Below are 55,930 nucleotides of genomic sequence, written 5' to 3' on the forward strand. Positions count from 1 at the left end.
GCGACGATGACCTTGCAGACCGCGATGATGTCGTCCCAGTGGTCCGCGACCCAGTCGACCGCCTTCTCCCACCAGTGCTTGTTCCTGATCCCCGCGTCGCTCGCTTCGTGCAGCGCGTGCTGGGCGGTAGAGGCCGCGTTGTCCCGCAACTGGGCGGCGTCGGCGGCGAGCTGCTTGGCCGCGTCCAGCTTCGCCTGCGCGCTGTGGACAGCCGTCGAGGCGGTGGTGTGGGCGCTCTGAGCGTCCGTGGCATTACGGGCCGCCGCACGCACCTCCTCCGCCGACGGCGGCGGCACGTCCGGCTTCGGGTCCTCCTGGTAGGACTTCGACTTGTCCTGCGCCCGCTTCACCCACGCATCAGCGTTCGTGAGCTGCGACTTGGCGGTGTCCAGCTCCTGGCGGGCGGTGCGCCCCTGCGCCAGCGCCCGGTCCGCGTCACCCTGCGCCGTCTCCAGCTTCGGCCAGTAGTCATCCAGAGCCCCGGACGCGAGGCGGTAGGACCGCTCCAGCTTGTCCAGCTCACCGGGAAGGTCCCCGAACTGCTGCCGGTACGCGTCACCGGAAAGGCCCGCCCACTCCTGGACGACGGTGTCACCGCTCAGACCCCGCACCGACCGCAGCGCCGAGGCGACATCATCGGCGAAATCCCCCAGCTTCCGCGCGAGTTCCCTCACCTCGAACGGATCACCCGGCACCGGATCCCGGTCCAGATCCAGCACATCCCAATCCGTCGGACGAGCCATCGCCAGACACCCCCGCCCCCGTACGACAACCTCGACTCAACGCATCATGCCCACTGGGACGGTGCGCGCAAGGGGGCCGGTTCCCGGGGGCCCGGGGAGCGGGGTCAGATGAGGTCGACCTTGGCGCTGGGCGGGAAGCCGACGCGGCGGGCGAATTCGGCGATGCCGGTGAGCTGGTCGCGGCCGAGGGAGAAGTCGAGGGTGGTGAAGTAGCGGCGGAGCAGGTCCTGGTCGAAGGACTCCCAGCGGGCGGCCTGTTCCGCGACCTTCTCGACCTCTTCGAGGGAGAGGTCGCGGGAGGCGAGGAAGGCGCGGTGGACGTCGCGGACGGTGTCGGGGCGGGCGGTGAAGTAGTCGCGGCGGGCGGCCCAGATGGCGAAGACGAAGGGCAGTCCCGTCCAGTCCTTCCACATCTGGCCGAGGTCGTGGACCTCAAGGCCGAGGCGGGGCGCGTCGTGGAGGGAGGCGCGCAGGGCGGCGTCGCCGATGAGGACGGCGGCCTGGGCCTCCTGCATCATCAGCGAGAGGTCGGGCGGGCAGCGGTAGTAGTCGGGCGTGACGCCGTACCGCTCGGTGAGCAGGAGTTCGGCGAGGCGGACCGAGGTGCGGCTGGTGGAGCCGAGGGCGACGCGCTGGCCGTCGAGGCGGTCGAGCGGGAGCTGGCTGACGATCACGCAGGACATGACGGGGCCGTCGCAGCCGACCGCGATGTCCGGGAGGGCGACGAGCTGGTCGGCGTGCTTCAGGTACTCCATGAGGGTGACCGGGCCGATGTCGAGGTCGCCCTCGACGAGCTGGGCGCTCAGCTTCTCCGGGGTGTCCTTGGTCAGCTCCAGGTCGAGCAGCGCGCCCGTTCTGGCCAGGCCCCAGTAGAGGGGGACGCAGTTGAGGAACTGGATGTGGCCGACCCGGGGGCGGGTCCGGCCGCTTTCGGCGTCACGCTCAGAAGTGTCCACCTGTCGGACGCTACTCCTGGGTCGGGGCCGTACCGCGCCGGGGGGCTTCGGGGTGTCCTCGCGGTGACGGTCGCGGGACGCCCGCGCCGACCGCCCCGAGACGGTCGGCGAACCGTCCCGCGCCGACCGCCGCGAGACGGTCGGCGAACCGCCGTGGGACCGCCGTACGGCCCGCCCTCGGCCCTCCCCCGGCACCCCCTCCGCGACCCCTTCCACGGGCTCGAAAAGACCGATCTTGAGACCCTTCCCCGGCCTCGACCCTGCGTGCTACGCTCATCGCAAGTTGCAGTTTGGTTTCCCTTGCAGTACAGAGCCTGCGGAGCATGTAACCCGCAGGCTTTTGTAGTTTTCAGACTTCGCAGTTGCAGGTTCTGGAGCAGGGCAACCCTTTGGGCCCAAGGAGGGCTTTATGGCTACCGGAACCGTGAAGTGGTTCAACGCTGAAAAGGGCTTCGGCTTCATCGCCCAGGACGGCGGCGGCCCGGATGTCTTCGTTCACTACTCCGCGATCAACGCCTCCGGCTTCCGCTCCCTCGAGGAGAACCAGCCGGTGACTTTCGACGTCACGCAGGGCCCGAAGGGTCCTCAGGCGGAGAACGTCACCCCCAGCTAGTCCTTGGACTAGCTCAAGGGTAGAGATCACATCGCCCGAACCTGCAGTACCAAGGGGCCCCGCACTTCCGTGCGGGGCCCCTGCCTTTTACGGGTCAGCGAGGCCGCTTCCGGTACAGCTCCTCGATCTCCTCCGCGAAGTCCCGCGCCACCTTTGAACGCTTCAACTTCATCGACGGCGTGAGATGTCCGCCCTCTTCGGTGAATTCCACCGGAAGCACCCGGAATTTCCGGATCGACTCGGCTTGTGACACCGAGGAGTTCGCGTCGTCCACCGCCTTCTGGAGTTCCGCCAGCAGCTCCGGATCGTCGACGAGCTGGGCGGGCCGCAGCCCCTCCTTGTGGTGCATCCGCTGCCAGTGCCCGAGGCCGTCCGCCTCCAGGGTCAGCAGCGCCGCCACGAAGGACCGGTTGTCGCCGACGACCATGCACTGGCCGACCAGCGGATGCGCCCGCAGCCGGTCCTCCAGCGGCGCCGGGGCGACGTTCTTTCCGCCCGCCGTGATGAGGATCTCCTTCTTCCGGCCGGTGATCGTCAGATAACCGGCCTCGTCGAGCGCCCCGATGTCCCCGGTCGGGAACCAGCCGCCCCCGGAGTCCCGTCCGGGAGGTGCCACGGCAGCCCCCGGTACGCCGCCGGGCGCGTTCCAGTACCCGGCGAAGATCTGGCCGCCGCGCAGCAGCACCTCGCCGTCCGGCGCGATCCGTACCGCCGTGCCGGGCAGCGGCCAGCCGACCGTGCCGAGCCGGGGGCGCAACGGCGGGGTCACGGTGGCCGCCGCGGTCGTCTCCGTCAGGCCGTACCCCTCGAAGACCATCACGCCCGCGCCCGCGTAGAAGGCGGCGAGCCGCTTGCCCAGTGGTGAGCCGCCGCAGATCGCGTACCGCACCTTGCCGCCGAGCGCGGCGCGTATCCGCCGGTAGACCAGCGGGTCGTACAGCGCGTGCGCCAGCCGCAGTCCGAGCGAGGGTCCGCCGCCCGCACCGGCCTGCTGGGCGACGACTGCCTCCCCGTACCGCTGCGCGATCCCGGCGGCCCGGTCGAAGGACGCCGCCCGGCCGATCTTCTCCGCGGTGGCGCGGCCGGTGTTGTAGACCTTCTCCAGGACGTACGGGATCGCCAGCAGGAACGTCGGACGGAACCCGGCCAGGTCGGCGAGCAGGTCCTCGGTCGCGATGCTCGGCGCGTGCCCGAGGCGTACCCGGGCGCGCAGGCAGCCGATCGCGACCATCCGCCCGAAGACGTGCGAGAGCGGCAGGAACAGCAGCGTCGAGGCGGGCTCCTCGCTCACCGAGGTGAACACCGGGTGCAGCAGATCGATCGCGTTGTCGACCTCGGCGAAGAAGTTGCCGTGCGTCAGGACGCAGCCCTTCGGGCGGCCGGTGGTGCCCGAGGTGTAGATCAGCGTCGCCACCGACCCGGGCGTCAGGGTCGCCCGCCGCCCTTCCACCAGCGCGTCCGGCAGCGTCCGGCCCTCCGCCGTGAGCTGCGCCAGCCCGCCCGCGTCGAGCTGCCACAGATGCAGCAGGTCCGGCAGCCCGCGCCGCTCCCCGCTCACCAGGCGGCTCTGCTCCACGTTCTCCACGACGCACGCCGCCGCGCCCGAGTCCGCCAGGATCCACGCCGTCTGGGACGCGGACGACGTCGGGTAGATCGGCACCGTGATCAGGCCCGCCGCCCAGGCCGCGAAGTCCGTCAGCGTCCACTCGTACGTCGTCCGCGCCATGATCGCCAGCCGGTCGCCCGGCTTCAGCCCCGCCGCGATCAGGCCCTTCGCGACGGCCACCACCTGGTCCCTGAACTCCCGTGCCGTGACGTCGTGCCACTGGGCCCGGACGTCCTTCCTGCTCAGCACGGGGTCGTTCGGGGCCTCCGCCGCGTTCGTGAACGGGATGTCGGCCAGGCTTCCCTTCTGCGGCGGCGGTACGAGGGGCGGGACCCCGGCCTGGACGACTCGGTCGCCGTCCTTGAGGGTTTCGGGTTCCCCGCTGGTACGTGTCGGCATGCTGCGGCTCCAGACGTGGTGAGGGTTTCCCCCTGCCGGGGGGGGTGAGCAAGGCGCTGTGCCGGCGGAACCGTCTTTCGTCAGCGGACCGCGGGTCAGGGGCGCTCCAGGACGGCCGTCACGCCCTGGCCGCCGGCGGCGCAGACGGAGATGAGGCCGCGGCCCGTCCCCCCGCGCTCCGCGAGGAGCCCGGCGAGGGTGGCGACGATCCGGGCGCCGGTGGCGGCGAAGGGGTGCCCGGTGGCGAGGGAGGACCCGGCGACGTTGAGGCGGGCGCGGTCGACGGCGCCGAGGGGGCCGTCGAGTCCGAGCCGCTCCGCGCAGTAGTCCTTGTCCTCCCAGGCGGCGAGCGTGGCGAGGACCTGGGAGGCGAACGCCTCGTGGATCTCGTAGAAGTCGAAGTCGGCGAGGCCGAGCCCGGCGCGGGCGAGCATGCGGGGCACGGCGTAGGCGGGGGCCATCAGCAGCCCCTCCTCGCCGCCGACGTAATCGACGGCCGCGGTCTCGTACGCGGTGAGGTAGGCGAGCGGTTCGAGCCCGCGCTCGCGCGCCCACTCCTCGGTGGCGAGCAGGACGACGGCCGCGCCGTCGGTGAGGGGCGTGGAGTTGCCCGCGGTCATGGTGCCGTCCGGGCCGCCGTACACCGGGCGGAGCCTGGCCAGTTTCTCGACGGTGGAGTCGGGCCTGAGGTTCTGGTCGCGGTCCAGGCCGCGGTACGGGGTGACGTACGGGTCGAGGAACCCGCGGTCGTACGCGGCGGCGAGGTTGCGGTGGCTGGCGGCGGCCAGTTCGTCCTGCGCCTGGCGGGTGATGCCCCAGCGCTCGGCGGTGAGCGCGGCGTGCTCGCCCATGGACAGGCCGGTGCGGGGTTCGGCGTTGCGCGGGATGTCGGGCGCGAGGTGCCGGGGCCGTACGGCGGTCAGCGCGCGGGCCCTGGCGCCGGCGGACTTGGCGCGGCGGGCGGCGAGCAGGATGCGGCGCAGGTCGTCGTTGACGCCGAGCGGCGCGTCGCTGGTGGTGTCGGCGCCGCCCGCGATGCCGGAGTCGACGACGCCGAGGGCGATCTTGGCCGCGACCGCGAAGACGGCCTGGAGGCCGGTGCCGCACGCCTGCTGGATGTCGTACGCGGGGGTCGTCGGGTCGAGGACGCTGCCGAGCACGGTCTCGCGCGCGAGGTTGAAGTCGCGGCTGTGCTTGAGGACGGCGCCCGCGGCGAACTCGCCGACGCGCTGGCCGCGCAGGCCGGTGCGGTCGGCGAGGCCGTCGAGGGCGGCCGTGAGCATGTCCTGGTTGGAGGCGGTGGCGTACGGGCCGTCTGAGCGCGCGAAGGGGACGCGGTTGCCCGCGACGACGGCGACACGGCGGAGGGTCTGCATGCGATCTCCCAGGGCTCCCCGAGGGCGGCTCGGGGCTCTTTGCCGAAGCCCCGGGCTCCTTGCCGGAACCCAGGGCTCTGTGCTGGACCTCAGAACTCTGTGCTGGACCTCAGAACTCTTTGCTGGAACGGTGACTCACCAGTAGCCTTACCGCCGGTAAACTTACTCCAGAGTAAGGAGAAGGCCAATGGCCGATCGCTACCTTCGTCTGACCGGCACGGCCCCCGGCCGCTTCCTCACCCGCCGCCTCGGCCTGCCCCAGCCGACCCCGCTGCTGCGCTGGTCCGCCGAGCACCCCCGACTCGACGGTCCCGTGCTGCGGTTGACGGCGGGCGAGGCCGTACCCGCTCCGGCTCCCGCGTCCGCCGCTCCGTACGCCGCCGTCGTCCTCGACGCCACCGGGATCGCCGAACCGGCCGGGCTCGGCGCCGTGCACGCCGCCCTGCACCCGCTCGTACGGTCGCTCGCCGCCTGCGGTCGGATCGTCGTACTCGGCGCGCGTATCGACCCCGCCGACCCGCACCAGGCCGCCGCCCAGCAGGCGCTCGAGGGCTTCACCCGCTCCCTCGGCAAGGAGGTCGGCCGGGGCAGGACCGTACAGCTCGTACGACTGGCGCCCGGTGCCGACGCCGAGGCCGCGCTGGGGTTCCTGCTGTCGCCGAAGTCGGCGTACGTCAGCGGGCAGGTCATCGAGGTCGGCCCGGCGGTGTCCGGGACGCAGGCCACCGCGCGCGAGGGCGCCCGCGTCGCGCTCGTCACCGGCGCGGCCCGCGGCATCGGGGAACAGGTCGCCGCGACGCTGGCCAGGGACGGCGCGCACGTCGTCTGCCTCGACGTGCCGCAGGCCGCGGACGCGCTGGCCGCCGTCGCCGCCCGGCTCGGCGGCAGCGCGCTGCCGCTGGACATCACGGCGCCGGACGCGGGCGAACGGATCGCCGCCGCGGCCCCCGACGGCCTCGACGTACTCGTCCACAACGCGGGCATCACCCGTGACCGCAAGCTCGCCAACATGGCCGCCGACCGTTGGGACCCGGTCCTGGACGTCAACCTCGGCAGCGTGCTGCGCACCACCGACCACCTGCTGAAGTCCGGCGCCCTCACCGCCCACGGCCGGATCGTGGCCACCGCCTCCATCAGCGGCATCGCGGGCAACGCGGGCCAGACCAACTACGCCGCGTCCAAGGCGGGCGTCATCGGCTTCGTCCGCGCCCTGGCCGCCGTCCCCGAGGTGCGCGAGCGCGGCATCACCGTCAACGCCGTCGCCCCCGGCTTCATCGAGACGCGGATGACCGCCGCCGTTCCCCTCGTCATCCGCGAGGCGGGCCGCCGGATGAACTCCCTCGGCCAGGGCGGCCTTCCCGTCGACGTCGCCGAGACCGTCGCCTGGCTCTCGGCCGCGGCCTCCGGGGGGATCACCGGGCAGGTCGTCCGCGTCTGCGGGCAGTCCCTGCTGGGGGCCTGACCATGGCCCTCATGCTGACCCTCGGCCGGGGCGTGGTGACCGGCATCGGCAAACGGCCCTCCGCGACCGCCCCCGTGCCGCCGGTGCGGCTCACCGCGCCTGCCGTACGCGTCGACCCGGCGCGGCTCGCCGCCTACGCCTCGGTCTGCGGCTTCCCCGCCTCCGGCGCGGGCCCGCTCCCGCTCACGTACCCGCACGTCCTCGGCTTTCCGCTGGCCGCGCGGATCATGGCCTCCCGCGCCTTTCCGCTGCCGATGCTGGGCCTCGTCCACACCTCGATCTCGCTGGTCTCCCGCGCGCCGCTGACCGCCGCCGACCGGCCCGACATCACGGCCTACGCGGCCGGGCTGCGCGGGCACCGGCGGGGTACGGAGGTGGAGCTGGTGACGGAGGCGCGGGTGGACGGGGAGGTGGTGTGGGAGGACCGCAGCACGTATCTGGCCCGGCATGGGGGCGGGGCGGGGGGCGGCTCGGCTTCTGGGGGTGTTGGCGGGCGCGGGGGCGGCGACCGGGCGCCGTTGCCCGTGGTGGGCGAGTGGCGGTTGGCCGCCGATCTCGGGCGGCGGCATGCCAGAGTGTCGCGGGACTACAACCCGATTCACCTTTATCCGGTGACGGCGCGGATGCTGGGGTTTCCGCGGGCTATCGCGCATGGCATGTGGACGGTTGCGCGGTGTGCTGCCGAGGTTCCGGAGGCGGAGGGGCTTGAGGCCGTCTTTCACGCTCCGGTGCTCTTGCCGGGGACTGTCACGTACGGGGCTGCCGCCGGGGCCTTCGAGGTCCGCTCGCCCGGGCGTCTCCATCTCACCGGGGTCGTCTCCGGCCCGTAGGTTCGTTGTCTTTGTCTTGCCCTACGGGCCGGGCGGGGCGGGCAAGACAGAGCCCTACGGGCCGGGAACCCAACGCCGCCCAGCCATGAGGTTGGACAGCCCGGCCCACGCGAAATTCATCAGCGTGGCGGCGGACTCCTTGCCCGAGGCGCCCCCCCGATGCGCCGCCCCCCACCCCGCCAACGACTCGGCCGCGCCGACCAGCGCGTGCGCCAGACCCGCGACCTCCCGGTCGGCAAGAGCCTCGTCACAGGACGCCCCACCGTCCCGCGCCGCGGCAGCGATCAGCTCGGTGACGAAGGCGACGATCTCCGCCCGCATCACGGCCACTTCGGCCGCGAAGGGCTCACCGACCGTACGGGCCTGGCTGTAGAGCACGGTCCAGCCGTCCGGATGGGCCTCGGTGTGCTCGAAGAAGCCGAGCAGCCCGCTCCAGAGCTGCCGGTCGGCCGCGGCGCCGGGCTCCACGGCGGCGCGCACGGCCGCCTTCAGCGCCTCGGCCTCGCGGCGGATGCAGGCCGTGAAGAGGTCGTCCTTGGAGTTGAGGTAGAGGTACACGAGCGGCTTGCTGACCCCGGCCGCCTCGGCGATCTCGTCCATGGACGCGGCGCGGTACCCGCGCCGCGCGAAGGTCGCCACCGCCGCGTCCAGCATCTGCTGCTCGCGTACGGCTCGCGGCACCCTCTTGCCCCGCACAGCCACCAGCCCCACCTCTCCCCTTGCGACTCCCCCCGGGGGGACACCCCGAGGGCCACCCCGGGGCAAGCCTAAGGGGCAGGCGTCAGGCGGTGTGCGGCTCGGCGTCGCGCGCGGTCTCGCGGGCGGAGTCACGCGCGGCGTCGTCCGCCTCGTCCTCCATGGTGATGTTCGCGGCGAGGTTCAGCCGCGTGCGCTCCACCCGGTCGGACACCTGACGGGCCGCCTGCTCGCGGGCTCCGCGCAGGAGCACCCAGCTCAGGGGCGCCGACACGATCAGCGCGAGCAGGACCACCCACAGGTAGTTCGAGTCCCCCAGCCCCGCTGGCAGGACATGCAGCCGGACCAGCCCCCAGATGACGCCGAAGGAGGCGACGATGAGGCCGAAGCGCAGTGCGGTGTAACGGAACATGCCTTCAGTGAAGCACGCCGCCTCCGCGCCGGAGGAAGAGGGTGTGCGACCCGGAGCACCGGCCGCCCCTCGGAGCGTCGCGCCGACGTCACAGCGTCAGGAGCATCACGATGTCGTCGCGGTCGTCACCGGGGGCGACCCGGATGGCGGCCGGAATGCGGCCGACCTCCTTGTAGCCGCAGGCGGCGTAGAAGAGGTCGACGCCGGTGCCGCCGCGGCAGGTGAGGCGGACGGCCTCGATGCCGTGGAAGCCGCGGGCCGCTTCCTCGACGGCGGCCATGAGCGTACGGCCGTGGCCGCGGCCCTGGTGGGAGGGGTGGACCATGAGCGTGTAGAGCCAGATCCAGTGCGTCATGAGCCGGTGGCTGTTGTACGCGAGGAAGGCGGTGGCGGCGACGCGCCCGTCCTCGTCGCGGCCGACGAGCAGGCGGCGTTCGCCGGAGCGGACGGCGGCCAGTGACCGGTCCATGTCGGGACGGACGTCGTCCGGGGTGACGGGAGGCACGAAACCGACGGCACCCCCCGCGTTGGACACATCGGTCCACAGGGCGAGGATGCCGTCGGTCAGTTCGTCGTCAATGAGCGGATCAAGCTCACAGGTAAGACCCATAAGGGCAGCTTACCCATTACTAAAGCGGAGCGCTGTCACCGGCGTCACACCCGCATCGGCTGCGGCGACTCCCGGCGCGACTCGTCGGGGCCCGGGTACTCCCGGATGATCTCGTAGCGGGTGTTCCGCTCGACCGGCCGGAACCCCGCGTCGCGGATGAGGTCCAGGATGTCGTCCCGCGTGAGCTTGTTGGGCGTGCCGTAGTCGTCGGCGTCGTGCGTGATCTTGTACTCGACGACCGAGCCGTCCATGTCGTCCGCGCCGTGGTTGAGGGCGAGCTGCGCGGTGGACAGGCCGTGCATGACCCAGAAGACCTTGACGTGCGGCACGTTGTCGAAGAGCAGCCGGGAGACCGCGAAGGTCTTGAGCGCTTCCGCGCCGGAGGCCATCGTCGTACGGGCCTGGAGGGTGTTGCGGACCTTGCCGTCCTTCATGTCCACGAAGTCGTGCTGGTAGCGCAGCGGGATGAAGACCTGGAAGCCGCCGGTCTCGTCCTGGAGTTCACGCAGCCGCAGGACGTGGTCGACGCGGTGCTTCGACTCCTCGATGTGGCCGTAGAGCATGGTCGAGGGGGTCTTGAGGCCCTTGGAGTGCGCGAGGCGGTGGATCCGGGACCAGTCCTCCCAGTGGGTGCGGTGGTCCACGATGTGCTGGCGGATCTCCCAGTCGAAGATCTCGGCGCCGCCGCCGGTCAGCGACTCCAGGCCCGCCTCGATGAGCTCGTCCAGGATGTCGGAGGCCGACATGCCGGAGATCGTCTCGAAGTGGTGGATCTCCGTGGCGGTGAACGCCTTGAGCGACACCTGCGGCAGCGCTTCCTTGAGCGCCTTCAGCGAGCGCGGGTAGTAGCGCCACGGCAGCGACGGGTGCAGGCCGTTGACGATGTGCAGCTCGGTGAGGTTGTCGCCCTCCATCGCCTTGGCGAGCTTGACCGCCTCCTCGATCCGCATCGTGTACGCGTCCTTCTCCCCCGGCTTGCGCTGGAAGGAGCAGTACGCGCACGACGCGGTGCACACGTTCGTCATGTTGAGGTGCCGGTTGACGTTGAAGTGGACGACGTCACCGTTCTTCCGCGTGCGCACGTGGTGGGCGAGGCCGCCCAGCCACGCGAGGTCGTCGGACGCGTAGAGCGCGATGCCGTCCTCGCGGGTCAGCCGCTCACCGGCGTAGACCTTCTCCTCCAGCTCGCGCTTGAGCCCAGCGTCCATCTGCTCCTCCTACCAAGTCGACCTCACCGAGGCTACTCCCCCGGCCATCGGCCGGGAGGCACCCCCGTTCACGCCTCTTCGGGAAGCGCCCCGACGCGGTTCTCCCACTTGGTGGACAGCACGATCGTGGTACGCGTCCTGGCCACGCCCTTGGTGCCGGACAGCCGCCGGATGGTGCGCTCCAGGCCGTCGACGTCGCCGACCCTGACCTTGAGCATGTACGAGTCGTCGCCCGCGATGAACCAGCAGTCCTCGATCTCGTCCAGGTCGCGCAGCCGGGTGGCGACCTCTTCGTGGTCGGCGGCGTCACTCAACTGGAGGCCGACGAGCGCGGTCACGCCGAGGCCGAGCGCGGTGGGCGCGACGGTGGCGCGGTAGCCGGTGATCACCCCGGCCTGTTCGAGGCGGTTGATGCGGTCGGTGACGCTCGGACCGGAGAGACCCACGAGTCGGCCCAGCTCCGCGTACGACGCCCGGCCGTTCTCGCGCAACGCCTGGATGAGCTGCCTGTCCACCGCGTCCATCAGAATGGACCCTCCCGTTCGTGCCGCGACTGCGCTGTCCGGACAAGAATCTAAGGCATCAACGGGTGTGCGCCCTGCGCATCTGCTCTTCCGATGCCCGAATCACCCAGGTCCGGACCATCCGGCCCGCAGGAATCGCGCGCCGCGCGGCTCAGCCGCCCGATCCCTCGCCCAGGCCCCCGCCCAGCTCGCCGCGCCAGCGGCGGTACAGCTTGTGCGGCACCCCCGCCGCGTCCAGCGTCCGCCCCGCCACGAAGTCCACCAGCTCCTGGATGTGCGTGGCGCCCGCGTAGAAGGCGGGCGAGGCCGGGAGCACCACGGCGCCCGCGTCGTCCAGCGCCACCAGGTGACGGAGCGTCTGGCCGCCGAGCGGCGTCTCGCGGACGGCGACCACCAGCGGGCGGCGCTCCTTGAGCGTGACGCTCGCCGCGCGCTGGAGCAGGTCCTTGGACAGGCCGAGCGCCACCCCGGCCACGCACGCGGTGCTCGCGGGCACGATCAGCATCCCCTTGGCCGGGTACGAGCCGGAGGAGGGACCGGCCGCCAGGTCGCCCGCGGGCCAGTACCGTACGGCCGACAGGTCCGCGAGGCCGGTGTCGCGGGTGATGTCGGTGGTGCCGTCGGCGCCGCGGGCCAGCCAGCGGGCCAGGTCCTCGCGCCAGTGCGCGTCCCTGAACGGCTCGCCGGTCTCGTCCAGCAGCGTCAGCCGGGCGGCCCGGCTGACCACCAGGTCCACCGCCTCGCCCGCCGACAGCAGCGCGCGCAGCACGGCCGCGGCGTACGGCGTCCCGGAGGCCCCGGACACGCCCACCACCCACGGCCTGCGCTCGGTGTCGTCCATACGGTCGACCCTAACGACCCCGCGATCGACCCGCGCGAGCGGGAACCCGGGAGGCGTGCGCGGACGTTGTGCACACGGGAGAGCACTGGACCTGAGGGGGGCTTCGGTGACGTACGGACAGACCGCGGGACGATCAGCCGGTACGGGAGGGCGCGCCGACTCGCTGCTCGCACCGCTGCGCGCGGGCGGCCGGGTGACGGCCGCCGGCGTCCTCATGCTGGGCTGGGTCGGGCTGCTGTGGGTGATCGAGGCGGTCGACGTGATCGCCGGGCACCGTCTCGACTCGCTCGGCATCGTGCCCCGCAAGCCGGCCGAGCTGATCGACGTCGTCCCGTCCGCCTTCATCCACTTCGGCTTCGGGCACGTGGCCTCCAACAGCCTGCCGCTGCTCGTCCTGGGCTTCATCGCCGCGCTGCGCGGCATCGGCCGCTATCTGGCCGTCGCCTTCACCGTCATCGTGATCGGCGGTCTCGGCGTGTGGCTGATAGCCCCGGCCCACACCAACACCGCGGGCGCCTCCGGGCTGGTCTTCGGGCTGTTCAGCTATCTGCTGGTGCGCGGCTTCGTGGACCGCAGGGCGCTGGACATCGTGGTCGGCGTCGTCGTCGGCGCGGTCTACGGCTCGATCCTGTGGGGGGTGCTGCCGACCGCGAGCGGAGTCTCCTGGCAGGGGCACCTGTTCGGGCTGATCGGCGGCGTGGTGGCCGCGTTCCTGTTCCGCGAACGGACGGTGGCCGTCACGGCGTGACGGCCACGGCACGACGGCCGCGTCGGGACGGGACGGTGTCACGCCGTCAGTCCGCGTCACCGGGTCACCGCTACACCGGGTCACCGCGACACCCGCGACCCCGTGACACCCGCGACCCCGTGACCGTGATCACGCGCTGAAGTGCGCCGATCCCCCGCCAACAGCCCCGTGCCGGGCGGAAACTCCCGCGAGTCACAGCCTCCGCACAGTTATCCTTCTAGTCATACTTTCTTCCGTCACGTCCAAGGAGTCCGTCATCATCACCATGCGCAAGGGCCTTGCCGCCGCCGGAGTCGTGGCCATGATCGCCGCCGGTTCCGCAGCCTGCGGGACGGCCGCGGCCTCCAGCCCGGACACGAAGGTCAAGAACGCTTTCGAGAAGCTCAACGGCGAGAAGTCGCTGACGCTCGGGGTGCGCTTCGACGCCTCGGCGGACCAGATCTACACCGCGCTCCAGGGTGAGGAGGACTTCACCAAGGAGACGGCCAAGACGCTGGCCGACCTGCGGGTCGCGGTCGCCCTCAGCGCCGACAAGGCGTTCAAGGACCTCAAGGACGGCGACAAGAGCTCCTTCGCCTTCCAGCTCGGCGCCGACGGCTCCGGCAAGAAGAGCCTGGTCGACGTCCGGGCCGTGAACGACAAGGTGTACCTGCGCCTGGACCTCAAGGGCTTCGAGACGCTGATCGGCTCCTCCAGCAAGGACGCGGCGCAGCTCAACGAATTCCTCGGCATGGCCGACGAACTGCCCGCCTCGCTCGCCTCGGTGAAGTCCGCCCTCAAGGGCGACTGGATCAGCCTGGACCTGAAGTCCTTCGAGTCCTTCGCCAAGTCCATGTCCAAGGACGGCGACTCGCCGCTCGGCGCGCTCCCCGACACCAGCAAGGGCCTGGACGCCAAGACGCAGCAGCAGGTCGTGGACGCGCTGCGCAAGGCGCTGGTGAACAACGCCAAGTTCAAGGAGCTGGGCAACCACGACGGCGCCGACCACGTCGAGGTCACCGTGCCCGCGCGGCAGGTCGCCAAGGAGCTGGAAGGCAGCCTCGGTTCGCTGACCAGGCAGATCCCCGACTTCAAGCCGTCGGACCTGGAGAAGGTGCCGAACAAGACGGTGGCCGTGGACGTCGCCGTCAAGGGCGGCAAGCTCGCCGGGATCAGCCTGGACGTCGCCCAGTTCGACACCAAGGCCAAGGGCAAGCTGCCCCTGGTGGTCGACGTCAACGGCGGCGCCGACCCGGTCGGCGCCCCCTCCGGCGCCAAGGTCCTCAACCCGCAGGACCTGATGGGCCTGTTCATGTTCGCCTTCGGCCACGGCGACGACAGCTCGGCGGACGACTCCGGCCTGGAGTCGTAAGCACCCGCGCGGGGCCGTACGACCTACGGCCCCGCGCATCGCCTCGCGTGCGCGGCCCGGTCACCAGGACGGCGGTTCTACAGACCGAGGCCGCGCACGCTCAGGTCGAGCAGCGCGCACACGAAGAGCGCGATTCCGATGAAACCGTTCACCTGGAAGAACGCCCGGTTGAGGCGGCTCAGGTCGTGCGGCCGGACGATCGAGTGCTCGTAGAGGAACGCCGCGCCGACGACCGCCAGGCCGATCCACCAGAAGACGCCCGCGTGGGTGGCGAGTCCGTACCAGACCAGCAGGCCCGTGGTCACGGCGTGGCAGACGCGCGCGCCGTACAGCGCGGCCGGGATGCCGAAGCGGGCGGGGACGGACTTCACGCCCTCGGCGCGGTCGGCCGCCACGTCCTGGCAGCCGAAGATCAGGTCGAAGCCGCCGATCCAGACGCCCACCGCGAGCCCCAGGATCACCGCGTCCCACGACCAGGCGCCGGTCACCGCGAGCCAGGCGCCGATCGGGCCCATCGCCTGCGCGACGCCCAGGATGGCGTGCGGGAAGTTGGTGAACCGTTTCCCGTACGGGTAGACCACCATCGGCACCACCGCGATCGGCGCGAGCGCCAGGCACAGCGGGTTGAGCAGCGCGGCGGCGCCGAGGAAGACCGCGACGGCGATCAGCGCGCCGGTCCACGCGGACCGTACGGAGACCGCGCCGGTGACCAGTTCGCGCCCGGCGGTCCGCGGATTACGTGCGTCGATCTCGCGGTCGATGATCCTGTTGCACGCCATGGCGAAGGTCCGCAGGCCCACCATCGCGACGGTGACCAGCAGCAGCTCCAGCCAGTGCACCGAGCCGTCGTCGAGGAACATCGCGGTCAGCGCCGCGGTGTAGGCGAAGGGCAGCGCGAAGACCGAGTGCTCGATCATCACCAGCCGCAGGAACGCCCGCACCGGTTCGCCGCCGCTCGCGCGGGGAGGCCCGGCCTTCGCGCTGCCTCCGTCCAGGATCGCCTCGCCGCTCACAGCCCGTACTCCTTCCAACGCTTGGTCACCCGTTCCGCGGTCTCCGGGTCGGAGAGCACCATTTCCGGCCAGCCGCCGTCGCGGGTGTAGCCCTCCTCCGGCAGCTTACGGGTCGCGTCGATGCCCGCCTTGCCGCCCCAGAACTGCTGGTACGAGGAGTGGTCGAGGTGGTCGACCGGGCCCTCGACGACGGTGAGGTCACGGGCGTAGTCGGTGTTGCCGAGCGCCCGCCAGGCGACTTCGTGCAGGTCGTGGACGTCACAGTCGGCGTCCACGACGATCACGAGCTTGGTGAGGGACATCATGTGCGCGCCCCACACGGCGTGCATCGTCTTCTGCGCGTGCTTCGGGTACTTCTTGTCGATCGAGACGATCGCGCAGTTGTGGAAGCCGCCCGCCTCCGGCAGGTGGTAGTCCACGATGTCCGGAATGATGACCTTCAGCAGCGGCAGGAAGAACCGCTCGGTGGCGCGGCCCAGCGGTCCGTCCTCGGTCGGCGGGCGGCCGACGACGATGGACTGGAACAGCGGGCGCTTGCGCATCGTGACGCAGTCGACGGTCAGCGCGGGGAACGGTTCCTGCGGGGTGTAGAAGCCGGTGTGGTCGCCGAACGGCCCCTCCGGCAGCGTCTTCCCCGGCTCCAGCCAGCCCTCCAGCACGACCTCGGCGTGCGCGGGCACCTGGAGCGGCACCGTCTTGCAGTCGACCATCTCCACCCGCTTGTTCTGCACGAAGCCCGCGAACAGGTACTCGTCGATGTCGCCGGGGAGCGGCGCGGTGGAGGCGTACGTGACGGCGGGCGGGCAGCCGAAGGCGATGGCGACCGGGAGGCGTTCGCCGCGGCGCTGGGCGACCTGGTAGTGGTTGCGGCTGTCCTTGTGGATCTGCCAGTGCATGCCGATGGTGCGCCGGTCGTGCCGCTGGAGCCGGTAGAGGCCGAGATTGCGGACCCCGGACTCGGGGTCCTTGGTGTGCGTCAGGCCGAGGTTGAAGAAGGAGCCGCCGTCCTGCGGCCAGGTGAACAGGGCGGGCAGCGCGTCGAGGTCGACGTCGTCGCCGGTGAGGACGACTTCCTGTACGGGCCCTTCCTTGATCTTCTTCGGCGGCACGTGCGTCATCCCGGCGAGCTTGCCGAACGCCTCCCGCATCCCGACGAAGCCCTGCGGCAGTTCCGGCTTGAGCAGCCCGGCGATCTTGTCGCTGATGTCGGAGTACGCGCTCAGGCCGAGCGCCTTGAGCAGCCGCCGGTCGGTGCCGTACACGTTCATCGCCAGCGGGGCGACCGAGCCGCGGACGTTCTCGAAGAGCAGCGCGGGGCCGCCCGCCTTGTTGACCCGGTCGGTGATCTCGCCGACCTCCAGATACGGGTCGACCTCGGCCTTGATCCGCCGGAGGTCGCCGTCCTTCTCCAGGGCCCGCAGGAACGAGCGGAGATCGTCGTAAGCCATGGGCCCCAGTCTTCCATCCCGCTCCGGCGTCGGACGCGCCGCCTCGTTAGGCTGGGCGTCCTGAGCAATGTTCCGTGGGGGGCCTCTGTGCTGAAGTACCTGCCGTACCTGATGGTGATCGCGCTGTGGATCTACGCCTTCGTGGACTGCCTCGGCACTCCCGAGCGGGAGGTGCGCGGGCTGCCGAAGCTGGTGTGGGTGCTGATCATCCTGTTCTTCGGCGAGGTGCTGATCGGACCGGTGGCCTGGCTGCTGATCGGCCGGCGGCGCGGCCCGGTCCGGGTGCGCACCTCCGAGGGCGCCACGCCCTCGGAGTGGCACCGGGACCACGAAGGGACCCGCGGGCGGCACGAGGACCCGCGCGAGGTCGACGAGCCGCGGCCGCGTACCCGCCAGGTGTGGGTCGCCCCGGACGACAATCCGGAGTTCCTGCGCTCGCTCAGCGAACTGAACAAGCAGAACAGGGAAGGCAAGGACGGCGGCGCGGCCCCGTCCGAGGGCGACCAGGAGGACCCCGCGGGCGACCGGTGAGGAATCCGGCCCCGGGGAATCAGACCCCGGCGTACGAGTGCTTGCCGGTGACGAAGATGTTCACGCCGTAGTAGTTGAACAGGAAGCACGCGAAGGCGATCAGCGCCAGATACGCGGCCTTGCGGCCCTTCCACCCGGCGGTGGCGCGCGCGTGCAGGTAGCAGGCGTACGCGACCCAGGTGATGAACGCCCAGGTCTCCTTCGGGTCCCAGCCCCAGTAGCGGCCCCAGGCGGCCTGCGCCCAGATCGCGCCCGCGATGATGGTGAACGTCCACAGCGGGAAGACCAGCGCGTTCATGCGGTACGCGAACTTGTCGAGGCTCGCCGCCGCGGGCAGCCGGGACATGACGTCGGCCCAGCGGCTGTTCTGCGTGCGGTTGGCGGCCAGCGCCGTCTCGTAGCGGTCGCGGAACAGGTAGAGCAGCGTGCCGACCGCGGCGAGGTAGAAGATCGCGCCGGAGATGATCGCGCACGACACGTGGATCCACAGCCAGTACGAGTGCAGCGCGGGCACGAGCTGGTCGCTGGAGGTGTAGAGCACCGACAGGGCCAGGCCCAGGTCGAGCAGGACCGTCGTGGTGAGGAACAGACCGATCCAGCGGACGTTCTTCTTCAGCACGAGCAGCAGCAGGTACGCGCCGACGGCGACCATGCCGAAGGTGGTGGAGAACTCGTACATGTTGCCCCACGGGGGGCGCTGTACGGAGATGGCGCGGAAGAGGACGCCGCCGAAGTGCAGCAGCCAGGCGAGGGCGGTGAAGGCCACCGCGATCCGGCCGTAGAGGTCGCCCTTCTCGTCGTCGCCCGCGGCGCCGGGGCCGTCGGCGATGCCGCGGTCGCTGGCGGAGGCGCGGGTGATGACCTTGGGGACGATGCTCGGGCGCGGGCGCTCCAGGGTGGTGGTGGCGCCGCCGCGCTGGGCGACCTTGACGGTGACCGCGGGGGCCGCCGCCTTGGCCGCCTCGGCCTCGCGCGTCTCCGCGGCGAGGGCCGCGGACTGCACGGCGACCTTGCTGCGGCTGCCGAAGACCCACTCCGCGAGGTGCGCGAGGAAGGCCAGCGCGTACACGAACATCGCCGAGCGGATCAGGCAGTTGCTGTAGTTCGCGAAGTTCTCGTTGACCGCGGACGCGATATTCACGCGCGGGCTCCTTCGTCGTCTGTCCGGGGGGTTGACTCTACGGGGACCGGATTGTCCGGTTGGCCGGTGCCCTCGCCGGGGCTCTCGACCGTGTTCTCAGCGTTCGCTGCGTTCTCGGCGTTCGCGGCCGTCTCGGCGTTCCCGGCGGAATTCCCGACCGGGTCCTCGTCCTCGTCCGGGAGGGCCGGGGCCTCCGGCTGGAGCTGGAGCGCGATGTCGCCGATCTCCTCGGCGATCCGCACCGACTCGCTGCGGCCGAGGCCGCCCATCTCGACCACGGTGGTGCCGTCGGGGCCGGGCACGGCGCGCACCCAGATCCTGCGGCGCTGGATGAAGAGCGAGCCCATCAGGCCGAGGATCGCGGCGACACCGCTGATCAGCGCGGTCTCGTTGCCCGACTGGTGGGAGACCTGGAAACTGGCCCAGGTCTTGACCCCGGTGAAGGTGAGGCTGCCCGCGCCGTCCGGCAGGGTGATGGCCTCGCCGGGCTTGAGCGCGACGGCGTTGATGCCGGGCGTCGAGGTCTCCAGCTTGAACTGCTTCATCTTCGTCGTGTCGAGCTGGTAGACGTTCTTGGAGACGCCCCCGTCGATGCCGAGGTCGCCGTGGTAGGCGTTGAGGAACAGCAGCGGGCTCTCCAGGCCGGGGAAGAACGAGCGCGGGCCCTGGCCCGCGTCACCGGTCGGCGTGAAGTAGCCGGTGAAGGCGAGCTGCTGCGGCTTGCCGTCCTTGCCGACCGCGTCGGGCACCTTGATCGTGCCGGTGGACGTGATGTTGCTGTCCTGCGGCAGGAACGGCACCGGGCCCCGGAAGGCCACATTGCCCTTGGCGTCCTTGACGGTGACGATCGGCGCGTAGCCGTGGCCGATCAGATAGACCTTCTCGCCGCCGATGCTCAGCGGGTGGTTGGTGTCGATCGTGCCCTTGACGGGCTTGCCGTCGGCGCCGTCCCAGTAGTGGATGTTGGCCTTGAAGACCCGCGGGCTGCCGATGTCGGGCCCGCTGGTCTCGTACGCGGAGTCGAAGCTGTCGAGCTTGAAGCCGAACGGCTTGAGGTCGTCCGCGGTGTAGAGGGTGGACGGCGAGAAGTCGTCGTACTGCGTGAGGTTGTTGGTGAAGCCGTCGCCCTCGACGATCAGCTTGCCGCCCTCGGCCTTGTTCAGCGAGGTGACGGCGAAGGAGATCAGCAGGCCGAAGAGCGCGATGTGGAAGAGCAGATTGCCGGTCTCGCGCAGGTAGCCCTTCTCCGCGGCGACCGAACCGCCGCCGCCCTTGCCGTCCTTGCCGGTGCCGTCGCTCAGCGCGGTACGGAACCGGCGTCCGCGCAGCGCCTGGTGCGCGGCGTGCAGCACCTGCTCGGGCCCGGCGTCGGTGCGCCAGGTCGAGTACGCGGGCAGCCGCGTGAGGTGGCGCGGCGCGGCCGGCGGCCTGGCCCGGAGCTGGCCGACGAACTGCCAGGTGCGCGGGACGATGCAGCCCGCGAGGGAGACGAACAGCAGGATGTAGATCGCCGCGAACCACGGCGAGCTGTAGACGTGGAACATCCCGAGCCGGTCGTACAGCGGGCTGATGCCGGGGTGGGTCTTCTTGAACGCCTCGACCTTGAGCGCGTCGGAGTGCTGCGGGATCAGCGAGCCGGGGATGGCGGCCAGCGACAGCAGGAAGAGCAGGACCAGGGCGATCCGCATCGAGGTGAGCTGCCGCCACATCCAGCGCAGCAGGGCGAGGGTGCCGATCGCGGGCGCGCTGCGCAGGGTGTCGACGGGCTGGGTGCTGAGCTGCGCGCCCGCGGCGCCCAGCCCGTCGCGCTCCTGGGGCGCTTCGCCGCCCGTGCCCTTGTCGTTGCCCTCGCGCGGCTCGCGCTCGGTTTTCTCCGTGACGCTCATGGGTCAGACCCCTGGGGTGAAGCTGCTCGACCAGATCTGCATCTGGTAGGTGATGTGGTCCCAGACGCCGGTGACGAGGAGGACGCCGACCGCGACGAGCATCGCGCCGCCGGCGCGCATCACCCACACGTAGTGGCGTTTGACCCACGCGAACGCGCCGAGCGTACGACGGAAAGCTATGGCGGCCACGATGAACGGCACACCGAGGCCCGCGCAGTAGAACGCCATCAGCAGCGCCCCGCGGCCCGCGCTGGCGTCGTTGAAGGCCAGCGCGTTGACGGCGCCGAGGGTGGGGCCGACGCAGGGCGCCCAGCCGAGGCCGAAGAGCAGACCGAGCACCGGCGCCCCGGCCAGGCCCAGCGCGGGCCGGTAGTGGAAGCGGAATTCGCGCTGGGTCAGGCCGCCGACGATGCCCATGAAGGCCAGGCCGAGGACGATGGTGAGGCCGCCGAAGATCTTGGAGAGGATCTGCCGGTGCACGAGCAGTTCCGCGCCGAAGTTGCCGAACAGGGCGCCGCCGGAGACGAACAGGGCGCTGAAGCCGAGCACGAACAGCGACGAGCCCAGCAGCATCCGGCCCCGCTTGGCCTCGGCGAGGTCGGTGCCGGTGACGCCGGTCACGTACGACAGATAGCCGGGGACCAGCGGCAGGACGCAGGGCGAGAAGAAGGAGATCAGCCCGGCGAACATGGCGATCGGGATGGCGGCCAGCAGCGCCCCGGTGAGCACCGTCTGGTTGGGGTCGGTCGCGGCGCTCAGGGTGACGACCGCGGCGGCGGCGCTTGCCTGCACGTCACTTCTCCGCGATGAGCGGGTCGATGATCCGGTGCAGGTCCTCGACGCTGAGCGGCTTCAGCGCGCGGACGGCGAGCTTGCCCTGCCGGTCGATGACGAGGGTGGCGGGCAGGCTCTGCGGGTTGAGGCTGCCCTTGGGGAAGCGCAGGATCAGCGAGCCGTAGGGGTCGTACAGGCTGGGGTACGGGATCTCGAAGCGCTTGTCGAAGCGTTCGGCGTTGGAGACGTCCAGGTCCCGGGTGTTGATGCCGAGGAACTGCACGCCCTTGTCCTTGTCGGCGTTGGCGACCTCGGCGAGGTTCGGCGCCTCCGCGCGGCAGGGCGCGCACCACGAGCCCCAGATGTTGACGACGACGACCTTGCCCTTGTACGCGGCCAGGCTGTCCGTGCCGCCGGTGACCGTCTTGCCCGAGATGTCGGGGGCGGGTTTGCGGTCGGCGGCCTTGAGGACGTTGATCTCGCCGGTGCCGCCCATGAAGTTGGTGTTGTCGGTCCCCGAGGTCGAGGTCGACGAGCAGGCGGCCGTCGTCATCGCGAGCGCGGCGGCCCCGACGAGTGCCGCGGCACTGCGGGGAAAGCGGCGTCGGAGGGCGCGCGTAGGACTCATGTGAAAAGTTTCGCATGGGCCTTCGCGCGATCTTCCACGCCCCCGACGCCAACCCCAAAAACGGCAATTGCCCCAAGTAAGGATCAGGTAGTCGCGGTTCCGGCGCCGACCGGCGCCTTGCCCGAGCTGCTGGTCCCGCCGCTGCTCACGGCGGGGGCGGCGAGGAATTCCCGCCAGCCGCCGGCGGGCGACTGCCCGACCTCCAGCGTCCTGAGCTTGTCCAGGACGGCCGGGTCCTGCGCGTCCAGCCAGTCCACGTACTGCCGGAAGGACACCATGCGGATGTCGCCGTTGTTCGCCTTGTCGCGGGCCGCGGCGACGTGCTTGAACGCTTCTTCAACGGCGTCCATGTAGATCCCGCCGTTCCACTGCTCGAAGTGGTTGCCGATGTAGAACGGCGCGCGGTTGGTCGAGTACGCCCGCTCGAAGCCCGCGATGTACGAGGCGGTGGCCTGCCGGCGCCAGCCCGGGTAGTTGGCCGGGTCGGACTTGGTGGCCGCGTGCGACTGGTTGGCGAGCATGTTGTAGTCCATGGACAGCACCTCGAAGGAGTGTCCGGGGAACGGGATGAGCTGGAGCGGCAGGTCCCACAGGCCGCCGCGCTTGGAGGGCCACACCTGGTTGCCGCCCGGCGAGCTGGCGTCGTACCGCCAGCCGAGCGCCTTCGCGGTCGGCAGCAGATTGTCCTGGCCGAGCAGGCACGGGGTCCGGCCGCCGACCAGCTCCTTCTCGTAGTCGAAGGGCAGCGGGTCCTGGTCGTGCCAGCCCGTGCTGGTCTTCCAGCTCTTCACGAACGACTTGGCCTGGTCGATCTCGCTCTTCCAGTCGGTCGACGTCCAGCGGCCGACGGTGCCGCTGCCGCCGCAGAAGTGACCGTTGAAGTGCGTGCCGATCTCGTGGCCGTCCAGCCACGCCTGCCGGATGTTGTCCAGCGTCATCCGGACGTGCTGGTCGGTGAGGTAGCCGATGTCCGAGGCGCCCTGCCGGTTGTTCGGCGGCGCGTACTGGAGCTTCTTGCCCTCCGGCAGCAGGTAGAGCCCGGACAGGAAGAAGGTCATGGACGCGCCGTGGTTCTCGGCGAGCTTGCGGAAGCGGGGGAAGAGGCCGTTGCCGACCTCGCCCGCGCCGTCCCAGGAGAAGATCACGAACTGCGGCGGCGCCTGGCCGGGCTCCAGCCGCTCGGGCCTGGGCTGGTTGGGCTGCGTCCCGGTGTACGCCGTCGATCCGTCGCCGATGAGGGTCACGGTCTTCTTCGGGGCCTGGCGGCCGCTCGCCCCCGACTTCTCGCCGGTCTTGCTCGCCACCGGCGTCGCTCCGCCGCCGCTCACCCCCTTCCCCGTGCCGCAGCCGGCGACGCCGAGCCCGGCCGCCGCCGCCCCAGCGCTAGTGGTCAACAGGGTCCTGCGGCTCATGGCGCACATCGTGGAACGGTCCCGTCTCTCGGCTTCTCCGGCCTGACGGCCGAGTGGGCAGAAAAGTGGTCACCCACCATGACGTTCACAAGTTCCTCGCGGTTACGCGGCATGCGGCAAAACTTGCCGAGGTTCCCTCGGGTGGCTCCGGTTCTTCACTCGCCCAGTGGACGGGTCCGCCCCGGCCGGGGCGGGGGGGCGGACCCGTCCTAGAGAAGCCGGGCGGGGACCAGGTCCCGCGCGGGCTCGCTGTAGCCGACGGAGACGATGCGGTCGCCGTCGTAGGTGAAGGAGGTCAGGGACGCCAGCGTGCACTGACGGCGGCGCGGGTCGTGCCACAGGCGGCGCCGCTCGGCGTAGCTGCGGGCGATCCAGATGGGGAGCTGGTGGGAGACGCAGACGGCCTCGTGCCCACGGGCGGCGTCGCGGGCGGCGGCCAGCGCGGCCGTCATCCGGACGACCTGGTCGACGTACGGCTCGCCCCAGCTCGGCCGGAAGGGATTGGCGAGGTACTTCCAGTTCGCGGGCTTGCGCAGCGCCCCGTCGCCGACGCCGAAGGTCTTCCCCGCGAAGACGTTCGCCGCCTCGATCAGCCGCTCGTCGGTGCCGACCTCCAGCTCGTGGGCGGCGGCGATGGGCGCGGCGGTCTCCTGGGCGCGCTCCAGCGGGGAGGCCACGACGTAGGTGATGTCGCGCGAGGCCAGGTGCTCGGCGACCCGGTCGGCCATCTTGCGGCCCAGCTCGGACAGGTGGAAGCCGGGGGCGCGCCCGTACAGGATGCCGTCGGGGTTGTGCACCTCGCCGTGCCGCAGCACGTGGACAACGGTCATCTCGCTCATGCGTGGGCCTCCGCGGCGGCGCGTGCGGCGGCGGGCAGCGCGGCGGCGATCCGCTCCACGGCCCGCTCGTCGTGGGTGGTCGACACGAACCAGGACTCGAAGGCGGAGGGCGGCAGATAGACGCCCTGCGCCAGCATCGAGTGGAAGAAGCCGGTGAAGCGGAATGCCTCCTGCTTCTTCGCGTCCTCGAAGTCACGGACCTCGTCGTCCGTGAAGAAGACGGAGAACATGTTGCCCGCGGTCTGCACGCGGTGCGCGACCCCCTCCTTGCTCAGCGCGGCACTGACCAGCTCCCGGATCTCGACCGACACCGCGTCGACGCGCGCGTACGCGGCCTCGTCGAGCAGCCTGAGCTGCGCGAGGCCCGCGGCGGTCGCGACCGGGTTCCCGGAGAGCGTGCCCGCCTGGTAGACGGGGCCCGCGGGCGCGAGGCGGCTCATCACGTCGGCCCGGCCGCCGAAGGCCGCGGCGGGGAAGCCGCCGCCCATGACCTTGCCGAAGGTCATCAGGTCGGGGCGCACCCCGTCGAGCCCGTACCAGCCGGAGCGGCTGACGCGGAAGCCGGTCATCACCTCGTCGGAGATGTAGAGCGCGCCGTCGTCGGCGCAGAGCTGCTTGAGTCCGGCGTTGAAGCCGGGCAGCGGCGGGACGACGCCCATGTTGCCGGGCGACGCCTCGGTGATCACGCAGGCGATCTCGCCGGGGTGCGCGGCGAAGGCGGCGCGTACGGCGTCCAGGTCGTTGTACGGCAGCACGATGGTGTCCCCGGCCTGCGCGCCGGTCACCCCGGGGGTGTCGGGCAGGCCGAAGGTGGCCACGCCCGATCCCGCGGCGGCCAGCAGCGCGTCCACATGGCCGTGGTAGCAGCCCGCGAATTTGACGATCTTCGCCCGGCCGGTGAAGCCGCGCGCGAGCCGGATCGCCGACATCGTGGCCTCGGTGCCGGACGACACCAGCCGTACCTGCTCCAGCGGTTCGACCCGCGCGACCATCTCCTCGCCGAGCGCGACCTCGCCCTCACCGGGTGTGCCGAAGGACGTACCGCGCGTGACCGCTGCCTGGACGGCGGCGATCACCTCGGGGTGCGCGTGGCCGAGAATCATCGGTCCCCACGAGCAGACGAGGTCGACGTACTCGCGGCCGTCGGCGTCGGTGAGATAGGGGCCCGTGCCGGACACCATGAACCGGGGCGTGCCGCCCACGGCGCGGAAGGCCCGCACCGGGGAGTTCACACCGCCTGGTGTCACGGCCGCCGCGCGGTCGAAGAGTTCCTGGGACACTGGTGCTTCGTACGGATAGCTCACACGCACATGCTCTCAAATGCCTGGCGTTGCGCGGCAACGTCTCAACCCTGCATCTGAGACGATGATCGGGTTGCGTGGTTGGGTCTGCGGATGGTCGGGTAGTGGAATGCAGCAGCGCGGTGGCGGACCGGGTGAAGGACCGGGCGAGCACGAGCCCGAACGCGCCCGTCCCACCGGCAGGCGACGCCGTCCCGCGAACCCCGCCGACCGTGTACCGGAAAACCGTTCAACCGCGAGCGAGGGCAGGAGCAGGGGTGGCCGAGTGGGGGTGACCTACAAGTATTTCGGTGCGCCCGACGGCGCCACCGCCGCACGCGTCCCGATCTCCATGCGCCCCGAGGAACTCGGCGGCGACGAACTCGGCCACGGCATGTACACCAAGGTCAAGCCGGAGACGATGGCCGCGATGGTCCTCACCGGCATCGAGGGCATACCCCCCGCCAAGGTCCCGCCGCTCGAACTGGTGGTGCTGCACCCGGACTACGCGGTGGTACGGCTGCCGCACTCGGTCGTCGAGCCGCTGCGCACCGCCAACGAGGAATCGCTGGGCGCCGCCGCCTTCATATGGTCCACCGTGCCGGACCGACGCGGTCCGAGAGACGCGTTCGTGATCTACCAGATGCTCCATGAATGGCAGGATTTCGCCCGCCGCTGCGAGGAGTCCGGTCACCAGCTCTACTGTCTCGTCTGGCCCTGACCGGCCGCCCCTTCCTCTCGCGTCTTCCTCGTTCTTCCCCGCCTTCGCGGACCTACGCCGCACACTCGCGCCCGACTCCGCGCCACCGCGCGCCTTCTCCGGGCCGCCCGGATTGCGCGTTTCCGGCCAACTGGTCACTGGCGGATCACCGCAACGGCTTGCATGCGCCAAATACCCCCCGCAATACGGGATATCGCACCCTCAAGCGCTCAATTTCCCGCGCGCGCCGCCGACTCCTCGTACAGCTCGATGTCGGCCAGGCCCGAGCCGGGCGTCACCAGACAGCTCACGAGAACCTCGTGCTTCTGCGCGGGCTCGGCGCACTGCCAGGTGCCCGCGGGGACGAGCATCTGGAGATGGGTGACGGGATAGTCATGTCCCGGTCCCAGCAAGGTCGTTGAAGCCTCCGCCGAGCCGTTCTCCACCGGGGCCCCGCCGGTGCCGCCCTGGCGCAGCCGGAGCTGGCCGCCGCGCCGCCACAGCCACAGCTCGTCCGAGCTCACCCGGTGCCAGGACGACCGCTCCCCCGGGCTGAGCAGGTAGTGGATCAGTACGGCGGTCGGCCGGACACCGTCGAGACCCGGCACGGGCACCTCGACCGGTGAGGTGTAGACCCGGCCGTACCAGCCGCCTCCGGGATGGGGCTCAAGGCTCAGTTCATGCGCGGTACGCGGACGTAGACCCATATGACACCTCCTGCGCCACTACGGCTGCGCCCGCGGAGGCGGACGCCGTACCGTCGCGGCGACCGTACCCCGCGGGGGCGGCGGCACCGTAATCAGGCCGTCTTCAGCGTCTTGATCACGCCGTGTTCGGTCACGCTGTCTCGGGTCACGCTGTCTCGGGTCACGCCGTCTCGGGTCACGCCGCCTTCGGTCACGCCGTCTTGAGGCGGAGGATCAGGGTGATCACCGACAGCACCGCGAGGAAGGCGGGGAAGGCGGCGACCTGTGCCGGGTCGTGGACCTTGAGGTGGGTGCCGGTGGCGCCGATCAGCAGCAGGACGGCGCCGGCCGCGGCGGCGACGCCGAGCGGGGCCCAGGCCAGACCGATCAACAGGCCACCGCAGGCGGCGATTTCGAGCAGGCCGATGGCGCGGGAGAGGGACAGGGACAGGCCCAGGTGCTCCGCGGTCTCGGCGGCCTTCGGGTGGTTGATCACCTTGAAGGTGCCGAGCGCGGCGAAGACCAGCGCCAGGACGAGGGACAGCACGACGGTGACGGCGAACATCGGGGCTCCGGGGTGAGGGGAAGGCTTACGGGGACGCGTACGGCCGTCAGATCCAGCTCGACAGCCGGCCGAGCTGGGGGATGATGTGCGCTTCCTCGAGGTCCAGGTGGGCCGCGAGGTGGTCGGCGAGCGCCTGCACGGCGTCCTGCGCCGTGGCCCAGTCGGCGTCGGGCAGCGCGCCGACCGACGTGATCATCGCGTCGAGCAGCGAGCCGAGCGCCAGGTGGTCCGCGGTGAGCCTGTCGACCACCGGGCGCAGCTCGGGGGCGATGCGCAGCACGGCGGGGAAGATCCGGAAGTCCTCGATGGAGTGGTGCGCGTGCACCGTCTGGCAGTACATGTCGCAGAACGACTTGAGCTGCCAGGCTGCCTGACGCAGCGTCAAGTCGTCCATGCGGGCGTGGACTTCGCCGAGCGCGGCCGGGTCCTTCGCGGCGAGCAGCCGCAGGGCCTGGCCGAGCGAGTCCAGGTCGCGGCGCAGGGCGGCGTGCGCGCCGAGCAGCGTACTGACCATGGCGCGGCCCGCGGGCGTGGTGGCCGTACCGCCGCCGCCGCCCGTACCCGGGGTCTGGGGCGTGCTCATCGGTTCGCGCCTTCCTTGCTCACCGCTTCGCGGACCGCCGGGACGACCTCGGCGTGGAAGGTCTCGATCTGCCGGGCGTGGTCGGCCATCGGGGTCAGGACGAAGGCGCTGACGCCGCCGTCGAGGACCAGTTCGGTGAGCCGTTCCGTCCACGCGGCGCTGCCCTCGTTGAAGGGCGCGCCGCCGTTTCCGTCGATCCGGCCGATGATGTTGTAGAGCCGCCGGACGTCGGACGGGGCGCGGCCCGCGGCCGAAGCGGCCTCGTCCATGCGGTGGTTGAGCGCGATGACCGCGGCCGGGTCGAGGTAGGGGAAGCTCGGCAGCCAGCCGTCGCCGAGGCGCGCGGTGACCTCCAGCATCCGGGGCCGGTACGCGCCGAGCCAGATGCCGATCGGGTGCGCGGGCGCGGGTCCGGGGACGACGCCCTCCAGCCGGTAGTGCTCGCCCTCGTACGCGGCGGGGGCGTCCCCGGCCGCCCACACCCGGCGGATGACCGCGACGGCCTCCTCCAGGGCGTCGATGGCGACCTTGGGCGAGCGGCGCGGGCCGCCCATGCCGCCTCCGCCGTGGTCGGCCGCGGCTCCGGCGCCGAGGCCGAGTTCCACCCGGCCGCCGCTGATCAGGTCGAGCGAGGCGGCGGCCTTGGCGAGCATGGCCGGGGGGCGCAGCGGGAGATTCGCCACGTCGGGGAAGAGCCGGATGCGCTCGGTGCGGGCGGCGAGCACGGACAGCAGCGTCCACGCCTCCAGGGCGGCGCCCATGTAGGGGTGGTCCATGAGGCCGAGTAATTCGAAGCCGCGGCGGTCGGCGAGTTCGGCGAGCCGGATCAGCTCGTCGATCCGGGCGGCCTCCGGGTTCAGCGCGATGCCGAATTCCAGCGGATGGACGCGCTCGGCGGTCGTCGGGGCGGGTGCGGTCACGGGCTCGGACATGAGTGGTCTCTCCGGGGGTTCGGCGTGAAGTCGTTGTCATTAAAGCCGTCGGCCGCGGGCCCCCGCTGTACCGTTGGCGTGACGGTAATTGACGCTGGGCGTCAGGAAAACTGACGGTGCCACGGGGCGGGGGGACTGCGGCGTGCTGGACGTACGGAAACTGCTGCTGCTGCGCGAGGTGGAGGCCCGGGGCTCGATCGCCGGGGCCGCGCAGGCGCTCAACTACACGCGGTCGGCGGTCTCCCAGCACCTGTCGGCGCTCGAAGCGGAGACCGGGGTGCCGCTGCTCGACCGGACGAACGGCAAGGCGACGCTGACCGCCGTCGGCCGGTTGCTGGTCAGGCACGGCGAGGACATCCTGTCCCAACTGGAGACCGCTGAATCGGAGTTGCTGGAATTCAGCGGACAGGTCTACGGCGACCTGCGGGTCGGGATGCCCTTCCACGAGGGCCCGGCGCTGCTCGTGCCGGTGCTGGCCGGGCTGCGGCGCGACCATCCCAACCTCCGGATCACCCTGCACGACGTCCGCAGGAGCGAGGCCCGGCAGGCCGTGCGGCTCAATCAGCTCGATCTGGTCGTCGCCTCCCGCTACGACCAGATCCCCGAGCCGGACGTGCCGGGGCTGACCGAGGAGCCGGTCGCGGGCGACCGCATCCGGCTCGCGGTGCCGCCGGGCCACCCGCTCGCGGAACAGGGCGGGGCCGGGAAGCCTCTGCCGCTGGCCGACTTCGCCCGTGACCCCTGGATCTACGACGAGGGCTCGGCGCTCGGCCGGCTGACCCTGCACGCCTGCCACGGCGCCGGGTTCGCCCCGGACGCCGTGGCCGAGACCGACGACATGCAGGCCGTCCTCGGCCTGGTCTCCCACGGCTGGGGCGTCGCCCTCGTCCCCGACCTGGTCCCCGACCGCCCCGGCTTCCCCGTCGTCCGCGTCACCCCCGCCGCCCTCACCCTCACCCGCCACGTCACCCTCGTGGCCCGCACCGGCACGATCGCCTGCCCCTCGATCTCCGCCGTGCTCACTGCCGTGAGGTCCCTGGTCAACACCCGCCCCCCGGCCCCCGCAGCCCCCACCCCCCACTGACCGCCGCACCGGCCGACGAGACCGCGCCCGGCACCTCGACGCCCCCCGCAGGCCGCACGTGCCCGGCCCGGTCAGCCGTCCGCCCCGAGTCCGGACAGGCCAGGACAGGCATCGAGGCCGGCGCCTCAGCGCACCCGCGCGGGCGGCGCGGCCCGCAGGGGTCGCTGAGGCCGGTCGCGGGGCGCGCGCGGCGCGGGGGCCGATTGGGCTGCGGGTCGGACGGCGCACGACCGCCCGGAGGGCTATTTGCGGCCGGTCACCAGGGCGACCGGGCCGTCGAGGGGTTGGGCGGAGCAGGAGGTGAAGCCGGTTTCCTCCAGCCAGCGGACGCAGTCGGCGCCGGTGTAGTCGAAGCCGCCGGGGCTTTCGAGGAGCATGTGGAGGCTGGTGAGGAGGCCGAAGGCGTTGACGCGGCGGTCGTCGTCGATCATCGACTCGTAGACGACGACGGAGCCGCCGTCCGGCAGGGCCTCGTACGCCTTCTTCAGGAGCATCCGCTTGGTGTCGAGGTCCCAGTCGTGCAGGACGCGGCCGAAGACGACGACGTCGGCGGTGGGCAGGGCGTCGGTGAGGAAGCTGCCGGGCTCGAACCGGAGCCGGTCGCCGAGCCCGGCGCGCCGTACCGTCTCGTGGAAGGTGGGCGCGACGGCCGGGAGGTCGAAACCGGTGCCGCGCAGGTGCGGGTGCGCGGTCAGTACGGTGTTGAGCAGGATGCCCTCGGAGCAGCCGATGTCGACGACGGTCGTGACGTCCGCCCAGGCGAAGGCGGCGGCCAGCGCCTGCGAGGCGGCGAGCGAACCGCCGGTCATCGCCTTCTGGAAGCGGCTGGTCAACTCCGGGTCGGCGTACAGGACATCGAAGGGATTGCCGTCCGCTCCCCCGACGTTGTTCTGCGGCTCACCGGTCCGCAGCGCCTCGGTCAAGTGCCCCCAGGACTGGTACCACTGCTCCTGCGCCATCTCCAACAGGCCCCCGATGTACGTGTCCTGGGCGCGGTCGAGGAAGGCCGCCGTGTCGGGCGTGTTCGCGTACACCCCGTCCGTCCGCTCCAGCAGGCCGAGCGCGACCTGGCTGTCGAAGAAGTCGCGGGCGCCGCGCGGGTGCAGACCGAGGCGGGCGGCGAGCGCGGACGCGTCGGCCGGGCCGTGGGCGGCGAGGTCCGAGTACACCCCCAGCTCCACGGCGGTCAGCAGCACCTTGGACTGCCAGAATCCGAGGCCGAGTTGGACCAGTCGGTCCTGGGGGTTGCCGACGGGCGGGCGGGACGCAGTGCTCACGGCGTGTCCTTCCTGGGGTGGGGTACGGGGCGCGGGCGGATGGGTCACAGGGGCCACAGGGGTCACAGCACGACGGCGGGGAAGGGCGGTGACGGCAGCGGCACCCGGCGCCTGAGGGCCGTGGCAGCCGTAACGGCGGTGGCGCGAGCCCCCGCGCGCGGATAGCTCCCGAGGAAGCTGGCCCGCGCCCCGACGTCGGAGAGCGCGGCGACGGCGTGGCGGACCCGCTGGTCGTCGATGTGGCCCTCGACGTCCACGAAGAAGCGGTAGTCGCCCAGGCGCAGCCCGGTCGGCCACGCCTGGACCCACGCGAGGCTGACGCGTCCCGCCGTGAAGACGGACAGGATTCCGGGCAGCGCGGCCGGTGTGCCGTCGCCTGCCGACACCAGCAGGGACGTACGGTCCCGGCCGGTGCGGGCGGGCGGCGCCCCGGCGCGGCGGACCATGACGAAGCGGGTCACGGCGTTCTCGCGCTCGCCGATGTCGGTGGCGAGCACGCGCAGCCCGTACCGCTCGGCGACGGCGGGCGCCGCGACGGCCGCGTCGCGCGGGTCGCCGGACCCGGCCAGGTCGCGGGCGGCGCCCGCCGTCGAACCGGCCGCCTCCGTCACGGCGTTCGGGAGCCTCAGGCCGAGCCAGCGCCCGCACTGGGCGAGCGCGTGCGGGTGGCTGCGGACCCGCTCGACGCCGTCGAGAGTGGCGCCGGGCAGGCCCAACAGCGCGAAGCTGACGCGCAGTTCGGTCTCGCCGACGATGTGCAGGTCGTCGGTGGCGGCGAAGCCGTCGAGGGTGGCGGGGACCACGCCCTTCAGGGAGTTCTCCACCGGCACCATCGCGGCGGCGCAGTGGCCGCGCCGTACGGCCTCCAGGGCGTCGGCGACGGTCGGATACGGCTCGCACACCGGCCCCGGTCCCGGCCCCGGCACCCGCGTGCCGAGCGCGGAGCGCAGCGCCGCCTCCGTGAAGGTGCCCTCGGGCCCCAGATAGGCGTACCTCATGAGGGCCGCTCCCTCAGCTCTCGATGAGGCGGTGGAAGAGGACGGTGTCGAAGATGTCCTCCATGGCGGTGGCCCGGCCGTCGCGCATCGTCCAGGAGTGGACGAACTGGAGGGTCTCGGTGTGCCCGGTCAGCGAGGTGACCTGCCGGATGCCGAAGACCACGATCCGGTCGCCGGACTCGATGAACTCCAGCGGCTCCAGGCGCATTCCGCCCAGCACGGTGGGGACGTGGGCGAGGAACTCCTTCACGCCCGCGTGCCCCCTCTTCGTACCGCCGAGCCCGTAGGTGTCCATCCCGTCCGGGTGCACCCAGTCGACGTCCGGGTGCAGGATCGCGAGCAGCCCTTCGACGTCGCGTTCCGCGAAGGCGCGGTAAGCGGCCCGGACCGCCTCGGAGTTGCTACGCCCGGACACCGGCGCCCACCTCCCCGGCGCTGTGCTCGCGCAGGTGCCCGGGGTACATCGCGGCCAGGGTGCGCCGGATGCCGTCGCGCCAGCCGACCTCGCAGGGGCCGGTCAGCTCGCGGCGCAGCGCCGGGTCGAACTGGTAGGTCTCGCGGGTGACTTCGGACGGTACGAGCGTGGCGGTGACCCCGGTCAGCTCCTCCAGGTACCGCACGCAGTCGGTGATGCCGACCGCTTCGTCGCCGCCCCAGTTGACGAGCGTGGTGGGGACGGCGGCGGCCTCCCACAGGCGCGGGACCTGGCGGACGAGGTCGTCGGTGTAGAGGAGCGAGCACCAGTTCTGGCCCTCGACGGGCACGGGGATCGGCTCGCCGGCCAGCATCCGCTTGAAGTAGAGCATCGGGACGCCGCCGTAACCGCCGGGCCCGTAGGCGATGTTGAGCCGCGCGATGGTGGTCGGCAGGCCGAGCACCTGGCCGAAGGCGCGCACGGTGCCCTCGGCGGCGATCTTCCCGACCGGGTACGCGGGCAGCCAGTCGGCCTTGCCGTCCACGGGGTCGGTCTCGGTGTAGCGGTGGTCGAGGGTCTGGCGGGCGTAGAGCGCGCCGGTAGACACGTACAGGAAGGCGTCGGCGCTGCGGCAGTGGGTCATCAGCCGCCCGGCGGCGATGGAGTTGACGGCGACGGCCGCGTTGAAGTCGCCGTCCTCGCCGCGCCGGACGGCGGAGTGGACGACGTGGGTGAAGTCGTCGGGGAGGCCCTTGAGGGTGTCGGGGCCGAGGTCGTCCATGTCCCAGCGGAAGGTGGTGATGCCGCTCGCGGTGAGTTCGGCGGCGACGCCGGGGGTCCCGAAGCGGCCGAGACACCAGACGTCGTTGTCGGCGGCGAGCGCTTCGGCGACGGGCCTGGCGACCTGCCCCGTGCCGCCGGTGACCAGGATCTTCTTGCCCTTCACGCTGTCACGTCCCCGGTGTCGGTGTCGGTGTCGGTGTCGGTGTCGGTTTCCGCGTCCGCGTATGCGTCTGCGTCTGCGTCCGCGCCGGCGTCGCCCATGGCGCGGTCCAACTCCCTGCGCAGGATGGCCTGGAAGGCGGCGACGTGCTGCGGGCCCATCAGCGTGTAGTGCTCACCCGGTACGTCGATGTAGTCGTTGGGCCCGGTGGTGTAGTCGTCCCAGCGGCGCAGTTCGTTCTCCAGCCAGTCCTGCTTGGTGCCGCGCAGCGGGACGGCGTAGAAGACCTTCATCGAGCGGACGGTGCCGCTCGGCTGGTAACCGCGGCCCAGGTCCGTGAGGCCGTCGGCGAGTTCGGCCCAGGCGGCGAACTTCTCCGCCGTCAGGTCGAGTTCGGCGAGCCGGTCGGCGGGGGCGATGTCGATGAAGTGCTGGAGCTGCCGTTCGCGGGGCAGCCCGCGCAGGGTGCCGGGGATCTCCAGCGACTGCTTCTTGTTGATCAGGGCCAGGAAGAAGGCGAGGTTGGCGGCGGTCTCGACGAAGTCCAGTTCCTCCATGCGGTACTTGATGTGCGGCGGGAGGTTGAAGCTGCCGACGAAGTCGACGCGTTCGCCCTGCGCCTCAAGGACCTTGGCGATCTCGAAGGCCACCGCGCCGCCGTAGGAGTAGCCCGCGACCGCGTACGGCCCGTGCGGCTGCTTGGCGCGGATCGCGTCCACGTAGGCGGCGACCATCTCCGCGAAGGTGGCGAAGGGCTTCTCGCCGCGGTTGAAGCCGCGGGCGCGCAGCGCGTAGAAGGGCCGGTCGGCCACGAAGTACTTGGCGAGGTTGACGAAGACGAGGACTTCGCCGACGCCGGGGTGCACGCAGAACAGCGGGGTCTTGCCGCCGCTGAGCTGCATGGGCACGATCGGGTCGTACGGCCGCTCGCCGGTCGTGGTGTCCCCGGCGGCGAGGTCGGCGGTGATCCTGGCGGCCAGGTCGCGGACGGTGGGGGCGGTCAGCACGGTGATGATCTGGAGGTCGGCGACGCCGAGGCGCCGAGCGACACTGAGCCGCAGCCGCAGGATGTCCAGCGAGGTGCCGCCGAGGTCGAAGAAGCTGGCGGTGGCGCTGATCCGGTCGGCGGTGGTGTCGAACATCTCGGCGTAGATCGCGGCCAGTTGCCACTCGGTCTCGCCCTCGGGCGCGGTGTAGCCGCCGAGTTGACGCGAGGTCAGTTCCTGTACGGCCGCGGTGGCGGCGGCGAAGTCGCCGTTCTCCAGGCGCTTGCGCAGCAGGGAGCGCTGGATCTTGCCGAGGCTGGTCTTGGGGAAGGCGCTCTCGGGCAGCGGCAGCAGCAGCGCGGGGCGGAAGCCCCAGTGCATGACGACGGTGGAGCGGACGGCGGTGAGCAGCCGGAAGAGTCCGGCTTCGTCGGCCGCGGGGATCTCGGGGTGGAAGGCGACGACGAGCTGTTCGGTGTCGGCGCCGGGCACGCGGGTGGGGAAGGCGGCGACGAACGAGCGGGCGACGCCGTCCAGTTGCTCCAGGGCGGTCTCGATGTCGTGGCTGTAGTAGTTGACGCCGTTGACGATGACGCTGTCCTTGCTGCGGCCCACCAGGGTGAGCCGTCCGCCGTCGATCCGGCCGAGGTCGCCGCTGCGGAACCAGCCGTCGGCGGTGAACGCGTCGGCGGTGGCCTGGCCGTTGTTGTAGTAGCCGCCGGTGATCATCGGCCCGCGGAGCTGGAGTTCACCGACCTGCCCCTCCGCCAGCGGCCGGTGGGTCTCCTCGTCCGCCACCCGGATGGCCAGGCCCTCCACGGGCAGCCCTAGGTTGGCGAACTCCTGCCCGGCGTCCAGCTCGGGGAAGCCGGTGGAGTAGACGCTGCCCGCGCACGTCTCGGTCATCCCGAAGGCGGGCCACAGCGCGAAGGACGACAGGCCGTACGGGGCCAGTTCGTCGAGGAAGGTACGGCCGGTGGCGCACACGATGGCCTCGCCGCCGCTGATGATGTGGCGCAGGCGGGACAGGTCGAGCGGTTCGCCGCCGCTCGCGCCCTCGGTGACCGAGGACGCCCCGCTCACGGCCGCGTTGACCAGGCCCAGCAGGAAGTTGGGCGTGAAGGTCATGGTGACCCGGTGGCGGGAGAGCAGCCGCAGGAAGTCCAGCGGCTCCTTGAGCACCACCTGCGGCTCGACGTGGAGTTGGAGCGCCCCCGCGTACAGCGGCAGCAGGTGGCACTCCAGCAGCGCCGCGACATGGTCGAAGGACACCCAGTTCAGCGAGGTGTCGGCGGGGGTGAGGCGGTGGAAGCCGTTCTTGCCCGCCATCGACGCCAGCAGATTGGCGTGGGTGAGCATCACGGCCTTGGAGTTGCCGGTCGAGCCCGAGGTCAGCACCAGCAGCGCCAGCTCACCGGGCTCCGCGTCGTACAGCTCCGCGGCGGGCTCGTGCCCGCGCAGCCCTTCCAGCGGTACGGCCGACAGGCCCGGCACGCGCGGGAGTTCGGCGGCCAGCGCCTCGTCGGCGATCAGCAGCGGCTTGTCGAGCAACTGGTCGACGTGCGCCAGTTGGGCCGCCCAGCGCTCCGGGTCGCCGCGCAGCGGCACCAGCGGGCAGGGCACGAGGCCGCCCAGCAGGCAGGCCCAGAAGACGGTGAGGAATTCGTGCGGGCGCTCCACCAGCAGCGCGACCTTGTCGCCCGCGCGCAGTCCGTGTGCGCGCAGTCCGGTGAGCGACCGGCGGGCGTCGTCCACTAATTGCGGGTAGGTCTGGAGCCGGGTGGATTCACCGGCCATTCCGTGACAGTAGCGGATGCCCGAGTCCTGGTGCTTTTCCGCGGCGCGCAGCAGCAGGTGCGCGATATTGCGGACGTTCTCGTCGGCGGCGGGATTTTCCGAAGCCTCGCGTAATCGCGGCGCATTGGACATGACTGTGCCGGGTCCTTTCGTCGCACTGTCCGGTTCACCAAGGGAATCCGTGTCAGCAAGCAAGCCTCTGAGCAGCACAGTTGACCGGCGAAGGCATGGCGCCGACACCGTAGCGATGTAGCACAGGGGTAACGAAGGAGGTACCTCAGGCAAACTGCCGGAAACACTCGACATTGAGAGAACCGGCCAGCGCGGATTATTTCCGGAAACGCTGGGTGAGGTCGATGGTTGAACTTTAGGAGGTCGCTCACCGCGCATTCAAGGCGGCCAGGGCGACATGGCTCAAAGCAGCCTGACGCGACTGCCGCGCAGCATGAATTCCGCAGTTGGCGGCGCTCCACGTGAGATGAGCCACAACGCGGCGGCGCTGGCCGAAAACACGTGACGTACCCGCCCGACCGCACAGCGCCACCCGCCGACCCCCCGCAGCCCCGATCCGACCCGCCGACCCACCCCGATCCGACCCGCCGCGATCCGACTCTGCCCGGCGCGTACCGCCGCCGACCCGCGCCGCCCGGTACCGGACAACCGGCCGCTTATGCTGCTGCTGCCCAGGGAAAACACCCAGCAGGGCTCTGGCCACAGCAGAGCCCGGGGCCCCGGAGCAGAACCGAGCAGGCACCGTCCGTGGAAGGCAGCACCACATGAGCCCCCGTACCGCAGTGGTCACCGGCGCGAGCAGCGGCATCGGAGCCGCCACCGCGCGCAAGCTCGCCGAGGCGGGCTTCCATGTCGTGCTCACCGCGCGCCGCGCGGACCGGCTGGAAGCACTGGCCAAGGAGCTGACGGAGCAGGGGAGTTCGGCGTCCGTGTACGGGCTGGACGTCACCGACCGGGCGGCCGTGGACGCGTTCGCGGCGGGTCTGGACCAGTACCCGCCGGTGCACGTCCTGGTGAACAACGCGGGCGGCGCCGTCGGCACCGAGCCGGTGGCCACCGCGGACCCGGCCGACTGGCGGGCGATGTTCGAGGTCAACGTGCTGGGCGTGCTCAACGTGACGCAGGCGCTGCTGCCCGCGCTGACCGCCTCCGGCGACGGCACCGTCGTCGTGCTGTCCTCGACCGCGGGCCTGGCCACGTACGAGGGCGGCGGCGGTTACGTGGCCGCCAAGCACGGCGCGCACGTGATCGCCGAGACGCTGCGCCTGGAGCTGAACGGCAAGCCGGTGCGCGTCATCGAGATCGCGCCCGGCATGGTGCGTACCGACGAGTTCGCCCTGACCCGCTTCCGCGGTGACGCCGACCGCGCCGCCGCCGTCTACGCGGGCGTCGCCGAGCCCCTGACCGCCGACGACGTGGCCGACACCGTCTCCTGGGCGGTGACCCGGCCCGCGCACGTGAACGTCGACCTCCTGGTGCTGCGCCCGCGCGCGCAGGCCAGCAACTACAAGGTGCACCGCGAGGAGCCGCAGTGATATCCGAGCCGGAGCTGACGGGCGGCGGACCCCACGAGCACGGCGAGCCGGACTACGGGGTGCTCGGCACGCCCGACGCCGCCGATACGGCCGACGGTCCCGGCGCCTCGGGCCGCACGGCCGACCTCGTCGTGGACTTCGAGGGCGGCCCGCCCCCGCCTCCGGCCGCCGCCTCCCGCGTACGACCGCCGTGGGTGTGGGTGCTCGGCGCGGCCGTCGTCACCTCCGCGCTGTGGGCGGGCGGCCTGTTCGTGTACGACCGGGGCCACAGCGACCTGCCGGACCTGCACGGTTACCACATCGCCGACAGCCCCTGCGAGGGCCCGACCCTCCAGCCGCTGACCGCCGCCGTCCGGGCCAACAGCCCGGGGAAGCTCTCGGTGGAGACGCCCGAGACGTCGTCGCCCGCGATGCAGCACCTCGGCCCCGCCCTCGACCAGGTCGCCTGCGACTTCTCCACCCAGGCGCCGTACGCGCGGGGCGCCACGATGTCCTACATCGTCGCCGTCGCCGTCGACCTGCACAAAAAGACCGATCCCCGCGTCGAGTTCGAGGACCAGGTGCGGATGATGACCGGCAGCCTCCAGGCCGCGAGCGAGGTCTCGTCGGTGCCGGGACTCGGCGACCAGGCGTACTTCCTCACGCGCAGCGACGAGGGCCAGGAGCTGAAGATCCTGCACGGCGGCGCGGTCATCTCGCTCACCCTCAACGCCTACAGCGACGTCAACGTCTCCGAGGACACCATCAACGGCCTCGACGGGGGCGGCTATCCGCTCTCCCCCGACCTCGTCCAGTACCAGCCCGCGCTGATCGAGACGGCGCGGAACATCATGGGCGTGCTCCGGAAGTAGCCGCGGGCCGCGTGTCGCCCTCATGACGTTCCCTGCGGGCACGGCGTACGCGGCGCGCGAGCCGTACCGCCCGCGCCGTCACCGGCTGCCCGATCAGGACACCGGCCAGGACGAGCGCCAGGCCGCCCCACTGCTGCCCGCCCAGCGTCTCGGCCGCGACCAGCGTCCCGAGCAGGACGCCGGTGACCGGGTTGAGCAGGCCGATCAGCCCGACCCCGGCCGCCGTGAGGTGCCGCAGCCCGGTGAACCAGGCGGCGAAGGCGACGGCCGTACCGACCGTGGTGACGTAGCCGAAGCCCAGCAGCGCGCGGCCGTCCAGGGCGGGCGGCACGCCCTCAACCGCGGCGGCGACCGGCAGCAGGACGAGCGCGCCCGCGACGAGCTGCCAGGCCGTGGAGGACAGGACGTCCACGGCGCCGCCCCAGCGCTTGGCCAGGATGTAGCCGATCGAGGACATGGTCATGGCGGCGACGGACGCGAGCAGGCCGAGCGGGTCGATGCCGTCCGAGCCGTCGAGCACCATCAGGCACACGCCCGCGATGCCGACGCAGGCGCCGAGCAGCGGCAGCGCGCGCGGGCGCTCGGACAGCAGCGGCCAGGCGAGCAGCGTCATCACGACGGGCGAGGTGGCCATGACGGTGGACGCGACGCTGGTCGGCAGGAGCTGCGCGGCGACGTACACGAGCGCGAAGAACGCGCCCATGTTGAGCGTGCCGAGCACCAGCGACTTCCACCACCACGCGCCGCGCGGCGCCCGCCTGCGGACCGCCAGCAGGAGCAGCCCGGCGGGCAGGGCGCGCAGCACCGCGCCGTACAGCGGGTAGTCGGCGGGCAGCGCCTCGCGGGTGACGTAGTACGTCGTGCCCCACGCGACCGGGGCGACGGCGGTGACGAGGGACCACCGCACATTAGCTTCCATGGAAGCTAATGTAGCTTCCTCGGAAGGTATTGTGGAGGGCATGAGCGCACGCAGATCGCTGGACTCGTCCGAACCGCTCGATCACGTCGCCCGGATCCAGCGGGAGTGGGCCCGCGAACGGCCCGACGTGGACGTACGGCCGCAGGGCGTCATCGGCCGGCTGCACCGGCTCGCGGGCCGCCTCACCGAGGAGCTGTGCGTCGTCTACCGCGAACACGGCCTCGGCGAGGGCGACTTCGACGTCCTGGCCGCGCTGCGCCGCGCGGGCGCCCCCTTCGAGCGGGCGCCCTCGGAGCTGGCCGAGCACACCATGGTCACGACCGGCGCGATGACCAAACGGATCGACCGCCTGGAGCGCGCGGGTCTGGCGACCCGGCGCCCCAGCGAACTCGACGGCCGCGGCCGGGTGGTCGCGCTCACCGCGCACGGCCGCGAGGTCATCGACCGCGCCTTCACGGCCCACATGGCCAATGAGCGCCGCCTGCTGGGCGCCCTGACCGGCGACGAGGCCGCGCAGCTCGAAGCCCTGCTGACGAAGTGGCTGGCCCGGGTCGAACCGCGCGGCGAGTGACCCGGCCGGTCCGTGGCGGACTCAGTCCTCCGGGTCGAGGTCGACGCGCATCGTGAGCAGGTTGGTCCCGAACGCCCGGACCGCCGCGCTGTTGAACTTCGGCAGCCGCTTCAACCGCTCACGCGGGTCGTCGTCGTCCACGAGGGTGGCCGTACCGGCGTGCCACTTGCCCTTGATCTGTACGCGTACGCGCGGGTCCGCCTCGATGTTCCGCACGTACTGCGACTGCCGGCCGAATTCGCTGACCCACCAGAAGGTGGTCCCCTCCAGCGCACCCCCCACCGGCGTCCGCCGCGGCTTCCCGCTGACCCGCCCGGTCGTCTCCACCACCGCCGCCCCCGGCGTGAACGCCGCCGTCCGCCGCGCCACCGGATTCACCACCCACCGCTGCCCCCAGACCACCAGCCCACGACCCGCCACACCCACCACTCCCTCATCCACCCGCACCAACCCAACACCCCCACTTCTACCCCCCACCCACCTTCGGCGGGCACCCCCGGCCGGGGCGGGATCGCACAGCGCGGGCACGGGCCCCCCGCCCAACGACCCACCGCCGACCCCTCGGCAACCACCCGCCTCCGGCGAACACCCCCGGCCGGGGCGGGATCGCACAGCGCGGGCACGGGCCCCGCGCCCGACGAGCCACCGCCGACCCCTCGGCAACCCCCCGCCTCCGGCGAACACCCCCGGCCGGGGCGGGATCGCACAGCGCGGGCACGGGCCCCCCGCCCAACGACCCACCGCCGACCCCTCGGCAACCCGCCGCCTTCGGCGGACGCCCCACACGCGGCAGCGGGTTCGCACCCGCCCGGCGCGGGCCCGCCCAGCGGAAGGCCGCCGACCCCTCGGCAACCCCCCGCCTTCGGCGGACGCACCCGGCCGGGGCGGGATCGCACAGGGCGGGCACGGGCCCCGCGCCCGACGAGCCACCGCCGACCCTTCGGCAACCCGCCGCCTTCGGCGAACACCCCCGGCCGGGGCGGGATCGCACAGGGCGGGCACGGGCCCCCGCCCGAAGAGCCACCGCCGACCCCTCGGCAACCCCCCGCCTTCGGCGGACGCGCCCGGCCGGGGCGGGGTTGCACAGGGTGGACACGGAACCGTCGCCGGATGGCGGGATGGTGCTGATGTGGTGTGGGTTGACGTGAGCATGTTTGGCGGAGCCAAATCATTGGGGATGATTCCCGCGGCGTTCTTCGCGCGTAGATCCTTACGACAGCAGGGCCGTTGACGCTGGAGCCGCTTGATGCCACACCCTGTGCAGCCAGAGATCAGAGCGTTACCCCGTCCCCCACCCACCCCCACACCCCCCACCCTCACCCCCCACCGTCACCGCCATCGCGGTCTACCGCTCAGAGCCATCTTGACATGCCCACCTCAGCGCACCCCGGCGCAACTCGTTGCTGAAGTGATCGCTGAAGCGATCGTCCCGCCGATGGAGGTTCCGTGAACCGCACCAAGTCCCTCTCCATGCTGGCCACGTTGGCCATGGGCGCCGCCCTGGCCCTCGTGGGCGTCAGCCCGGCCCACGCCGCAGGCCCCGCCTATGTCGCCCTGGGCGACTCGTACTCGGCCGGAAACGGCGCGGGAAACTACGACAGCGCCAGCGGCGACTGTCACCGCAGCTTCAGCGCCTACCCGTACCTGTGGAAGAACGCGCACGCTCCGTCCTCCTTCGCCGACACCGCCTGTTCCGGCGCGGTGACCTCGGACGTGCTGAACAACCAGCTCGGCCCGCTCAACTCCTCCACCGGCCTGGTCACCATCACCATCGGCGGCAATGACGCGGGCTTCTCCGACGTCATGACCGCCTGCGTGACCGGCTCCGACAGCGACTGCGTCAACCGGGTGAACACGGCGGAGAACTTCGTCAGGAACACGCTGCCCGCCCGCCTCGACGCGGTCTACAACGCGATCCACGCCAAGGCCCCCTCGGCGCACGTCGTCGTCCTGGGCTACCCCGACATGTACACCCTCAACACCTTCTGCGTCGGCCTCAGCGCCACCAAGCACGCCAAGATCGACGAGGCCGCCGACGTGCTCGACACCACCACCGCGGCCCGCGCCGCCGCGCACGGCTTCTCCTTCGGCGACGTCCGCTCGACGTTCAAGGGCCACGAGCTGTGCTCGGGCGACGCCTACCTCCACTCGCTGGTCATCTCGCCGAGCTGGGAGTCGTACCACCCGACCGCGACCGGCCACTCCAGCGGCTACCTGCCGGTGCTCAACGCCAACGACTGACGCCCGCCCCGACCCGGCCGAAGGCCCCCCGCCCGCTCAACCCCCCACCGGGCAGGGGGCCTTCGCGTACGCACGTCGCGGCGGCGGCGGCCTCAGAATTCGACGTCCTTCGTCGCGACCGTCCCCGCCGTGCGGCCGGGGGCCGCCTGGAAGCTCCAGTAGAGATTGGTGTGGGCGATCACCTGGGCCGGGGGCGGCGCGCCCCACTCGGTCAGATCCTCCGTCGTGTGGGCGTCCCCGACCAGCGTCGTGTCGTATCCCCGCACGAACGCGCCGTGCAGCGTGGAGCGGACGCACGCGTCGGTCTGGCCGCCGACGACGATCAGGCGCCCGACGCCGAGACCGGCCAGGACCTCCTCCAGGTCGGTGTCCTCGAAGGAGTCGCCGTACACCTTGTCGATGTGCGGCTCGGCGTCGTCCGCGCCCAGTTCCGGCGCGATCCGCCACGGCTCGCTGCCCTTCGTCCGGTCCTCGCCGGAGTCCTGGACCCAGACCACCGGGGCCTGTCTCTCCCGCGCCCGCGCGACCAGCGCGGCGATGTTGGCGACCACCGCGTCCCGTTCATGGCAGCCGTCGAGCACGCCCACCTGCGAGTCCACCACGAGGAGTGCGGTGTGCGGCCGGTTCTTGAGAGTGGTCATGGTCTTTCCCCCTTGCTCACGCGCCGTTCTGCTCACGCCCTGCGTCGCACAGAGCGTCACGTCCTGCGTCACGTCCTGCGTCACGTCCTGCGTCCCGTCCGGCGTCCCGTCCGGCGTCACGCTCCGTGCCGGTCTCCGCCACCGTAACCCCCGCCACTGACAACGGGCCCGACGATCTCTTTGCCGTATCGAGCCGCGCATTCAGGTGATTCCGGTACGAAGGGCGATTTTCAGCCACCTAGTATCTGGTTCCGTGACAGACGGGAAGAGCCGGCGGCGACCGGCCGACCACACCAGCGGGACGGGCGGCAGCGCGACCGACGTGGTCGTCCTCGGGGCCGGTCCCGCCGGGCTCGTGCTCGGCAACATCCTTGTGGACCGGGGGATCGACTGCGTCGTGCTGGAACGGGCCGGTGCCGCGCGGGTGCGGACCCGTGCGCGCGCCGGATTCCTGGCGGCCAACACCGTACGGATTCTCGAACGGCACGGCCTCGCCGAGGGGTTGCGGCGGCGCGGGCAGCCCCACAGCACCTGCGAGTTCCGTACCGAGGACGGCCGGTTCCGGCTGGACTACGGCGCGCTCGGGCAGTGCGAACCGCACACCGTCTACCCCCAACAGGACCTGGTGAGCGACCTGTTGACCCGGTTCCAGGAACGCGGCGGGCAGATTCGTTTCGGCACCGAGGCCGTGGCCGTACGCGACGCCGACGGCGAGCGGCCCGAGGTCGTCGTGCGCGAGGCCGACGGACGGCCGGGCCTGTGGCGGGCGCGGTACGTGGCCGGTTGCGACGGGCGGCACGGCGCCGCCCGGCGTTCGCTGCCGCCCGGCGCCGTCCGCCACCACCGCGATCACGGCGTGACCTGGCTCGGTCTGCTCGCCGAGGCGCCGCCCAGCCTGGACGCGGTCGGATACGCGGTGCACGAGCGCGGGTTCGCCGGGCACATGGCCAGGACCAGCGAGGTCACCCGCTACTACCTCCAGTACGAGCGCGGCGCCCCGGCCGACGCCTGGCCGGCGGAGCGGATCTGGGACGAGCTGGAACTGCGCATGCGGGCACGGGAGTTCGGGCCGCTGCGGCGCGGCCGGTTCGTCCAGCGGTCCGTCGTCGACCTGGAGTCCGACGTGCTCGAACCCCTGCGCCACGGCGCGCTGTTCCTCGTCGGCGACGCCGCCGGTCTGATCAGCCCGTCCGCCGCGAAGGGCGCCAATCTGGCCGTACTCGAAGCGGCGGTCCTGGCCGACGCCCTGGCCGCCGCTCTCATGGCCGGGGACCCGCGCGGCCTCGACGCCTACTCGGCGCGCTGCCTGACGCACATCTGGCGGGCGCAGGAGTTCTCGCACTGGATGATCGGGCTGCTGCACGGCCCGACCGGCGCGGACGGCGAGTCGCTGTTCCACAACTCCCTGCGCCGCGACCGCCTCGCCTCATTGCGCACGTCGCGCAGCCAGCAGGACTGGTTCGCCGAGCATTACGTCGGCGTCTAGCCGTTCCGGGCCGCCGCCCCAACCACCCGCCCGCGCACCGCCGTTCACGCATGCCCGTACGTGCGGCCGTATCCCGCACCGCCGTATCCCGTACCGCCGCATCCCCGCACCCGTCTCGCGTACACCCGTCCGCGTACACCCGTACGCGGACGACCGAACCCCGGAACGAATGAGGGTCCCCCGCACATGATCACGGCACTGTCGGGCGAGACGTCCGACGCGTCCCGCCTGCGCGCGACGGTCGACTTCGTCAGGGAGCAGGACACCGCCACGCTGCTCCTGCTCCTGCTTCCCGGGCTCGACGGCCCGGAGTTGCGGGCGCTGGCGGAGCGCTGCGCCTTCTCGCACGCGGCGCTGCTCGTCTTCCCTTCCGGCCGGGCGGAGTTGGAGGCCACGCTCGCCGACTGCGGGCTGGTGGCGGACGCGCCGCCGACGCCGAGCGTCGTCGTACGCGAGCGGCTGGCCGTACGGCACAAGCGGCGCGCGGCGGAGCTGGACGTCGCGATTCTGCGGCCTGCGGTGGAGTGCCGGGACGGGGTACGGCGGACGGTCGAGGTGTTCGCGCTGACCGTGCCACCGGGCTCCGGCCTCGGCGAGGTCGCGGCGTACGAGCGGGCGCGGCAGCACGAGACGCATGTCGCCTTCGAGGTCGAGGCACCGGACCCGCTGGTGCTGCGCGGTCTGTGCGCGGCCTTCGGGCAGTACGGCGCGACGCCCGACGGCGGCGGCTACAACCCGCACGAGAACGGCACGGTGTTCTACTTCGCCGCGCCAGCCGAGGCCAAGGCCGGTTACGGGCGGGTGGAGTTGTACGTGCCGGGCGACCACCGCGACCTGCTCGACGCCCACATGGAGGCGCACCGGGCGCGGCAGCCCGCCGAAACCTTGCTGCGGCTGCTGACCGGGGCGTGGACGACGCAGGCGCTGGCCGCGTTCGCGCGGCTGGAGGTGGCGGACGCGATGGACGGGGAGCGGGGCGTCGGCCTGGCCGAACTGGCCCACACGGTCGGCGCGTTGGCACCCAACCTGGCCACCTTGCTGCGGTACCTCACCATGGTCGGCGTGGTGAGCGAGGACCGCGACGGCTTCCGGCTCACGGACACCGGCGGGCTGCTGCGGGCGGACGCCGAGGGGTCGATGCGGTCGCTGGCGCTGATGTACGGGGGGCCGTTCTACGCGTCCTTCGCCGGGCTCGACCACACCGTGCGCACCGGACAGGTCGCCTTCGAACGGCACTTCGGCGAGAACCACTTCGAGCACTTCGCCCGCGATCCCGAACTCGCCGGGCTGTTCGACCAGTCGATGGCCGCCGGCGCCCGGATGTTCGACCCGCTGCCCGACCACCCGGTCCTCTTCGCGGCGGCCGAAGGAGCCGAAGGAGCCACCGTGGTCGACATCGCGGGCGGCAACGGCGAACTGCTCGGCCGAATCCTTTCCGCACACCCCCGCCTGCGCGGTGTCCTGCTGGAGCGCCCGCACACCGTCGAGACCGCCCGCCGCCTGCTCGGCGCGGCCGGTCGCACCGAGCGGTGCGCCTTCCTCCCGGGCACCTTCGCCGACGTGCCCGCGGGCGGCGACGTCTACATTCTGTCCCGCGTCCTGCACGACTGGGACGACGACCGCTGCCGCGAGATCCTGCGGCACTGCGCCCGCGCGATGTCCCCGGCCGCCGAACTGCTCGTCGTGGAACGCGTCTTGCCCGACGACGGCTCGGCCTCCCTGGCCACCGCCTGGGACCTGCACATGATGTGCAACGTCGGCGGTCGCGAACGCCGCGCCGACCACTACGCCCGGCTGTTCGCCGACGCGGGCCTCACCCTTGTCGGCCGCTCGCCCCTCCCCCTGGACGGCACCGTCCTGCACGCCCGCAGGGCCTGAGCCGCGCCCCCGCACACGAAGCCGAAGCCGGAGACGAAGCCGTAGCCGTAGCCGCAGCCGCAGGAAGGAACCCGCCACGGGCGCACGGCTCCAGGAGCCGTGCGCCCGACACGTCAGCCCTTGACGCAGACGACCTGCTTCAGCTTGGCCACCACCTCGACCAGGTCGCGCTGCTGGTCGATGACCTGGTCGATGGGCTTGTAGGCGGCCGGGATCTCGTCGACGACGCCGGAGTCCTTGCGGCACTCGACGCCGCGGGTCTGGTCCTCCAGATCGCGGGTGGTGAAGCGGCGCTTGGCCGCGTTCCGGCTCATGCGGCGGCCGGCGCCGTGGGAGGCGGAGTTGAACGCGGCGGAGTTGCCGAGGCCGCGGACGATGTAGGAACCGGTCCCCATGGAGCCGGGGATGATGCCGTGGTCGCCGGAGCCCGCGCGGATGGCGCCCTTGCGGGTGACCAGGAGGTCCATGCCGTCGTAGCGCTCCTCCGAGACGTAGTTGTGGTGGCAGGAGATGACCTCGTCGAAGGTCGGCCGGGCCTTCTTGAACTCCTTGCGGATGACGTCCTGGAGGAGCGCCATCATGATGGCGCGGTTCTTCTTGGCGTACTCCTGCGCCCAGAACAGGTCGTTGCGGTACGCGGCCATCTGCGGGGTGTCCGAGACGAAGACCGCGAGGTCGCGGTCGACCAGGCCCTGGTTGTGCGGGAGCTTCTGCGCCTGGCCGATGTGGAACTCGGCCAGCTCCTTGCCGATGTTGCGGGAGCCGGAGTGCAGCATCAGCCATACGGCGCCGGACTCGTCGAGGCAGACCTCCACGAAGTGGTTGCCGCCGCCGAGCGTGCCCATCTGCTTGGTCGCGCGGTCGGCGCGGAACCTCACGGCCTCCGCGAGCCCGTCGAAACGGTCCCAGAAGGAGTCCCAGCCGGAGGTCGCCATGCCGTGGAAGCGGCCGGGCGCGACCGGGTCGTCGTGCATGCCGCGTCCGACCGGAATCGCCTGCTCCACCTGGGAGCGCAGCCGGGAGAGGTCGCCGGGCAGGTCGTTCGCCGTCAGGGAGGTCTTGACCGCGCTCATACCGCACCCGATGTCGACGCCGACCGCCGCGGGGCAGACCGCGCCGTGCATCGCGATGACGGAACCGACCGTGGCGCCCTTGCCGTAGTGGACGTCCGGCATGACGGCCAGGCCCTTGATCCACGGCAGCGAGGAGACATTGCGGAGCTGCTGCATCGCGACGTCCTCGACCGTGGTCGGGTCCGTCCACATCCGGATCGGCACCCGGACACCCGGCACCTCGGTATAAGACATGACAATCCCCCGTAAACGGCAAAATCAAGGATGCCTCACGCGATAAAACCGCCCCAAGAGGTGGTTTGGGTGAAGCTTGCGGTAGACATTGTGTCCACGGCGCACCCGCTCACGCCAAAGGTTTAGCGCGCGGGAGCGGCAGAACCTGAGGGGAAGGGGGCCCGCCCAGTGCGGTCCACGCGAAGTGTCCCGGCGGCGCGAGGTGCCCAGGCGACGCGACGTGCTCCGGCGGGACGCGGCCTCCCGGCCGCCGTCGGCACGGCCGTGACCGCGGTGGCGCTGGCCCTGGCCACGCTCGGCGCGTGCACCGGCGGCGGGGACTCGGCGGATTCCGCCTCGGACCAGAAGGCGCAGCTCGCGGGCGGCGGCAGTGCGAGCACGGTCTCGCCCGCGCCGCCCGGCAAGTACCAGACGCTGCCCGCCCCCTGCACGGCCGTCGGCCAGGAGCTGCTCAAGTCCCTGGTCCCCGCCGTCCCCGACGTCGCGGGCTCGGAGTCGCTCACGTACGACACGGACCGCCGGGTCGGCTGCTCCTGGCGCGGCACCCGGGCCGACGGCACGTCGAACACCCTGAAGATCGACCTCGAACGCGTCGTGTCGTACGACCCGGCCGTCAGCGACGAGGTCCAGGCCGACCTCGACTTCTCCAACGAGGCGGCCGACGCCTCGATCCCGCCGCTGTCGTCCTCCGCCACCCCGAGCGGCCAGCAGACGACCGCCACGCCGACCGGCGGTACGACGAACGGCAACAATTCCACCACCGGCAGCGGTACGAATGGCGGCAACGGTACGAGCACGGGGTCCGCGACGAGTTCCGGCACGGCCGGTGGCGGCGGCACCGACCTCCTCCCCCGCCGCCTCACCGATGTGGGAAACGCCGCATTTATCAATGACGTCCTCAAGCCCCACGCACAGCCTCCCCGCCGCGACGTGACACTGGTTTTCCGCACCGCCAACGTCCTGGTGACCGTCACTTACGCGGAGTCGTCACCCCGTGGCAGTACGCCACCGGACAGCGCTGACCTGCAAAAAGGCGCCCAGCAGGTCGCGGAGCAGCTCCTGAGGAAAGTCAAGGACTGACCGGGGGCCGACAGCGCGGCCCTTTAGGGTGACCCCCATGGAACGACGACACACCGCCTCCCGCCTCGCTCTGCTGCTCGCCTGTGCGGCCGTCCCCGCGATGGCTCTCGCGGGATGCTCGTCCGGTTCGGGATCATCCGACGCGAAGTCCTCGGCCTCCTCCCCCACGGGTTCCGGCCCGTCCGGCGGCTCGGCCACCCCGACCCTCGCGCCCGCGAAGTTCGCCGCGCTCCCGGCGTCCTGCAAGGCGATCACGCAGGCCACCGTGAACGCGCTGGTGCCCAAGGCCAAGACGCCCGGCGGCACCCCGGTGAAGTCCGACGACATCACCTCGCGCGCCGGCTGCTCCTGGACGGGCAACGGCAAGGACGGCTACCAGTACCGCTGGCTGTCGGTCACCCTTCAGCGCTTCACGTCCTCCACCGCGCTCGGCACGGCCGAGGACCAGGCGAAGAAGCGGTACACCGAGCAGGTCGGCACGTTGAACCAGGTCCCCGGCGCGGCCTCCGCCACCCTCACCGGCCTCGGCGACCAGGCGGCCTCGGTGGTCAGCAAGGCCACCGTCGCGAAGGTCACCTCGCAGAACGACTCGGTGGTCGTCCGCAGCGGCAATGTCGTGGTCCTGGTGGAGTTCAACGGCGCGGGCCTCGAAGGCAAGAAGAACCCGTCGGCCGGCGACGTACAGAGCGGTGCGCAACGGGCGGCGAAGGAGGCCGTCGCGGCGGTCGCGGCGGCGAACGCGTAACAACTCCCGCTCCCCTCGCCCCGGTATTCGCGCGTTTGTACGGCGTTCGTTCGTCAACACCGCGCCTCTCCTTCTCACCCGTATGGCAGTCTGGGGCCCGCCGGAGCCGGTACGGCTCCGGTCCGCCAGTGAGGCTGGAGCCAAGGGGTAGGAGGGGTCGCGGGTGGCCGCGATACGTTTGACCCGGACGCACCGCATATTGATCGGCGTGGTCGTCACCGGAGCGGTGGTGATCGCGGGGATCGGCTTCGCCGGTTCGTACGCGGCCGTGCGCTCGCTCGCCCTGGACAAGGGCTTCGGCTGGTTCGCGAACGTCTTCCCGATCGGCGTGGACGCGGGCATCGTCGTCCTGCTCGCGCTCGACCTGCTGCTGACCTGGCTGCGCATCCCGTTCCCGCTGCTGCGGCAGACCGCGTGGCTGCTGACGGCCGCGACGATCGCCTTCAACGGCGCCGCCGCCTGGCCCGACCCGCTCGGCGTCGGCATGCACGCGATCATCCCGGTGCTGTTCGTGGTCTCGGTGGAGGCCGCCCGGCACGCGATCGGGCGGATCGCCGACATCACCGCCGACAAGCACATGGAGTCGGTGCGCATCACGCGCTGGATCCTCGCCCCCCTCCCCACCTTCCGGCTGTGGCGCCGGATGAAGCTGTGGGAACTGCGGTCGTACGAGGAAACGATCCGGCGCGAGCAGGACCGCCTGGTCTACCGGGCGCGGCTGCGGGCGCGGTACGGCGTGGCGTGGCGTCGCAAGGCCCCGGTCGAGGCGATCATGCCGCTGCGGCTGGCGAAGTACGGGGTGCCGCTGGCGGAGACGGCCGACGCCGGACTCGAAGCGGCGGGCATCGAGATCACGCGCCCCGCCAAGGAGTTGACGGCCGGGCCCGACTCGGCCGCGCCGATCGCGGCGGAGGCCGCGGAGCCGGTGACGGCGGCGCCGTCGAAGGCCGCCGCGAACGGGACGGTCAACGGGGCGGTGAGCGGAGCCGTGAACGGGGCGGTGAACGGCCATGTGAACGGCCACGCCCTCCCGAACGGCGTTCCCGACCTCGCGGCCGAGGCGGCCGCGGCCCTCGCGGAGGCGGCCCGGCAGCAGCAAAGCGCCCAGCAGAACGGACTCGCGGGCGGACAACCGGGCGGACAGCAGGCGGGGCAGCAGGACGGGCGCCAGTTCCAGCCGCAGTCGGAGTTCGAGCACCAACAGGCGTACGAGCAGCGGCAGTTCGAACAGTTCCAGCAGTATCAGCAGTACAACCAGCAGCCGTACCCGCAGGAGTGGCCCCAGCAGGACACGCCGGGCGCACACGACAGCCCGTGGTTCGCCGCCGCCCAGCTCCAGGCCCAGCGCGAGCAGCAGGCGTTCATGGCGCAGCAGATGCAACAGGCCCAGCAGCAGGGGCAGCAAGGCCAACAGCAGGGGCAGCAGGGGCAGCAGATCCAGCAGCAGCCGGAGCCGGAGCAGCCGCAGATCATGGTCCCGGCCGGCCCCAACCGGTCGCGCCCGCTGGGCGGTTCCGGACTGAACGGCAGCGCCGCCGCCGCGCAGCAGCGCTTCCAGCAGGGCCCCGAGCCGCAGTACGCCGCTCCGGAGCCGGAAGCGGTGCCCGCACCCGAGCCGGAGCAGCCTCCGGCGCCGGAATTCGTCTCGGGCCTCGAATTCCCCGACGGCATCTCGCAGGACGAGGCGTTCTTCGGCGCCTACCGCCGCTACGTCCGCGAATTCGGCACCTTCCCCAACGCCCGGCAGTTCGCCCGCTACCTCTCCGACATGTACACCGGTACGCCGCCGGAGGAGCGCGAGCTGGTCCCGTCCCTGCGCGACCTGCGCTACCGCTTCCAGTCCGAGTCGGACACCGAGCACATCCCGTAGACCGGGGGCCGTGAACCACAGGCCGCAGGCCGGGGGCCACGCATACGACGGGGGCGGAACCGCGGTCGCGGTCCCGCCCCCGATGCCGTACGAGCCCCTACGCGCCCTCGCCCTCGCCCGCGCCCAGCAGCGTGCGGACGCGGTCGGCGCCCACCGCGAGGAGCAGCGTCGGAAGGCGCGGACCGGTGTCGCGGCCGACCAGCAGCTCGTAGAGCAGGGCGAAGAACGACCGCTGGGCGACCTTCAGCTCAGGAGTCGGCTTAGCGTCCGGCTCAAGACCGGCCAGCACCTTGGGCACGGCGTAGACGAGGGTCGTCAGACCGTCCAGCGACCAGTGCGAGTCGAGGCCGTCCACCAGGAGCTTGAGCCCGGCGCGCTCGCTGTCGCCGAGGGCGGCGAGGCGGGCGGTGTCGGGCTCGGCGCGCACCACGGTGCGCTGCTCGGCCGGCACCTGGGTGGTGATCCAGGACTCGGCGCGGTCGAGCCGGGGCCGCACCTCGTCCAGCGAGCCGATCGGCCGGTCCGGGTCCAGCTCGGTCAGGATGCGCAGCGTCTGGGCCTCGGCGCCCGCGGTGATGTCGGCGACGGACGCCAGCGTGCGGTACGGCAACGGCCGCGCGGTACGCGGCAGCTCACCGGCGGCGGTGCGGGCGGCCCTGCTGTGCGCGGCGACGTCGGCCGGGAGCGCGGTGCCCTCGGCGACCTTCCGCTCCAGCGCGTCCCACTCGTCGTAGAGCCGCTGGATCTCCTGGTCGAAGGCGATCTTGAAGGACTGGTTGGGGCGGCGGCGGGCGTAGAGCCAGCGCAGGATCTGCGGCTCCATGATCCGCAGCGCGTCGGCGGGGACGGGCACACCGCCCTTGGACGACGACATCTTGGCCATGCCGGAGATGCCGACGAAGGCGTACATCGGGCCGATCGGCTGCTTCCCGCCGAAGATCGGGCCGACGATCTGCCCGCCGACCTGGAACGAGGAGCCCGGCGAGGAGTGGTCGACGCCCGACGGCTCGAAGATCACGCCCTCGTACGCCCAGCGCATCGGCCAGTCGACCTTCCACACCAGCTTGCCGCGGTCGAACTCCTCCAGCCGGACCGTCTCCCCGTGCCCGCAGGCGCAGGTGTACGTCAGCTCGGTCGTCTCGTCGTCGTACGCGGTGACCGTGGTGAGGTCCTTGCCGCAGACCGCGCAGTACGGCTTGTACGGGAAGTAGCCCACGCCGGAGCCGCTGCCGTCGTCCTCGCCCGCCGCGCCCGAGCCCTCGGCGGCCTCCAGCTCGGCCGCGTCCACCGGCTTCTGCGACTGCTGCTTGGCCGGGGCCTTCTTCGTCCGGTACTGGTCGAGGATCGCGTCGATGTCGGCGCGGTGCCGCACCGCGTGCAGGATCTGCGCGCGGTAGGCGCCCGCCTGATACTGGGCGGTCTGGCTGATGCCGTCGTACTCCACGCCCAGCTCGGCCAGCGACGCGGCCATCTGCGCCTTGAAGTGCTCCGCCCAGTTCGGATACGAGGACCCGGCGGGCGCGGGCACCGAGGTCAGCGGCTTGCCGATGTGCTCGGCCCACGACTCGTCGACCCCGGGGATGCCGACCGGGACCTTGCGGTACCGGTCGTAGTCGTCCCAGGAGATCAGGTGCCTGACCTCGTGCCCGCGCCTGCGCACCTCGTCGGCGACCAGGTGCGGGGTCATGACCTCGCGCAGATTCCCGAGGTGGATCGGGCCCGAGGGGCTGAGCCCGGACGCGACGACAACGGGTTTCCCGGGTGCGCGGCGCTCCGACTCGGCGATGACGTCGTCCGCGAAACGGGAGACCCAGTCGGCCTCGTTGCTCTCAGCCACGGTCCTCTTCTTCCTGAGGGTTCGATGGGGGTGTTCCGACGGCTCCGATTCTCCCAGACATCCGGCCCCCGATCGCCAGCGGATAACCCGGCCTGTGGATAACTCGCCCGCTCCGTCCCCACCTGTGGATAACCGGCTCGGCCCATCGGGGCTCGCGTGGGACACTGGGACCTCGCCTCACCGCGAGGCGAAGTCCGCTATCCACGACACACGGAACGGCACACCCATGGCCTCGGTCACCTCCCTGTCCGCTTCACTCCAGCAGCGTGTCTCGGCCGCCCTCGCGGCCGCCGTGCCGTCGGCCGACGGTGCCGACCCGCTGCTGCGCCGAAGCGACCGGGCCGACTTCCAGGCCAACGGCGTGCTGGGCCTCGCCAAGAAGGCGAAGGCCAATCCCCGGGAGCTGGCCGCCGCCGTGCTGGCCGGGCTGCCCGCGGACGGCCCCGACGGGCTGATCGGCGAGATCGAGGTGTCGGGACCCGGCTTCCTCAACATCTCGGTCACGGACACCGCGATCACCGCCAACCTCGCGCTGCGGGCCGAGGACGACCGGCTCGGCGTACCCCTGGCCGAGCACCCCGGCACCACCGTCATCGACTACGCGCAGCCGAATGTCGCCAAGGAGATGCACGTCGGGCACCTGCGGTCCTCCGTCATCGGCGACGCGATCGTGCGGATTCTGCGGTTCAGCGGCGAGACGGTGATCCCGCGGCACCACATCGGCGACTGGGGCACCCAGTTCGGCATGCTCGTCCAGTACCTGATGGAGCACCCGGACGAGCTGGAGAGCACGCAGACCACCGCGGACTCCGCGGTGGCCGGTGAGGCGTCGATGTCCCGGCTCGACCGGCTCTACAAGTCGTCGCGGACGCTCTTCGACTCCGACGAGGCGTTCAAGGACCGGTCCCGCAAGCGGCTGGTCGAGCTCCAGTCGGGCGACGCGGAGACGCTGAAGATCTGGCAGTGGCTGGTCGACGAGTCGCTGATCTACTTCCACTCCGTCTACGACAAGCTCGACATCGCGATCCAGGACGAGGACATCGTCGGCGAGTCCGGGTACAACGACATGCTGGTGGAGACCAGCGACCTGCTGGAGAAGTCCGGTGTCGCGGTCCGGTCCGACGGCGCGCTGTGCGTGTTCTTCGACGACATCAAGGGCAAGGACGGCGAGCCGGTCCCGCTCATCGTCCGCAAGTCCGACGGCGGCTTCGGCTACCCGGCCACCGACCTGTCGGCGGTGCGGGACCGGACGCAGAATCTGCACGCCACCACCTTGCTGTACGTGGTGGACGCCCGGCAGGCGCTGCACTTCCGGATGGTCTTCGAGACCGCCCGGCGGGCGGGCTGGCTGACCGACGAGGTCACCGTCAAGCACATCCCGTTCGGCACGGTGCTCGGCAAGGACGGCAAGCCGTTCAAGACCCGGGCGGGCGAGAGCGTCAAGCTGGAGGACCTGCTGGACGAGGCGGTGGAGCGGGCGACGGCCGTCGTCAAGGAGAAGGACACCAAGGGCGAGCTGTCGGACGCGGAGGTCGCCGAGCGCGGCACCGAGGTCGGCATCGGCGCGGTGAAGTACGCGGACCTGTCCACGTCCCTGGGCCGGGACTACGTCTTCGACCTGGACCGGATGGTGTCGCTCAACGGCGACACGAGCGTGTACATCCAGTACGCGTACGCACGGATCCAGTCGATCATCCGGCGCTCGGGCGACGCGCGGCCCGCGGCCCACCCCGAGCTGCCGCTGGCACCCGCCGAGCGCGCGCTGGGGCTGCTGCTCGACGAGTTCGGCGAGGCGCTGGCCTCGACGGCGGAGACGTACGAGCCGCACAAGCTCGCCGCGTATCTCTTCTCGGTGGCCTCGGCGTTCGCGACGTTCTACGAGCAGTGCCCGGTCCTCAAGGCGGACAGCCCCGCCGTGGTGGAGAACCGGCTCTTCCTCTGCGACGTCACCGCTCGCACCCTGCGGCAGGGTCTGACGCTGCTCGGTATCCGTACCCCCGAGCGCCTCTAGGAGCTAGGACCCCTCGGGCCCCTCCGGCTCGCGGAAGATCGCCGCTGTGTCGAAGTCCCCCTGGACGACGTCGTAGGCGAGCGCCGCGAGCCGCAGGTGGTGCGCGCGGGCGTAGCGGCGGAAGGCGCCGAAGGCGTCGTCCACCGACAGACCCCAGCGCTCGGCGAGCACGCCCTTGGCCTGCTCGATCACGATCCGGTTGGTCAGCGCGGTCTGGAGCTGCACGCGCTCGACCTGGCTGCGCTCCAGGGTCCGCTGCTGGAGGATCGCGATCGTGGCGATGTCCGCGAGCGCCTGCGCCAGCAGCCGGTCCTCCTCGCTGATCGGCGTCGACTCGCGCTGGAAGAGGCTGAGCGCGCCCACCACCCGCTGCCGCAGCCGCATCGGGAAGGCGTGGGTGCGGACGAATCCGGCCTCGGTGGCCCGCGTGGTGAAGTGCGGCCAGCGGGTCCGGGTGATCGGCGCGGTCAGGTCCACGTCGATGCGGGCGTCGCCGGTGCGGAAGCACTCCACGCACGGGCCCTGGTCGTGCTGGGACGCGAAGAGTTCCAGCAGCCGGGTGCTCTCGTCGGACGCGGCCAGCGGGTGCAGCGTGCCGTGCTCGTCCACGAGCAGGATGCCGACCGTCGCGATGTCCAGCAGTTCCGCGCAGC

52 protein-coding genes (1 of these 52 cut by a window edge) are annotated in these 55,930 nt (G+C 71.7%); 18 read left to right on the forward strand and 34 right to left on the reverse strand.

Going from position 1 to position 55,930, the window contains the following annotated elements:
- Both ACFZAM_RS34500 and ACFZAM_RS34505 read right to left on the reverse strand, forming a co-directional pair.
- On the reverse strand, positions 1-743 hold a 743-nt coding region (locus tag ACFZAM_RS34500; RefSeq protein WP_391051916.1), incomplete at its 3' end, for a putative T7SS-secreted protein.
- A 104-nt stretch (positions 744-847) separates the two neighbouring features.
- Positions 848-1,699, reverse strand: a complete 852-nt coding sequence (locus ACFZAM_RS34505; protein ID WP_355340492.1) for a menaquinone biosynthesis protein — start codon at positions 1,697-1,699, stop codon at positions 848-850.
- Between the two features lie 409 nt (positions 1,700-2,108).
- On the opposite strand from ACFZAM_RS34505, the gene ACFZAM_RS34510 reads away from it, so the two are divergent.
- Complete coding sequence (locus ACFZAM_RS34510; protein WP_330793863.1) at positions 2,109-2,312, forward strand: cold-shock protein; 204 nt, start codon at positions 2,109-2,111, stop codon at positions 2,310-2,312.
- Positions 2,313-2,406: 94 nt separating this feature from the next.
- On the opposite strand, the gene ACFZAM_RS34515 is transcribed toward ACFZAM_RS34510, so the two are convergent.
- Positions 2,407-4,317, reverse strand: coding sequence for an AMP-binding protein (locus ACFZAM_RS34515; protein ID WP_391051920.1), 1,911 nt, complete (start codon positions 4,315-4,317; stop codon positions 2,407-2,409).
- A gap of 95 nt (positions 4,318-4,412) precedes the next feature.
- Positions 4,413-5,693: an acetyl-CoA C-acetyltransferase gene (locus ACFZAM_RS34520; RefSeq protein ID WP_391051923.1), complete on the reverse strand. Its 1,281-nt coding sequence runs from the start codon at positions 5,691-5,693 to the stop codon at positions 4,413-4,415.
- Positions 5,694-5,880: 187 nt separating this feature from the next.
- Between ACFZAM_RS34520 and ACFZAM_RS34525 the strand changes: the two genes are divergently transcribed.
- Both ACFZAM_RS34525 and ACFZAM_RS34530 read left to right on the forward strand, forming a co-directional pair.
- Positions 5,881-7,155, forward strand: a complete 1,275-nt coding sequence (locus ACFZAM_RS34525; RefSeq protein ID WP_391051925.1) for a 3-oxoacyl-ACP reductase — start codon at positions 5,881-5,883, stop codon at positions 7,153-7,155.
- 11 nt (positions 7,156-7,166) lie between these two features.
- On the forward strand, positions 7,167-7,985 hold the full coding sequence (locus ACFZAM_RS34530; RefSeq protein WP_391051928.1) for a MaoC/PaaZ C-terminal domain-containing protein: 819 nt from the start codon (positions 7,167-7,169) through the stop codon (positions 7,983-7,985).
- 54 nt (positions 7,986-8,039) lie between these two features.
- On the opposite strand, the gene ACFZAM_RS34535 is transcribed toward ACFZAM_RS34530, so the two are convergent.
- From ACFZAM_RS34535 to ACFZAM_RS34560, 6 genes are all read right to left on the reverse strand, one after another.
- Positions 8,040-8,639: a TetR/AcrR family transcriptional regulator gene (locus ACFZAM_RS34535; RefSeq protein WP_355340728.1), complete on the reverse strand. Its 600-nt coding sequence runs from the start codon at positions 8,637-8,639 to the stop codon at positions 8,040-8,042.
- A gap of 127 nt (positions 8,640-8,766) precedes the next feature.
- Complete coding sequence (locus ACFZAM_RS34540; protein WP_391051930.1) at positions 8,767-9,093, reverse strand: DUF4229 domain-containing protein; 327 nt, start codon at positions 9,091-9,093, stop codon at positions 8,767-8,769.
- Positions 9,094-9,181: 88 nt separating this feature from the next.
- Positions 9,182-9,703, reverse strand: coding sequence for a GNAT family N-acetyltransferase (locus tag ACFZAM_RS34545; RefSeq protein WP_355340512.1), 522 nt, complete (start codon positions 9,701-9,703; stop codon positions 9,182-9,184).
- A gap of 44 nt (positions 9,704-9,747) precedes the next feature.
- Complete coding sequence (mqnE, locus tag ACFZAM_RS34550) at positions 9,748-10,911, reverse strand: aminofutalosine synthase MqnE (protein ID WP_391051933.1); 1,164 nt, start codon at positions 10,909-10,911, stop codon at positions 9,748-9,750.
- Between the two features lie 68 nt (positions 10,912-10,979).
- A complete protein-coding gene (locus ACFZAM_RS34555) occupies positions 10,980-11,435 on the reverse strand; it encodes an Lrp/AsnC family transcriptional regulator (protein ID WP_188281655.1) in 456 nt (151 codons plus the stop codon).
- Between the two features lie 151 nt (positions 11,436-11,586).
- Positions 11,587-12,276: a UbiX family flavin prenyltransferase gene (locus tag ACFZAM_RS34560; protein ID WP_391051937.1), complete on the reverse strand. Its 690-nt coding sequence runs from the start codon at positions 12,274-12,276 to the stop codon at positions 11,587-11,589.
- Positions 12,277-12,490: 214 nt separating this feature from the next.
- On the opposite strand from ACFZAM_RS34560, the gene ACFZAM_RS34565 reads away from it, so the two are divergent.
- Together ACFZAM_RS34565 and ACFZAM_RS34570 are read left to right on the forward strand one after the other, a co-directional pair.
- Entirely contained in the window at positions 12,491-13,024 is a 534-nt protein-coding gene (locus ACFZAM_RS34565) for a rhomboid family intramembrane serine protease (protein ID WP_355340731.1), read from the forward strand.
- Positions 13,025-13,289: 265 nt separating this feature from the next.
- Positions 13,290-14,375, forward strand: coding sequence for a hypothetical protein (locus tag ACFZAM_RS34570; RefSeq protein WP_391051940.1), 1,086 nt, complete (start codon positions 13,290-13,292; stop codon positions 14,373-14,375).
- Between the two features lie 77 nt (positions 14,376-14,452).
- Here the strand turns inward: ACFZAM_RS34570 and mqnP are convergent, their stop codons facing one another.
- Both mqnP and ACFZAM_RS34580 read right to left on the reverse strand, forming a co-directional pair.
- Entirely contained in the window at positions 14,453-15,370 is a 918-nt protein-coding gene (mqnP, locus tag ACFZAM_RS34575) for a menaquinone biosynthesis prenyltransferase MqnP (protein ID WP_355340734.1), read from the reverse strand.
- A 14-nt stretch (positions 15,371-15,384) separates the two neighbouring features.
- The gene (locus ACFZAM_RS34580) at positions 15,385-16,836 is read right to left on the reverse strand and encodes a menaquinone biosynthesis decarboxylase (protein ID WP_391051943.1); all 1,452 of its coding nucleotides are present in this window, start codon (positions 16,834-16,836) and stop codon (positions 15,385-15,387) included.
- 87 nt (positions 16,837-16,923) lie between these two features.
- On the opposite strand from ACFZAM_RS34580, the gene ACFZAM_RS34585 reads away from it, so the two are divergent.
- Positions 16,924-17,367, forward strand: coding sequence for a PLD nuclease N-terminal domain-containing protein (locus tag ACFZAM_RS34585; RefSeq protein ID WP_355340526.1), 444 nt, complete (start codon positions 16,924-16,926; stop codon positions 17,365-17,367).
- Between the two features lie 19 nt (positions 17,368-17,386).
- Here the strand turns inward: ACFZAM_RS34585 and ccsB are convergent, their stop codons facing one another.
- The 7 genes from ccsB to hemL form a co-directional block, all read right to left on the reverse strand.
- Complete coding sequence (gene ccsB, locus ACFZAM_RS34590) at positions 17,387-18,508, reverse strand: c-type cytochrome biogenesis protein CcsB (protein ID WP_391051946.1); 1,122 nt, start codon at positions 18,506-18,508, stop codon at positions 17,387-17,389.
- The gene (locus ACFZAM_RS34595) at positions 18,505-20,394 is read right to left on the reverse strand and encodes a cytochrome c biogenesis protein ResB (RefSeq protein WP_391051948.1); all 1,890 of its coding nucleotides are present in this window, start codon (positions 20,392-20,394) and stop codon (positions 18,505-18,507) included. Before ACFZAM_RS34595 ends, ccsB begins: the two co-directional genes overlap by 4 nt.
- A 3-nt stretch (positions 20,395-20,397) precedes the next feature.
- On the reverse strand, positions 20,398-21,186 hold the full coding sequence (locus ACFZAM_RS34600; protein ID WP_391051951.1) for a cytochrome c biogenesis protein CcdA: 789 nt from the start codon (positions 21,184-21,186) through the stop codon (positions 20,398-20,400).
- A gap of 1 nt (position 21,187) precedes the next feature.
- Positions 21,188-21,796: a redoxin domain-containing protein gene (locus tag ACFZAM_RS34605; protein ID WP_391051954.1), complete on the reverse strand. Its 609-nt coding sequence runs from the start codon at positions 21,794-21,796 to the stop codon at positions 21,188-21,190.
- 83 nt (positions 21,797-21,879) lie between these two features.
- Positions 21,880-23,217, reverse strand: a complete 1,338-nt coding sequence (locus ACFZAM_RS34610; protein WP_355340540.1) for a hypothetical protein — start codon at positions 23,215-23,217, stop codon at positions 21,880-21,882.
- Positions 23,218-23,417: 200 nt separating this feature from the next.
- Positions 23,418-24,047 (reverse strand): histidine phosphatase family protein, encoded by a 630-nt coding sequence (locus ACFZAM_RS34615; protein WP_391051957.1) that lies wholly within the window; start codon positions 24,045-24,047, stop codon positions 23,418-23,420.
- A complete protein-coding gene (gene hemL / locus ACFZAM_RS34620) occupies positions 24,044-25,351 on the reverse strand; it encodes a glutamate-1-semialdehyde 2,1-aminomutase (protein WP_391051960.1) in 1,308 nt (435 codons plus the stop codon). Before hemL ends, ACFZAM_RS34615 begins: the two co-directional genes overlap by 4 nt.
- Positions 25,352-25,457: 106 nt before the next feature.
- Here hemL and ACFZAM_RS34625 point away from each other — a divergent pair, with 106 nt between their 5' ends.
- Positions 25,458-26,048: a hypothetical protein gene (locus ACFZAM_RS34625; RefSeq protein WP_223186742.1), complete on the forward strand. Its 591-nt coding sequence runs from the start codon at positions 25,458-25,460 to the stop codon at positions 26,046-26,048.
- A 209-nt stretch (positions 26,049-26,257) separates the two neighbouring features.
- On the opposite strand, the gene ACFZAM_RS34630 is transcribed toward ACFZAM_RS34625, so the two are convergent.
- From ACFZAM_RS34630 to ACFZAM_RS34645, 4 genes are all read right to left on the reverse strand, one after another.
- Complete coding sequence (locus tag ACFZAM_RS34630; protein ID WP_355340549.1) at positions 26,258-26,734, reverse strand: cupin domain-containing protein; 477 nt, start codon at positions 26,732-26,734, stop codon at positions 26,258-26,260.
- A 190-nt stretch (positions 26,735-26,924) separates the two neighbouring features.
- The gene (locus tag ACFZAM_RS34635; protein WP_355340552.1) at positions 26,925-27,278 is read right to left on the reverse strand and encodes a DoxX family protein; all 354 of its coding nucleotides are present in this window, start codon (positions 27,276-27,278) and stop codon (positions 26,925-26,927) included.
- A gap of 46 nt (positions 27,279-27,324) precedes the next feature.
- Positions 27,325-27,861, reverse strand: a complete 537-nt coding sequence (locus ACFZAM_RS34640) for a hemerythrin domain-containing protein (RefSeq protein WP_391051965.1) — start codon at positions 27,859-27,861, stop codon at positions 27,325-27,327.
- Positions 27,858-28,793 carry an LLM class flavin-dependent oxidoreductase gene (locus tag ACFZAM_RS34645; protein ID WP_355340558.1) on the reverse strand — a complete coding sequence of 312 codons (936 nt, stop codon included), beginning with the start codon at positions 28,791-28,793 and terminating at the stop codon, positions 27,858-27,860. Before ACFZAM_RS34645 ends, ACFZAM_RS34640 begins: the two co-directional genes overlap by 4 nt.
- Before the next feature lie 142 nt (positions 28,794-28,935).
- Between ACFZAM_RS34645 and ACFZAM_RS34650 the strand changes: the two genes are divergently transcribed.
- A complete protein-coding gene (locus tag ACFZAM_RS34650; protein ID WP_391051969.1) occupies positions 28,936-29,877 on the forward strand; it encodes a LysR substrate-binding domain-containing protein in 942 nt (313 codons plus the stop codon).
- 242 nt (positions 29,878-30,119) lie between these two features.
- Here ACFZAM_RS34650 and ACFZAM_RS34655 read toward each other — a convergent pair whose 3' ends face one another.
- From ACFZAM_RS34655 to ACFZAM_RS34675, 5 genes are all read right to left on the reverse strand, one after another.
- Positions 30,120-31,154, reverse strand: coding sequence for a methyltransferase (locus tag ACFZAM_RS34655; protein WP_355340564.1), 1,035 nt, complete (start codon positions 31,152-31,154; stop codon positions 30,120-30,122).
- A gap of 62 nt (positions 31,155-31,216) precedes the next feature.
- Positions 31,217-32,152, reverse strand: coding sequence for a prephenate dehydratase (gene pheA / locus ACFZAM_RS34660; RefSeq protein ID WP_391051974.1), 936 nt, complete (start codon positions 32,150-32,152; stop codon positions 31,217-31,219).
- 13 nt (positions 32,153-32,165) lie between these two features.
- The gene (locus ACFZAM_RS34665) at positions 32,166-32,567 is read right to left on the reverse strand and encodes a nuclear transport factor 2 family protein (protein WP_391051977.1); all 402 of its coding nucleotides are present in this window, start codon (positions 32,565-32,567) and stop codon (positions 32,166-32,168) included.
- Positions 32,554-33,513 carry an NAD(P)-dependent oxidoreductase gene (locus tag ACFZAM_RS34670; RefSeq protein ID WP_355340572.1) on the reverse strand — a complete coding sequence of 320 codons (960 nt, stop codon included), beginning with the start codon at positions 33,511-33,513 and terminating at the stop codon, positions 32,554-32,556. The genes ACFZAM_RS34665 and ACFZAM_RS34670 overlap by 14 nt, the downstream gene beginning before the upstream one ends.
- The gene (locus ACFZAM_RS34675; protein WP_391051982.1) at positions 33,510-36,425 is read right to left on the reverse strand and encodes an alpha/beta fold hydrolase; all 2,916 of its coding nucleotides are present in this window, start codon (positions 36,423-36,425) and stop codon (positions 33,510-33,512) included. Before ACFZAM_RS34675 ends, ACFZAM_RS34670 begins: the two co-directional genes overlap by 4 nt.
- A gap of 644 nt (positions 36,426-37,069) precedes the next feature.
- On the opposite strand from ACFZAM_RS34675, the gene ACFZAM_RS34680 reads away from it, so the two are divergent.
- A complete protein-coding gene (locus ACFZAM_RS34680) occupies positions 37,070-37,840 on the forward strand; it encodes an SDR family oxidoreductase (RefSeq protein ID WP_355340578.1) in 771 nt (256 codons plus the stop codon).
- The gene (locus tag ACFZAM_RS34685) at positions 37,837-38,691 is read left to right on the forward strand and encodes a hypothetical protein (RefSeq protein WP_391051985.1); all 855 of its coding nucleotides are present in this window, start codon (positions 37,837-37,839) and stop codon (positions 38,689-38,691) included. The genes ACFZAM_RS34680 and ACFZAM_RS34685 overlap by 4 nt, the downstream gene beginning before the upstream one ends.
- Here the strand turns inward: ACFZAM_RS34685 and ACFZAM_RS34690 are convergent.
- Positions 38,669-39,610, reverse strand: a complete 942-nt coding sequence (locus tag ACFZAM_RS34690) for an EamA family transporter (protein ID WP_391051987.1) — start codon at positions 39,608-39,610, stop codon at positions 38,669-38,671. The genes ACFZAM_RS34685 and ACFZAM_RS34690 overlap by 23 nt on opposite strands.
- 40 nt (positions 39,611-39,650) lie before the next feature.
- Here ACFZAM_RS34690 and ACFZAM_RS34695 point away from each other — a divergent pair, with 40 nt between their 5' ends.
- Positions 39,651-40,181 (forward strand): MarR family transcriptional regulator, encoded by a 531-nt coding sequence (locus tag ACFZAM_RS34695; protein ID WP_391051989.1) that lies wholly within the window; start codon positions 39,651-39,653, stop codon positions 40,179-40,181.
- A gap of 21 nt (positions 40,182-40,202) precedes the next feature.
- On the opposite strand, the gene ACFZAM_RS34700 is transcribed toward ACFZAM_RS34695, so the two are convergent.
- Entirely contained in the window at positions 40,203-40,610 is a 408-nt protein-coding gene (locus ACFZAM_RS34700) for a nitroreductase/quinone reductase family protein (protein ID WP_391052078.1), read from the reverse strand.
- A gap of 1,041 nt (positions 40,611-41,651) precedes the next feature.
- On the opposite strand from ACFZAM_RS34700, the gene ACFZAM_RS34705 reads away from it, so the two are divergent.
- Positions 41,652-42,422, forward strand: coding sequence for a GDSL-type esterase/lipase family protein (locus tag ACFZAM_RS34705; protein WP_391052081.1), 771 nt, complete (start codon positions 41,652-41,654; stop codon positions 42,420-42,422).
- 92 nt (positions 42,423-42,514) lie between these two features.
- Here ACFZAM_RS34705 and ACFZAM_RS34710 read toward each other — a convergent pair whose 3' ends face one another.
- Positions 42,515-43,063, reverse strand: a complete 549-nt coding sequence (locus ACFZAM_RS34710; protein ID WP_391051992.1) for an isochorismatase family protein — start codon at positions 43,061-43,063, stop codon at positions 42,515-42,517.
- A 322-nt stretch (positions 43,064-43,385) separates the two neighbouring features.
- On the opposite strand from ACFZAM_RS34710, the gene ACFZAM_RS34715 reads away from it, so the two are divergent.
- Together ACFZAM_RS34715 and ACFZAM_RS34720 are read left to right on the forward strand one after the other, a co-directional pair.
- Positions 43,386-44,549, forward strand: coding sequence for a 4-hydroxybenzoate 3-monooxygenase (locus ACFZAM_RS34715; protein ID WP_391052084.1), 1,164 nt, complete (start codon positions 43,386-43,388; stop codon positions 44,547-44,549).
- Between the two features lie 186 nt (positions 44,550-44,735).
- Positions 44,736-46,427, forward strand: a complete 1,692-nt coding sequence (locus ACFZAM_RS34720; protein ID WP_391051995.1) for a methyltransferase — start codon at positions 44,736-44,738, stop codon at positions 46,425-46,427.
- 113 nt (positions 46,428-46,540) lie between these two features.
- On the opposite strand, the gene ACFZAM_RS34725 is transcribed toward ACFZAM_RS34720, so the two are convergent.
- The gene (locus ACFZAM_RS34725) at positions 46,541-47,734 is read right to left on the reverse strand and encodes an RtcB family protein (RefSeq protein WP_355340599.1); all 1,194 of its coding nucleotides are present in this window, start codon (positions 47,732-47,734) and stop codon (positions 46,541-46,543) included.
- 168 nt (positions 47,735-47,902) lie between these two features.
- Between ACFZAM_RS34725 and ACFZAM_RS34730 the strand changes: the two genes are divergently transcribed.
- The 3 genes from ACFZAM_RS34730 to ACFZAM_RS34740 all read left to right on the forward strand — a co-directional run bounded on the left by ACFZAM_RS34730 (position 47,903) and on the right by ACFZAM_RS34740 (position 51,429).
- Positions 47,903-48,814: a hypothetical protein gene (locus ACFZAM_RS34730; RefSeq protein WP_391051998.1), complete on the forward strand. Its 912-nt coding sequence runs from the start codon at positions 47,903-47,905 to the stop codon at positions 48,812-48,814.
- Between the two features lie 37 nt (positions 48,815-48,851).
- On the forward strand, positions 48,852-49,559 hold the full coding sequence (locus ACFZAM_RS34735; protein ID WP_391052000.1) for a DUF3558 domain-containing protein: 708 nt from the start codon (positions 48,852-48,854) through the stop codon (positions 49,557-49,559).
- 163 nt (positions 49,560-49,722) lie between these two features.
- Positions 49,723-51,429, forward strand: coding sequence for a DUF2637 domain-containing protein (locus ACFZAM_RS34740; protein WP_391052002.1), 1,707 nt, complete (start codon positions 49,723-49,725; stop codon positions 51,427-51,429).
- A 97-nt stretch (positions 51,430-51,526) separates the two neighbouring features.
- On the opposite strand, the gene lysS is transcribed toward ACFZAM_RS34740, so the two are convergent.
- Entirely contained in the window at positions 51,527-53,266 is a 1,740-nt protein-coding gene (gene lysS / locus ACFZAM_RS34745; RefSeq protein ID WP_391052005.1) for a lysine--tRNA ligase, read from the reverse strand.
- Between the two features lie 226 nt (positions 53,267-53,492).
- Between lysS and argS the strand changes: the two genes are divergently transcribed.
- Complete coding sequence (argS, locus tag ACFZAM_RS34750) at positions 53,493-55,277, forward strand: arginine--tRNA ligase (protein ID WP_391052008.1); 1,785 nt, start codon at positions 53,493-53,495, stop codon at positions 55,275-55,277.
- Between the two features lie 3 nt (positions 55,278-55,280).
- Here the strand turns inward: argS and ACFZAM_RS34755 are convergent, their stop codons facing one another.
- A protein-coding gene (locus ACFZAM_RS34755) for a GAF and ANTAR domain-containing protein (RefSeq protein ID WP_355340616.1) crosses the window boundary here: on the reverse strand, positions 55,281-55,930 show its 3' portion. It continues 100 nt past the right edge of the window; only the last 650 of its 750 coding nucleotides appear in the window; its start codon lies beyond the right edge, outside the window; its stop codon occupies positions 55,281-55,283.

Source organism: Streptomyces sp. NPDC008079 (assembly GCF_042957385.1).
In the GTDB taxonomy this organism is placed as follows: Bacteria; Actinomycetota; Actinomycetes; order Streptomycetales; family Streptomycetaceae; genus Actinacidiphila.

Bases quoted from the DNA above. Each gene is read 5' to 3' on its own strand.
- pheA (WP_391051974.1), bottom strand. From the start codon at position 32,152: ATGAGGTACGCCTATCTGGGGCCCGAGGGCACCTTCACGGAGGCGGCG.
- ACFZAM_RS34610 (WP_355340540.1), bottom strand. From the start codon at position 23,217: ATGTGCGCCATGAGCCGCAGGACCCTGTTGACCACTAGCGCTGGGGCG.
- ACFZAM_RS34735 (WP_391052000.1), top strand. From the start codon at position 48,852: ATGGAACGACGACACACCGCCTCCCGCCTCGCTCTGCTGCTCGCCTGT.
- ACFZAM_RS34540 (WP_391051930.1), bottom strand. From the start codon at position 9,093: ATGTTCCGTTACACCGCACTGCGCTTCGGCCTCATCGTCGCCTCCTTC.
- ACFZAM_RS34545 (WP_355340512.1), bottom strand. From the start codon at position 9,703: ATGGGTCTTACCTGTGAGCTTGATCCGCTCATTGACGACGAACTGACC.
- ACFZAM_RS34580 (WP_391051943.1), bottom strand. From the start codon at position 16,836: ATGGCTTACGACGATCTCCGCTCGTTCCTGCGGGCCCTGGAGAAGGAC.
- ACFZAM_RS34645 (WP_355340558.1), bottom strand. From the start codon at position 28,793: ATGTCCGAGCCCGTGACCGCACCCGCCCCGACGACCGCCGAGCGCGTC.
- ACFZAM_RS34625 (WP_223186742.1), top strand. From the start codon at position 25,458: ATGCAGCAGCGCGGTGGCGGACCGGGTGAAGGACCGGGCGAGCACGAG.
- ACFZAM_RS34705 (WP_391052081.1), top strand. From the start codon at position 41,652: ATGCTGGCCACGTTGGCCATGGGCGCCGCCCTGGCCCTCGTGGGCGTC.
- ACFZAM_RS34570 (WP_391051940.1), top strand. From the start codon at position 13,290: ATGCGCAAGGGCCTTGCCGCCGCCGGAGTCGTGGCCATGATCGCCGCC.
- ACFZAM_RS34675 (WP_391051982.1), bottom strand. From the start codon at position 36,425: ATGTCCAATGCGCCGCGATTACGCGAGGCTTCGGAAAATCCCGCCGCC.
- ACFZAM_RS34720 (WP_391051995.1), top strand. From the start codon at position 44,736: ATGATCACGGCACTGTCGGGCGAGACGTCCGACGCGTCCCGCCTGCGC.
- argS (WP_391052008.1), top strand. From the start codon at position 53,493: ATGGCCTCGGTCACCTCCCTGTCCGCTTCACTCCAGCAGCGTGTCTCG.
- ACFZAM_RS34535 (WP_355340728.1), bottom strand. From the start codon at position 8,639: ATGCTGGACGCGGCGGTGGCGACCTTCGCGCGGCGCGGGTACCGCGCC.
- ACFZAM_RS34595 (WP_391051948.1), bottom strand. From the start codon at position 20,394: ATGAGCGTCACGGAGAAAACCGAGCGCGAGCCGCGCGAGGGCAACGAC.
- ACFZAM_RS34560 (WP_391051937.1), bottom strand. From the start codon at position 12,276: ATGGACGACACCGAGCGCAGGCCGTGGGTGGTGGGCGTGTCCGGGGCC.
- ACFZAM_RS34640 (WP_391051965.1), bottom strand. From the start codon at position 27,861: ATGAGCACGCCCCAGACCCCGGGTACGGGCGGCGGCGGCGGTACGGCC.
- ACFZAM_RS34615 (WP_391051957.1), bottom strand. From the start codon at position 24,047: ATGAGCGAGATGACCGTTGTCCACGTGCTGCGGCACGGCGAGGTGCAC.
- ACFZAM_RS34630 (WP_355340549.1), bottom strand. From the start codon at position 26,734: ATGGGTCTACGTCCGCGTACCGCGCATGAACTGAGCCTTGAGCCCCAT.
- mqnE (WP_391051933.1), bottom strand. From the start codon at position 10,911: ATGGACGCTGGGCTCAAGCGCGAGCTGGAGGAGAAGGTCTACGCCGGT.
- ACFZAM_RS34530 (WP_391051928.1), top strand. From the start codon at position 7,167: ATGCTGACCCTCGGCCGGGGCGTGGTGACCGGCATCGGCAAACGGCCC.
- ACFZAM_RS34515 (WP_391051920.1), bottom strand. From the start codon at position 4,317: ATGCCGACACGTACCAGCGGGGAACCCGAAACCCTCAAGGACGGCGAC.
- ACFZAM_RS34695 (WP_391051989.1), top strand. From the start codon at position 39,651: ATGAGCGCACGCAGATCGCTGGACTCGTCCGAACCGCTCGATCACGTC.
- ACFZAM_RS34555 (WP_188281655.1), bottom strand. From the start codon at position 11,435: ATGGACGCGGTGGACAGGCAGCTCATCCAGGCGTTGCGCGAGAACGGC.
- ACFZAM_RS34635 (WP_355340552.1), bottom strand. From the start codon at position 27,278: ATGTTCGCCGTCACCGTCGTGCTGTCCCTCGTCCTGGCGCTGGTCTTC.
- ACFZAM_RS34510 (WP_330793863.1), top strand. From the start codon at position 2,109: ATGGCTACCGGAACCGTGAAGTGGTTCAACGCTGAAAAGGGCTTCGGC.
- ACFZAM_RS34520 (WP_391051923.1), bottom strand. From the start codon at position 5,693: ATGCAGACCCTCCGCCGTGTCGCCGTCGTCGCGGGCAACCGCGTCCCC.
- ACFZAM_RS34690 (WP_391051987.1), bottom strand. From the start codon at position 39,610: ATGGAAGCTAATGTGCGGTGGTCCCTCGTCACCGCCGTCGCCCCGGTC.
- ACFZAM_RS34565 (WP_355340731.1), top strand. From the start codon at position 12,491: ATGCTGGGCTGGGTCGGGCTGCTGTGGGTGATCGAGGCGGTCGACGTG.
- ACFZAM_RS34605 (WP_391051954.1), bottom strand. From the start codon at position 21,796: ATGAGTCCTACGCGCGCCCTCCGACGCCGCTTTCCCCGCAGTGCCGCG.
- ACFZAM_RS34710 (WP_391051992.1), bottom strand. From the start codon at position 43,063: ATGACCACTCTCAAGAACCGGCCGCACACCGCACTCCTCGTGGTGGAC.
- ACFZAM_RS34725 (WP_355340599.1), bottom strand. From the start codon at position 47,734: ATGTCTTATACCGAGGTGCCGGGTGTCCGGGTGCCGATCCGGATGTGG.
- ACFZAM_RS34680 (WP_355340578.1), top strand. From the start codon at position 37,070: ATGAGCCCCCGTACCGCAGTGGTCACCGGCGCGAGCAGCGGCATCGGA.
- ACFZAM_RS34525 (WP_391051925.1), top strand. From the start codon at position 5,881: ATGGCCGATCGCTACCTTCGTCTGACCGGCACGGCCCCCGGCCGCTTC.